The organism is Shewanella gaetbuli (assembly GCF_023284065.1).
GTDB lineage: Bacteria > Pseudomonadota > Gammaproteobacteria > Enterobacterales > Shewanellaceae > Shewanella > Shewanella gaetbuli.
Window position 1 is genome coordinate 115,343 of sequence record NZ_JAKIKP010000005.1, and the last position, 57,671, is coordinate 173,013.

The following is a 57,671-nucleotide window of genomic DNA, read 5'->3' on the forward strand; positions in this document are numbered from 1 at the left end:
TACAGTTAAAAAAAGCGTCAGCCAGCTAAAGCGAGAAGCCATTATCGAAGCAGCAAAAAAAATGTTCAAAGAACAGGGTGTTGCTTCAACTAGCATGGATAAGTTAGCTGAGGTCGCACAAGTTTCTAAACGTACTGTATACAATCACTTTGCGACTAAAGAAGCCCTAGTGATGTATTTGTTGGGTGAATTTTGGCTTGAAGCTATTTCGTTTAACCAAGGTGTGTATGACCCTGACCAAGACTTATTGATACAGCTTAGAGAAATTATCTTAACGGAAATAGGGGTAATTAATTCGGTAGAACATATCGATATGGCACGGTTGATTATTGGCCATCTATTTTATAGTTGCGAACAAATGAGCCAAGAAATTGAAAAAATGAAGCAGCATGAAACGGCGACATTACGCTGGATTAAAGCGGCACAAGCTGACGGACGAATAACGGTGAAAGACGTGCAGCATGCTAACCAACAAATGATGCACTTGATTAAAGGGCAGGCGTTTTGGCCACAAATTATGGCTTGTGATCCATTACTTACAGAAGATGAGAAACGCCACCTTGCACACGAAACCGCAAAAATGTTTTTAAGTCGTTACCAGTAATAAAGCTGTTTAGCCGTTATTGCATGGCTTTATAGGCGATTATCACCCACACCTAATGAAATAATGCGGCTTATCTCTGCTAACGTTAGTCCAGACTCTTGTTGCCAATGATTAAATGCCGCTTGAGTTTGGTTTAACCCCGTTTTAGAGGTGAAGCCCGCATCAACCACTTTGTGCGCTTTTAGATAGGCTTGTACATCTTGGCTGAGTAAAAAGGTATCTTTGCCAATAGTTCGAAGAAAATACGGCCCGGTATTGCCACCTAAGCGCGCACCTTGTTTTTTGAGTAATTGCCACAAGCCAATAATGTCGTTAACAGGCCAGTCAGCAATTAATTTGGCAAAACCGTTATGTTTGGCTGATAAGGTTTGCACCATGTAAGCATTATCGACAATGGCTTGGGTTTTCTTTTGATGACGAATCAATGTTGCATCAGTGGCGCGTTGTTGAATTTGTTCAGGTGAAAGCATAAGCACTTTGTGTGGTTCAAAGTCAAAGAAGGCTTTTTCATAAGCAGGCCATTTATGTTCGACAACCTTCCATACAAAACCACTTTGAAAAACTCGCTTTGACATCACAGAAAGCAACTCTGCATCACTATACTGAGTAATTTCTTGCGCAGATAAGGTATCTGGAAGTAAGGCTTCAACGGCTTCTAAGCCACCTTTCCGTTCACAGGCTCGAGACAAAATGTCGGCAAATTTTTCAAGCTTAGCCACACAAATTCCTTAATTACATTGGTTGAGGTTAGCACCATACTTATACGGGGTAAGTTTGGGTTAGATCAAATGGTGCGTCAATATGGCATACATTACATATTGCGCTCTTTTTTGAGTTGTAAAAATTGTTTCCATTTGACGATTTCTGGCGGTAATTCAGGTGTGTCACCGTGATAACCCGCTTCTTTTACTAAGGTGGCAATGGGAACTTGCTTACCTTTACAAACAAAAACCCCGCGTACATGCACGATACAATGTAACCCTCTTGCCGTGGTAAATCGCTGCTCTATATAGAAATACTTTTCATCCCAACCGACGACTTTGGTTTCAATTTCAAATTTTTCAAAAGGTTTAATGTCTCTGATATAAGTGAATTCAGATGCATTAACAATGGGCATCCATTTCATTTTAAGAAACTTTTTCATTAATCCCATATCGGCAATCATATAGGTTCGTGCTAAGTCCATAAACGCTGGATATCGAGAATTAGTCATGTGCATATTAATGTCACAATCTAACGGCAACACTCGATAATCAATTTTACTGCTATCGAGAAACCCAATACCTTTACAGTGACGAATTCGCCATAAAAATAACCAAACTAACCTAAAATACAAATTCATTAATGACGACTCCTTTATATTAGCGCATCAGGCTAACAAAGGTCTGACCAGCTATCAAGTAATGGATTAATATATTTATTATTACTTTTTACAAATAAAAAAGTGGCGTTAATGGCGGCGGTTTGCCAAGGCTGTTGTTATTGATATTCATCGGCCAGCAGTTTAGTATGCACCTGCTGAAATTCAGCATTAATTCTCAGGGCGGGGCGAAATTCCCCACCGGCGGTAAACTTAATAAGTAAGCCCGCGAGCGCTCGATTTTTCGAGGTCAGCAGATCTGGTGACTTAGTGTGGTAATTAACCTATTGCCCATTGACTAATAGTCCAGAGCCGACGGTTAAAGTCCGGATGAAAGAGAATAGAAAACCATCAGTCACTTGTTACTGGTGCATTTGCTATGGCCGTTACATAAGCCACTTTCCAAAGCCCTGATTCTGGTATTTTTTAGGAGTAAACCATGGATCAGTTATCATTACTTGCGCCTTTTGGCGACCCAATCGAACGTGTAGAAAAAGCCTTAACCGCCTTAAAGCAAGGCCACGGTGTTTTGTTGCTTGACGATGAAGATCGTGAGAACGAAGGCGATATTATTTATTCTGCGCAACACCTTACCTCACAACAAATGGCATTAATGATCCGCGAATGCAGCGGAATTGTTTGCTTATGTTTAACCGATGCTCAAGCGACTAAGTTAGCATTGCCGCCAATGGTTGCCGACAACAATAGCGCTAATCAAACCGCCTTTACTGTTTCTATTGAAGCAAAAGAAGGCGTGACCACAGGCGTGTCGGCAGCAGATCGTGTGACTACCATTAAAACCGCTATTGCGACTGACGCAAAACCTAGTGATTTAGCAAGACCGGGTCATGTGTTTCCGCTTCGTGCCCGTGCCGGTGGAGTATTATCTCGCCGTGGCCACACTGAGGGAACCGTTGATTTAATGCAAATGGCTGGTTTAGCCCCCGCAGGTGTGCTGTGTGAGTTAACCAACGAAGACGGCACAATGGCTAAAACGCCAGAAATTATCGCCTTTGGTTTAAAGCACAATATGCCGGTGTTAACCATTGAAGATATGGTGTTGTATCGCCAACAGCATGACTTGAAGTTGGCTTAAGTTATTCACTTATGTGAGATTAACGACGCCAAAATAACATAAAAAAGCCGACATGATTGTCGGCTTTTTTATTGGAGTGTGTTTTACGCGGCAATACCGCTATGACGTAATAATGCATCAATGTTGGGCTCGCGACCCATAAAGCGTTTGAACAGTGTCATTGGCTCTTCACTGCCGCCCATTTCAAGTACATTATTGAGGAAACTTTTACCTGTTTCAGGGTTAAAGATACCTTCGTCTTCAAAACGAGAAAACGCATCAGCTGAAAGCACTTCGGCCCATTTATAGCTGTAATATCCTGCGGCATAACCTCCAGCAAATATGTGGGCAAAGCCATGTTGGAAACGGTTAAAACTTGGTGGAGTTAATACAGCAATTTGGCTGCGCACTTCATCTAAAATGCCTTGTACATTAGCGCCTTTCGCTGGGTCAAACTCGTGGTGCATTCTAAAGTCGAATAATGAGAACTCGAGTTGACGCAACATCATCATGCCTGACTGGAAGTTTTTAGCTGCTAGCATCTTATCTAATAGTGCTTTAGGTAAAGGCTCGCCTGTTTCAAAGTGACCTGAAATTTCGGCTAAGGCCTCTTCTTGCCAACACCAGTTTTCCATAAATTGGCTCGGTAACTCTACCGCATCCCAAGGTACGCCATTGATACCCGATACACCGCCAACGTCTACTTTTGTTAGCATATGATGAATACCATGACCAAATTCATGGAATAAGGTAGTGACTTCATCATGGGTAAATAATGCCGGTTTACCGTCAACAGGGCTGTTGAAGTTACAAGTTAAATAAGCCACTGGCTTTTGTAACCCATTAGAGGTGACACGACGGCCGCGACAATCGTCCATCCAGGCGCCACCTCGCTTACCTGTGCGAGCGTATAAATCTAAATAGAAACTTCCTCTATGAGTGTTTTCAGCATCATAAATATGGAAGAAGCGTACGTCTTTGTGCCATGTGTCGAAGTCTTTTTCTTCTTTAATATTAAGACCAAATAGCTTATTTACCGTGAAAAATAGTCCTGAAAGCACTTTATCTTCTGGGAAGTAAGGACGCAGAATTTCTTGTGAAATCTCATACTTATGCTGTTGCAGCTTTTCAGCGTAATAGCTTAAGTCCCATGATGCCATTTCTTCAACGTTATAGTGCTGTTTGGCAAAGGCTTTTAACTCGGCAAGTTCAGTTTCAGCTTGTTTTTTAGAGCGTTGGCCTAACTCATTTAAAAAGCCCAGTACTTGTTCTGGTGACTCAGCCATTTTGGTGGCTAAAGATTTATGGGCATAACTTTCAAACCCGAGTAAGTTTGCCAATTCATGACGTAAGGCAACAATTTCATTCATGTTTTCACTATTATCAAACTCGCCAGCATTCGGGCCTTGGTCTGATGCTCGAGTCACAAAAGCGCGGTAGCATTCTTCACGCAGCTCGCGTTTGTCACTGTAAGTCATTACCGGCAAGTAAGATGGAAAATCTAAGGTAAATAGCCAACCTTGTTGTTCAGTGGCTTCCGCCATCGCTTTAGCCGCTGCAACAGCTGAATCAGGTAACCCCACTAAATCAGCTTCATCAGTGATTAATTTAGTCCAGGCTTGAGTAGCATCTAATAATTGATTGGAGAAGTTGCTGGTGAGTTCTGATAAACGTTTAACAATTTCGCCATAACGGCCTTTTTGGGCGTCATCTAAGCCAATACCTGATAGTTCAAAATCACGTAGGCTTTGCTCAATTAACATTTTCTGGGCTTGGGTTAATGAAGCAAACTCGGCTGACTGATGAATTGATTTATACGCTTCATATAAGCCCTGATGTTGACCAACAAAAGTGCCATAGTCAGATAATAATGGCAGACAAGCGTCATGAGCTTCACGCCACTCATCATTGCTGACAACTGAGTTCATATGAGAAACCGGCGACCAAATTTTGCTGAGTTCATCGTCAACTTCTTCTAGAGGGGCTATGAGGTTGTCCCATGAATACTGGCTGTTTGCCGCAAGGAGATCTTCTATCGTTTGGCGACACTTATCAATAGCTTGCTCTACTGCAGGCTTAATATGTTCAGGCTTGATGTGTGAAAAAAGCGGGAGTTCGGTGCCTTGTTGCAAAGGGTTGCTCATGTTGTTTCCTCGAAGAATAAGCGTATCTATTCTTTATGAGGGCAAAGTGTTAAAAATTCAAGTCACAACACCTCAACGTTTACCGGGTAAGAGGGCATCAACAACTCTAAATTTATCGAAAAAAGTGATGTGTTTTGCGAAAAACAATGACAAATAATTTGTTTTTACAATTATTGATAACCAGATCTCAAATGCAACTCATTATCATTACTCTTTACGGCTTTGTTGCTAATATGCTGCCATATTTAATGAATAACTAGAGTCAGCTCATTATGCAAAAGTTGGTCACGAAATTAACTTACAATTATATAGGGTTACTTTGTATCTTAGGAGGTAGTGGCTTACTCTCTTTTACAGCACAGGCGCAATCTGAAATAGATTTTTCACTCGATTTAGCTTGGGATAGCCAATATATCTCTGAAGGGCGGAACAATTTAGATGACGGTGGTATTGCTTGGGCAATGGCCAGCATCAATCAAGACAATCTGATCATTTATGCTGTGTTGGGCCGAGGCGATCAAAGTCATTATATAGAATGGAATTTTGGCGTTGAATACGCAGTTAATTTTGCTGAGAACTTTGAAGCTACCTTTGGTTATCAGCGACTGGAGTTTTATGGTGCTGAAAGAGCATCTGATAATGAATTATTCAGCACTCTGACTTATAGCGGTGTTGAATGGTTAATTCCTGCAATCAGTTATACCTATTCTACAGAAGCGGCAGGTTATTTTATAGAAGTCAGTTTACATAGCCCTTGGGAAATTACCGACACATTTACTGTGACACCTTATGTACTACAAGGGTTTGATTTTAATTATGTTACTGAAGAACACAATGGTGCGAATCACTTTCAATTTGGTCTAGAGCTGGGTTATCAATTTACTGACAATATTTATGCTATGGCGCATGTTAATCATTCTATTGCGCTGGATGATATAAAACAGCAAGCAAAAAACGAGCAATTTGAAGATGATTTAGACCAAACCTATGCGGGTGTATTTATCAATTGGCAGTTTTAATATCTTATTATCAGTTGTTTACACTTTAAGGGCCGCAATTAGCCCATTTTATGTATAGATAAACCTAAGCGAAAGGCTATTGCCAGTTCTACATAAATGTTAAAACACTAGAGTACAAAAAGATGGCACAACAGGATGGTTGTGCTTTTTCAATGGTAAGGAAGCAATATGTTTAATTACTCATATTTTGCCATTTCTGGCGTAACGCTACTGTTAACTAGCTTGGTCTTTTCTACTGTATTTGCGACAGATGATTGGTCTTCACTCACACGTTCTCAAGCTAATAAAAAAGCTTCAAACTCTTCTGGGCAAGATAATCATCAACGTCAATCTAGCCAACTTGGGCATGACGAAGTGTTGGATGATCAGGGAAACCCTATTGCAATTAGAACACCTGCAATGGCATTGGAATATCAAGCCAATGAAGCGGCTGTGATTATTAAACCTCAACGCAAGCCGTATAAAGCTAAATCTCTGAAGTCGACTAAAAACATCAGCAAAAATAAGCTTGCAGATGACCCAAGTTGTCGCTGGTTGCATCAGCGTACTAGGCACTTGCTAAGTCAACTCAGAGATAATCAAAGGCACCAAACACATGTTGAAGAAGAGCTTTCTGCCAGAATGTCAGAGTGGAAATGCCTCAAATGTGATACAGATGGACCGTCTCAGGGCGATCATGACAGATGCCAATATAAGCGTTAAATAATGATGTTTTTATCATTGTTCAAAATCCGTTGCGGTCGGCCAACATTTCGCCATCAAAGGCTTTTCTCCTCTAGTATCCGATAAGATTCATCCCTACAATGGTTGCATTCAATGAAGGGAGAAGATCATGGCTCAACATTTTGACTATATCGCACTGGGTGCGGGAAGTGGCGGCATTGCCTCAGCAAACCGTGCCGCAATGCGCGGTGCAAAAGTATTAGTAATTGAAGCTCAGCACGTTGGTGGCACGTGTGTCAACGTGGGTTGTGTTCCTAAAAAAGTCATGTGGTATGGTGCTCATATTGCTGAATCAATGAACCTTTACGCTAAAGACTATGGTTTTGATGTCACGGTAAATAAGTTCGACTGGAACACCTTAGTTGACAGTCGTGAAGCTTACATTGGCCGTATTCATGATGCTTATGGTCGCGGTTTTGCCAACAACAAAGTGACCTTAGTGAATGGCTACGGTAAGTTTGTTAATAGCAACACGATTGAGGTGAATGGCGAGCAATATACCGCGGAGCATATTTTAATTGCAACCGGTGGTTCTCCAACTATTCCTAATATACCGGGGGCTGAATATGGCATCGACTCAAATGGCTTCTTTGCCTTGCGTGAGCAACCAAAACGCGTAGCCGTTGTAGGTGCGGGTTATATTGCGGTTGAATTGGCGGGCGTATTACATGGGCTAGGCAGTGAAACACATTTATTAGTCCGCAAGCATGCACCACTGCGTAATTTTGACCCAATTCTCACTGACGCATTAGTGGAAGCAATGGCAACAGACGGGCCAACATTGCACACACATAGTACGCCCAAACAAGTGGTTAAAAATGCCGATGGCAGTTTAACGCTTGAGCTTGAAAACGGTAATAGCCTTGAAGTTGATACAGTAATTTGGGCCATTGGACGCTCACCTGCTACAGGTAATATTGGCCTTGAAAATACCGATGTTCAGCTAGATGAAAAAGGCTATGTGATCACCGATGAACAGCAAAATACCACCGCAAAAGGTATTTACTGTGTAGGTGATATTATGAAAGGAGGTGTAGAACTCACTCCCGTTGCAGTTAAAGCCGGACGTTTATTGTCAGAACGCTTATTTGGCAATATGCCTGACGCAAAAATGGATTATTCACTCATTCCTACGGTGGTATTCAGCCATCCTGCAATTGGCACCATGGGCTTAACTGAACCAGAAGCCATTGAGCAATATGGTGAAGATAAGGTAAAAGTCTATACCTCAACATTTACCTCTATGTACACGGCAGTAACGGCACATCGTCAAGCTTGTAAAATGAAACTAGTTTGTGCTGGTGATGATGAGGTGGTTGTGGGTATTCATGGCATTGGCTTTGGCATGGACGAAATATTACAAGGCTTTGGCGTAGCAATGAAAATGGGCGCCACTAAAGCGCAGTTTGATGCTGTTGTCGCGATTCACCCTACAGGGGCTGAAGAGTTTGTTACCATGAGGTAGTTAGATAAGCTATTGATTAAAGGCCAGATTATTCTGGCCTTTTTTATCGGTATTTTTTATTAGGCTTCTTTTTAGGTTTTTGGGCTAGGTTGATAGCTATTGAGGGCGGTGCTCTAAAATATCGCCGGGCTGGCAGTCTAAATAAGTACAAATTTTAGCAAGGGTATCAAACCTTACTCCTTTGACTTTTCCTCTTTTTAATAAGGATAAATTAGCCTCTGTAATGCCAATTGCACTGGCCAGCTCTTTTGAGCTGACTTTTCGTTTTGCCATCATGACGTCTAAATTAACAATTATTTCCATGGCTAAATAAACTCTTTATTTTCATCTTCAACGTCTTTGGCCGTTTTAAGTAAATGGGCAATGAGCAACAATAATAACATGGTGAGTATGTTGCTAAAATCTATCAATATCTCTATGTGATCACCCGTTGCAAAAAAGTCTTTGTGGTAGGTTTTAATTGCATAATCTGTCATTACTCCAAGAATGATGCTTGCTGCATTTGTCCAAACTAACCATAGATAACAGTTAAGACTATCCTTGCTAAAAAAATGACCCGACTGAAATATTCCAAGTAATTTTTGTAGCCAGAAAGTCAACAACAGCATACATATTATGCTGGGTGAAATAATAAACCAAAGCGCGGTGTTGTTGGTGTTTGGGTGATTCCATAAATCGCTAAACAGAGCTTGTTGGACAAAACGAATTTCATTATGAGCAAAATAATAATAACCCCAATAGCCTAATACGAGCATGGCGGTCAGTATGCTTGCCCACCTTAAATAGCCACAAAGTTGACTCAACTGTTTTCTATTCACTTTCATCCCCTCTATTTAACGCCTGTTAATCTATAAATTGATATTAGCACACATGGCATTAAAGCAAAACAATATAAAATTATCGTTTTACAATAATTAAATGTTGTGTAACTATGTTTATAAGTTAGGTTGAAAAATGACCTGCAAGTGATGGAACAGTGAGGCTTTATGATGTATTTACAGAAAAAAATAAGCTTATTTACCTTGAACAGTGTTTTTGTCTTGTTGCTGATGGGATGCAGTCAGGTGACTTCACAGGACTCGGTGCCGACTCCAATTAAGATTAATGAACCACTTAATCAAGCTCCTCTTATTGAGATGGAGAAGTTTTTTGATGTAGATAAGGTATCAAGTGTTCAAAGTTCATTTGATGGCAAGTGGCTTGCATTTCGTAAAGAGTATCTAGGCGTTAATAATATTTATTTACTTAAGGCTGGCGCCCCTATAGAACAGGCGGTTGCGGTAACAACTTTTGCCGACCCCGTACTGAGTTTTATTTGGTCTAATAATGATAACCGCTTGTTTTTTAGTCAAGACAAAGGGGGCAATGAACAGTATCAAATTTTTCAGTTAAGCCTATTTAATCAAGCAAATGAATTGCAACCACAGGTGGTGCAATTAACCCACAACCCTAATGTTAAATACCGTTTGAAAGGTCAGGCTAGTGCGAACCCCGAGTTATTGAATATTAAGGCGAATCATGATGAACCATCGCGTTCTGACTTTTATAATTTAAATTTAAAAACAGGTGAATTACAGTTAGTACATAAAAATACTCAAGCATTTACCGATGCAATTTTTAATGAAAACGGGCAATTAGTGTTAGGTGTCAGTGCCCCGCTTGATAATACTGAGAGCCTATTTGCCTATATTGATGGTCAATGGGAACTGATGCAGCAATCTGAGCCTAATTCGACCATTGATATTCTGAACTATAACAGCAAAAAACAATTGGCCTATATCAGCTCGAATGCGCAAGGGCGTGATAAAACGGCATTATTGGCCTTGAGTCTTCGAGATAAAACCATTACTGAAGTTCATGCTGACCCTGAAGATGAAGCTAATATTTATAATGTAAAATTTAATCAACAAGGTGAACCTATTGCAGTATCTTATTATGGAGGACGATTAAGAACTTATCCGCTTTCAGCAGAGTTTGCTAAACCGTGGCAACAAATCCAGTCAATATTTGGTGAAGAGGTTGAAGTACATATAAAAGAGACTAATCAACAATCAGGTTTATGGCACTTAACGGTGGCCAGTGATGTTGAAAGTACCCGTCATTACCAATTTAATACCCAAACCGGTGAGGCGAAACTGCTGCTAAAAATCGCCCCTAAAATATCAGCAGATCGTTTATCAAAAAGACACGTTGCACATTACCAAGCCCGAGATGGTGTGATAATTCAGGCTTATTTAACCTTACCAAAGCAGCAGCAAAGTAACTTGCCAACAATCATCTTGCCTCATGGTGGGCCATGGGCAAGAGACTATTGGACGTTAGATTCAGGCTACTTTAATAGTGTTGCGCAGTTTTTAGCTAACCGAGGGTATGCGGTATTACAACCTAACTTTCGTGCATCAACGGGCTTTGGCAAGCAATTTATTAAGCTGGCTAATAAGAACTGGGGCACAGGTTCTATGCAGCACGATTTAACGGATGGCGTTGAATACTTGATTAGACAAGGTATCGCAGACCCAAAACGCTTGGGTATTATGGGGGGCTCATACGGTGGGTATGCTGCATTGGCTGGCGCAACATTTACTCCTGATTTATATAAAGCGGTGATTTCATATGTTGGGCCATCTAGCCTTATTAGTTTAATGGAGTCTTTCCCGCCTTATTGGCGCCCGTATATGGGAGACTGGATTGACGGTGTTGGAGATATTGAAATTCCGGAGCAACGATCTGATATTGAAGCACGCTCACCGATTAATTATGTCGATAGAATTAAAGCACCGGTATTATTGGTTCAAGGTGCAAATGACCCTCGAGTACCACAACAAGAATCAGACAATATGGCTAAAAAGATGCACAGCCAGTCGTTACCAGTAGAGTATATTTTGGCAAAAGATGAAGGCCATGGTTTTGTAAAGCGAGATAACAAGTTGGCATATATTGTGGCTATGGAGCGTTTTTTTGCTAAACACTTAGGGGGAAGACAAAGCACTAATGTTGATGAGAAAATAGTGGCGCATCTTAAGTCATTACAAGTCGATATTAATAATCTATAACGTCAACTATCACCTGATTGCTTGTCTTATTTTGAGCAAGCAAATGGGTGAATTTTAACGGTCAGTAAGCCTTAACAGATTAAAGGCTTACTTTATTTTTATCGGCTTTATTTTAAATCGTTTTGAAAAAATGCGTTTTTTGGTCACCCGTTTTTTGGTAACAGGTTTTTTTGTTGTGGTGTTAGCTGATTGCAATGCGGCGATAAACTCTTCGCTTGATAGGGGTTTGTAAAAATAATATCCCTGAATGATGTTAACCCCTTTAGCTTGCAAGTATTCGACCTGCTCAAGGCTTTCAACTCCTTCAGCAATTATTTCCAGTTTAGAGGCTTTTGCATAAGCGATAATGGCATCAATGGTATTCACGTTGAAGCTATCTTTAGCGCCTATAGAGTCGATAAACATCTTGTCAATTTTTAATGATGAAATACCTAACTTTTCAATATAACTAAAGCCGCCATAACCGGTACCAGCATCATCAAGCTTTGATGAAATTCCTAAGTCATAAAAAAATTCTAATTGGCTGCGAGTGAGATCAAGTTCTTTTATGGGCTTTCTTTCTGTAATCTCCATGGCAATTTGGTTACCAAACAACGCTTTTTTATCAATGATATGAGACTTCATTTGCTTATAAAATTTAGCTGAAAATAGGTGGTCTGGAACGATATTTATACTAAAGAAAATCTTATCTTTGAGGTGTTCAATCTTTTTAATATCAGAAAATACATGCTCTAACATGCAATCAGTCATGGGTAAAATAAGATTACTTTCTTCAGCATAAGGAATAAATTTATAGGGTGGAATTAAATTACCCTCATCATTATTCCATCTCATTAATATTTCACAGCCAATAATTTTATTCGTTTCAGAGTTAACAATAGGCTGATAATAAGGAATAAACTGTTTCCGTTTGATGGCTCTTAATATATTGGTCCTAAAAGAGGCGTGTCCGGTACTGTAGTTGTGTAGCATGACACTGAAAATTGACGCAAGAAAAAGGCTGATGAGGAGTTGTGCGGTCATATCTAAATTCAGATATTCATTGAGAAACTCTTGATTACCTTTAATGATAAATTCAAGGTTAAGTGTGCCATTAGCTAGCATGGCTGTTTCTGCTATCATTTCTTTGCCGGTAAATTCACCGGATTCATACTTGATCACAGGCTCAGTGATAATGTTGATTTGATAGCTATAACAGTTTTCACAATTAATGGGTAAATACGACTTTACGTTTAGTTCAGTTAAACTGGCTGAATAGGTGAATTGCCCTAAATAGCGTCTAATCGACAATTCTTCACGGCCTTTGAGATCAGGATTTGAAATGGTCAGAGAAAAATTTGGGCGATCTTTTAAAAGATGGTGAATCATGAAAAAGCCAGGGCGTTCTACATGCATTGATTGGCAACGAATGAATATATCTTCGGTGATACCAAGCCATCTTAAGCTGTTGGTATCGTAGACAATTTGGCGAAGTTCTGCAATTCTATCCGTGTCACATTCAAAGCCCGCTTCTACGGGCTCTAACGAGGAGAGGGTATCAATGGTGGTGTTAATATTCAGTAATAGCTTGTCCATTAAAATGGTGGCATCACGATTCAATAGAAAGTGAGCAAGGTAGTTATCTGCCTTGCCTACCAGCCAAAATGAACTAGTGAACATAAATAAAAAAAGTAGAGCCACTTTTCTATTTATACGAAATCCCATTTCTCATTGTCCTTATCCTTTTGAGTTATTCGGTTAAAAACCTATACCAGTTTGAAAGTATATTGCACTATCGTCACCGCTAAAGGCAATATCCACTCCCATTTGTAACCCATAACGTCTAGCAATGCTATACCTGAAGCCTACGCCATAAGCATCTATTGTATCAGTGCTTTTATCTTGGCTGGCAAATGCATCTTCAGATGTGCGACCAACCCCATAAAAGCCAGAAACCGTCCAACGGTTATCAATGTGATACATCAGCTGAGTTTGAGCTGCAATCACGTTATCCCCTTGGTAACGATACGCCGCCACACCTCTTAAGTTAACATAAGGTTTAAGTGTCGGTGGTAAACCTGTGGTATCAGAATTAAAGTATTGGTAGTCACCTGCAAAAGCCCAGGTCCATTTTTTGTTCAGCGGCACATAGACTTCACCACTCAGGGTTGCGGTATCATAATTATAGTCACTGCCAAAGCTATCACGAAACGCCATATATTCTGCTTCTACAATAAACCCTTTATTGGGGAAGAAAATATTATTCCTAGTGTCGTACTCTGCATTAATACCTAACCCAGACATGGCTGATTCAGAGCCAATTAAAGTGGATAATAGTTTATCGATAACCGGGTTAGATGAAGATACGGTTGATTGACTGTATTGCTGTTTTATACCTAAAAACAGTTTGGTATCAGCCACACGAAATTGCAACTTTTGCATTTCGAGTAACCCCTGAGTTGTGGTGTCGAAACTCAGGGCTCTATTTGGAGGCAGCAATCCGCCTAAATCATTATAAATTTCGAGTTCAGCATTACCGTATGCCAATAGACCGATATAACGAATTCGGTCTTGTAAAAATGAATGTCTATGCGCACCAAAACCAAACCAAGTACCATTTTCAGTTCCACCGCCACCCACGATGGTGATAGCCGGTGTAATAAGTGATGCTCCACCGTCTAAACTTTCCATGGCTAGTTGTTTTCTGTGTTGCTTTTCTGCTTCAGATTCATGCAAAAATACTCCAGCAACACCACCACCAACGCCTAAAGCAGGTTCAGTTAACAGTATTGGTACGGGTAAAAATCCATAGGCGTTTTCGGCTAAGTAATCACCCATGTCAAATTTGCCATCAATGGGGTCGGTAAACGAGGTTGCGTTAACTTGGCATACAATTAAAACAGGCAGTGCTGCCAGTAAATACTTACAAAAACGATTCATATTGAGTCAATGCCTACTTTAATGCTGTCAGATTTAAATATGGGGTGAAAATGATGGCCAAGCCAATATTTGGTTTATGCGCCATTAATATTTCAGGCTGTATATTTGTAAAAAATCACACAAAACATGAAGCTAATATCATGTTTGGGTTGAATATCGAATAATTATAAAGACTGATGAGTCGCATCCCACATCGCTTTTGATGGGTGAGATCCTACTAACTTAACATTTGTCAGTTATTTTACTGGTCTTGGTTTACGGGTTAGTGTCAGCAGCATTAGTGCATTAATTGTAGGAGGTATTTATAGGAATGTAAAAAACTGCTGGTGGAATTCTTCAGTGGTAACATACTGTTAATCTTTAGCGTGATTAGGTAATATGCGAGGTTGAGGACGACCTCAGCAATGGCTTTATGTGATTGATACTCAACGGGGACGGCCCCATCTGTTAATTATTCAGGTAGGAGCCTATAGTGAAAGTTTTTAATCCGTTGTCTTATATTACATTTTTTATTTTTTTGACCTTCAGTTACAGTCTATTAGCTGCGACCCCAAAACATCAACATGATTCTGATTCTATTCTTGCTCCCAGTATGGGTTTACATGGGATGTTACTTTTTGGCAATGAATCTGCACTTTTTGCCTCTCATCTCCCCATGTTTCACACGCCCCATAATGCACAGGTTATTGTTCAACTGAGCTTTAATCAAAAGCATATTCAGCAGCAAATGATTACCCAAATGGCTCAAGAGCATAGTGACTCTGTTTGGACTATAGTGCCGCAACATTTTGATCTTGCAAGGCTTAGCCCAACAGCAAAGCATGCTATTGATGAATTAACCGTTGATGTATTTGAGGGGCACTTTGAGCGGGGAGGTCACTTGCGTTGGGCTAAGAAAAAAATAAAGCTAGAAAAAGTATTGGTTTTTAGTCCATTAAGTTTGACCGAAGTAGAAGACACTCGAAGTACTACTCATTATTTTACTGTTAATAATAGCGCCTCAGATCGCACGCAGTTTTTAGTTAAAAAATTGACTCACCGACCTGATGCCGACCATATTTTGAAGTTAACTGGCGTAAAACAAGCTTTATCTGAATATTATCAGTTTCCACTCAAAAACCATTTATATACAGAGGTTCAGCAAATTCAGTCGCAGTTTAAAAACAATGAAACAACAAAGGTTTCGCAAATTTATTTAGAATTGAATGAGCTTCAATAAATATTTTGATACTTAGGTAAATTGAAAGTTAACTCATAAATACGTCGAAAAAGTTGTGATATAAATTATGAATATTATTGTTTTTCAACATCATAAATCTGAAGGTGCTGGGCGTATTAGCCAATGGGCAAATGACAGAAATGTGGTGTTGCACCCCTGTTTGGCTCCAGACTGGTTTACTCATAAGCGCCAATTTAATAGTAGGTTTGATGGAATTATTATCTTGGGTGGGCCAATGAATGTGGATGATAATCCACTGTGGATGCGCCATGAGCAGAGTTATATTCAACAGGCTTTAGCGCTACAAAAACCGATATTGGCAATTTGTTTAGGGGCTCAACTGGTGGCTAAAGCATTAGGTGCTGAAATTTATGAATTACCTGAAGCAGAAATGAATTGGCAAATTATCCAGTTTAGCGATAAACGAGCAATGAGCGTACCCCAGTGGCATGAACAAGGTTTTCAATTCTCGTTATCTGCAATAGAAAACCATAGCTTAACAATAGAAGCTCATTCTCCTGCTTGCCCACAACAACTTTATCGAGGTAAAAATGTATTAGGTGTGCAGTTTCATCCCGAGTGGCATGAGGAACAATTAGTGTTGTTACGCGAGGCTTTTAAAACTGACTGCCCGTTTATTAAGTCAGAAAATATTCAGCAACAGCAAGTGTTGCAACAGTGGTTTTTTAGTGAATTAGACTGGCTTTTTAAATCAAGGTAATTTTGCCGCTAAAATGGCTTATTTATATGACACACAGCAAAATCATTAATAGCTAAAAATACTTTCTTCCCCCCTTTAATATTGCAAGGTTTGATATTTATGTCTGTTGAAATTGAACGAAAATATTTAGTAACCGGTGATGAATTTAAAAGTCTGGCTCATAAAGCTACGCGGATTACTCAAGGTTATTTAAATTCAGATAAATCACGTACTGTTCGAGTAAGAATAATGGGTGATGAAGGTTTTTTAACTATCAAAGGGATAAGTAATGCTGCTGGTTTGTCTCGCTTTGAGTGGGAAAAACCAATTAGTCTTGCCGAGGCTAAACAGCTATTAGCGTTATGTGAGCCGGGGATGATAGATAAAACACGATATTTAGTTGAATTTGAAAAACAAGTGTTTGAGGTAGATGAGTTTTACGGTGAAAACCAAGGGCTTATTGTGGCCGAGTTAGAGCTAAAATCAGAACAGCAAACGGTTAATTTACCTCATTGGATAGCATCAGAAGTCACTGGTGACGCCAAGTATTATAATTCCTCTTTAATGAAACTGCCGTATTCACAATGGTAGGTAATTGAGTAACACCCAACCATGGCTAATAAATATAAGCCATGGTTGGATGAATAATTAGCTTTCTTCACATAAATTTTTGCCTGCGGCGTAACAACTGGGTTGCCTTGGGCACACCGCCCCGCGTGAACAAATTAATCGTGCATCATTTTTAATGCCTCGCTCAATCCAATTAATATTAAGGATTTTTGCCACACTGGTGAGATCTTGTTTAATGTGTTTTGGAATCGCAATCGAGCCGCCGCCTGAAACACACGCCTGTTTTAAATCATTGGCAATAGATTGTGAGTCTTTGCCTTGGGCATCAATGGCAGGGTTTAAGTCAATGCCTGCACATAGCACATGTGGGTTACCCGCTGAGTCTTCAACTTTTACCGATTCACAGCAATAAATTCGGGGTTGATTACCGACATTTAATATTGATATTTGTGCTGATGTGCCTGTAGATGGCTCATTGATCATTCTAAATACGGCCCAGTGCTGACAAGGGTCTTCCACCAAACGCATATTACCCCACGGCAGTGGAATACCATTGCCACGGTACACGGCTTTGAGCTTGCCTGGCGCATAAGCATCAAAAAAGTGCCAATGGGGGTAAGGTGACACCACTGTCATTCGGCGCATGGCAACAGAAGCTGAAACTTGTAGTTGTTTATGGACGTTAATTTCATACCCATGACGGTCTAATAATTGCCTGAATGGTACTTTAGGGCACAGTAATGCACCGGCAAAAAAGCTTGATTCAAAGTCACGCCATGCATGTAAAATATCCTGCGCATTTAACGTGTTAGATTGGCCAATACTGTTATCTTCACCGTCTTCTAGTCGGCCAGAAGTCATTACCGATTTTAAACCGTCTTTGTTGTGTAATACGCAATGGCCAATGTGCACCGCTAAATCATATTTAAGTCTATGAGGTCGTTTTTTAAGGGAATTATTTAAATAAATAGTACTGGGAGGCTCAAAAAATGAGGTCACTAATTGGCGTGAACTGGCACCAGACTCGTCTCTAATTTCATGAGGAGTACGGTCTACCCATTTTATAACCAGCCCCATTCTACTGGCTATGGACATCATGTCGTCAGCCATTAATGGCATGCGTTTTAAGCCAACATCTTCTGCTGCACGTTCAAGATCAGGAAAGTGATTTTGATGATGCTCTTGATGGGCGCGAATTAATAAATGGGCAAATTGCCTGCCGGATGTGCCGGTTTGTGACAGCATTTCAGGAATCGCAATTTGTAAAATGTCGTTAGAAAATAAAAAGCTTGGCTCTAGTGGCATGCCGCTAATGCCGCCTTTGTTACCTTTTTCAGGAGTAATCGCGTGATCTTCTGGCACATCGTCAAGAAACCATTCAACTTCTTTTTGAAAAACCACCGCAATGACGGCCAGCATATCGGCACTTGGCACCCGTTTCCCACGCTCAATCATGGATAAGTATGACACCGAGGGCGAGTTGCTAGCGTCGACCCGCATGCAACGAGCTGACAAGTCTTCCATGGTTAAGTTATTGCGTTTACGCAAGTTTCTTATTTTGGTTCCCAAAAAATGGGTCTTTCTCATCAAGCTTTTTTCATTTCTCATTTTGTATAATTCACACTGTAAAATTTTTATTGTGAAATTGTTGTGAAAAATAGCATAGACTAAAAATCAAGCTATGAACAAGGCTTAATTGAAAATCATTTTAATAACGACCTAACTTAACGACCGACAATAAAGAAGAGGATAAGGCTATGAATATGTCTACTCAAGCAAGCACCACAGCGACCCAAAACCTTAACCGCTTCATTGGTGAGCAATTTGTGGCTACAACAAATCCAATGGATCGCGCTATTAATGCCAAAGAATTTTTAGATGCGCAATTCCCATTAGCAACAGGCTCTCATGTAGATGTCACTAGCTATGTGGTTTACTACACTCACCTGTTGGTCTGTTTAAAAGATGGCACCCAATGTGGTTTACAAAACCCTTGTCAATTTGTGGCATTAACGGGGCATAAAAGTGAGCCGACATCCGTGGTATTAAAAAATAATGACACCCATGTTGAGATTTGCTTTGACCGTCAAGGGCCAATGGGCGCAGGTGATTTAGCGCACATTGAAGATATTCAGGTAGAAATGCCAATCAAAAATTTGCCAACACCTTACAAGCAATGGATCAGCTTATTACACTCAAGCTGCAAACCTACAGAAGGAAGTTGCAAAGCCTTTACGGCTAAAGATGGCACTGACTACGCTTTGTATCAACGCTAAGTCATGCTGAAAGCAGCAAAAAACCGCTCGTGTTAGCTAACCTTTTACAAGCAAGATAGGTTAAATAACTCGGGCGGTATTCTTGTGTGACTCTGTAAAAAAATCCGTTTCAGTTTATTGAACGACAAGTTGAATTATTTAGAAATGGCATAAAATAAGCGACAATTTTTATCGTCGCTGTTTAAGCATCTTGTTACAATGCCCCATTGCATGACGATTATGTTTGCTTAATGAACCCATCATATTTTTCTAATTATAAACTCTGGCTATTTTTCATTTTAGGTGGATTTTGCCTAACGCCATTGATCTCATCTCCCATCGCATTGTTAATGGGGTTTACCCTTGCCAGTATTGGATTAGTCCCCAAAAGTGTCGACTTAGGTAAGTGGACTAAAAAATTGCTGGCCTATTCGATTGTAGGCTTAGGGTTTGGCATTAACTTACCTGAAGCCATTGCGGCAAGTAGCCATAATTTAGGGTTAATTGTTGGCTCCATCTTTTTCACATTAATTTTGGGTTATGGGCTTACTAAAGTTCTTGGTTTAGATAATAAAACGGGCCATTTAATTAGTTGTGGTACGGCGATTTGCGGAGGCAGTGCCATTGCCGCGGTTGCCCCAGCAATTAATGCTAAAAACGATCAAATTGCGGTGTCGTTAGCTTGTATATTTTTATTGAATTCGGTGGCCTTGTTTGTGTTTCCCACCATTGGACATGCATTACAGTTATCGCAATATGATTTTGGCGTATGGAGCGCTATTGCCATTCATGACACCTCATCGGTCGTTGGGGCGGCTGGAGCTTATGGTGATGAAGCATTGAAAACCGCCACCACAGTGAAGTTGGCTAGAGCGTTATGGATTATTCCGGTGGCGTTATTGAGTGCAGTTGCTTTTGGCGGTGATAAAAGTAAAGTTTCTATCCCGTTATTTATTGTGTTTTATTGTGTCGCTATTTTGGTGGCCTACTTTATTCCCCAAGGTCAGCCTGTTTATGAGGTGCTGTTTGAGGTGTCTAAGCAGGTATTGGTATTGTGCTTATTTTTAATCGGCGCCGCTATTACCGTGAAGAAAATGCGCGCAAATGGCCCTAAACCACTATTACTTGGGGTATTACTTTGGGTGGCCATTGGCGGGGTGTCTTTGTGGTTTATTGTGACGTTTCAATAAATCATAACTATTGATAAGGCTAATTCGTGTGATAAGGCTTATTCGTGCGGAGGAATATCGGGTTTCGCTAACGCCAGCCAGATTAACGCACCAAATGCCAGTAGCTCAATTAAGGCACGGGTTAAGCCAGTGGTTTGAATCGATGCAATGACAGCAATCAGGCAAAGGGTAATAATTGCCATAATTTTAAATCGGCGTGATAACCAAAACTGTGCCATGTTGACCTCTAATTGATACTGTATGGGCAATATTATTAGAGAGGCTTAGTGGTGTTTGCCAATATCAATTTTTACTAACTCATAACTTTTCAGTTGCCATAAGGGCTTATTAAGCCTGATAAAGGGTTTTCTGGCGAGGCGGATTAACGGCCTTATCAACTAATGCTTGGCTAATAATTGAAAATACACAATAACCTAAAAAGAAGTAAAACCCAGGTTCTATGGTCGAACTGGTGACAAGAATGTCTCCCATTCCGGCAGATGCATTACCCGCCATATACACCACAATAAGCGCAACCACAAAAACATCGGCCATTGACCATTTGCTGATAGCTTGCATAATATTGATTAAATAGGTTTTAGTCCTACCTCGGGTTAAATTGACGCCTAACATGATCAGTAATTTAATCGTGGGAATAACTACACTAAATAACCCGACTAATACGGCAACAAAGATATTACTCGATCGGTATAACTCCTCTATGGTTTCAAGAATGCTGCGGCTTTTATGAAATACCGCCACTTCACCTTCAATATCATCAAAGCCAAACATTGCTACCGCCATATCAAGCATATTTCGGGCGTTGCTGTTGGGTTCAGCTGAAAGGTTTTCAGCCAACATATCTAAGCCTGCATCGACTAACTCTGCTTTTTCTATGGTGCCATTTATGGTCAATATGGGTTGTGTAACCCCTGGAATAAGTAGCGCAAGCGAGACAACAATAAATAAAATTGACGTGATGAGTTTCATAGACAAATCTGTGTGTGGGCTGGTGGAGTTATTTTTGCTTGTTTAGCGAGGTTTTACCAGAGTGAATTAATGGCGAGCCAGATCTTGTTTTTTACAACTTATCTGGCTCAACTCATATGCGCTGACTTAACTTAGCGGCTTTATTGTGAAGATGTTTTTATTGTTAATAAAACGGTGAAGGGTCAACATCTAAACTGCTGGGAGAGATACCACGCTCAATATTTACGTCAGATTTTAATAAATCAACCATGGTGACATCTGTGTAACGTTTATGTTTTTGTGAATAGAAACACTTCACTATTGGATGTAGCACGTCTCTATCTTTTGCTTCCCAGACAATTCCAACTCGTTCGTCAGATAATAATACCAATGAGCCAACAGGATACACTCCAATGCAGCGAATAAACTCGTATACTAACTTTTGATCGAGGTGGAATGGTGTCAGGCTTAATAATATTTTAAATGCTGCCGCAGGGCTCATGGCTTCTTTATAACAACGTGTTGCGGTTAATGCGTCAAATATATCAACAATGCAGCTCATTCTGCCATGCAGTGGTATTTCATCGCCTTTTAAGCCTTTCGGATAACCATTGCCATCGAGTTTTTCATGATGCATCAGGCAAACATCTTGACTAATTTGCGACAGACCAACAGTGTCTTTCATGATATCGATAGCATAAATTTGATGTAGCTTCATATGCTCAAACTCTTCGGGGGTGAGCTTACCTGGCTTATGTAAAATTTTGTTATCCACTTTTATTTTGCCAATATCATGCAAAATTCCACCTACAGCCATTTGACGTAAAGTGTCTAGCGGTAAAGCTAGATGTTTGCCAAACGTCACCATTAAAAAGGCCACGTTTATAGAATGTTCAAGCAAATAAGCATCTTTAGTTCGTAGGGCTGAAATACATTTAAACGCATCGGCATCATCTATGACTGACTCAATCATTTTGTCAGCGACACGCTCGAATGGTTCTACTTGAACGGCTTTACCTTCAAAAGTTTCAGATAATACTTTTTTGATTAAACCTTTAGCTTCATCTAGCAGTAGACTGGCTTGATGTTGCCTTATTGTACGGTTGGCTTCGGCTTTTTTGGCTAATGGTTTAGCCGTAAGGGAAGTTTTTTTTAGCCCACAGCTGTCTGAAGATCGCTCAACATCTACCCAAACAAGCTTAATATTGTTGTTAATGAGCTTTGTTATCGCATCACGGGACTTTATTTGTCCTGGGTTGGTAATGGAGACAGAGTTATTATTTTTATCTATTGCCGTCACGTACATGCCTAAATTGAGTTTAGACACGGGAACTTTAACGATGTTGGTAGATTCAGTTGAATCACTCATTTTGCGGGCAACCTCAGCGCAAAGTATAAAGTAAGAAAAGCTTGTTGATGAAATCAGTTTTCATTTATCATTTCGCGCTTATTTACGCATTTTTATGTCGTTTTGCGCCAATATTTTATAGCATACGTATAAATTTATCGCATGGATTCACTAATATTAGCATATTCGCTGATTATAGATCACAGCATATTGTGTTGTTGATTGACACTGAATCTTAGGTTAATTAACGTTGTCCGGTTTATACCATGTTCAGGAGTTGATATTGTCTGGCCACTTTTTTAGTTCACAATTTGAAGAGTTAAAGCAGAAGCTTGAGCAGGTAATGCAAGCTGCTGAGATAACTCCTGTTGTGCAATTATCTGTTGAAGCCCCAGCAGTGCCATTACTGTCATGGTTGAGCGCGCAAACTCAATATCCTCGTATTTATTGGCATGGTCGTGATAAAGCAGAAGAAATTGCTGCAATTGGTATTTGTAAGCAGTTTTATTATCAAGATGAAGTCGATGATCATCAATTAGCGCAAGATTATCAGTCGCAACGAGGTAAAAGTGGGGGGCAAGACTTACGCTATTACGGTGGTGTGGCATTTGACCGCTCGGTAGAGTGCTGGCCTGAATTTGGCCGAGCGCGATTTGTATTACCGCGTATTGAACTGCGCCGAAGTGGCCCTAAAGTTAAAATATTACTTAACCTCAATTTTGAGGCTAATAATAAGCAAGATGAATATCATCTTGCGCTTGAGGCTATTGATAATCTGCAAAAGCCAAAGCCATTAGCTCCCCCAAATAAAACCCGCTTAATGAGCCGCAGTGATTTGCCCGATCAACATCGCTGGCGCGAACTTGTTGAACAGGTAACCCAGCATAATTTTAATCAAACTACGCCTAAAGTGGTGTTGTCGCGCCAAACGCAAATTGATGTAGCAGAACCGGTTGACCCATGGACTGTGCTAGCGTGCTGGCAAGGTAGAAACCCCAATAGCTTTCAATTTGGTTTTCAGTTTAGCCCACAAAGAACCTTTATTTCATGCTCGCCTGAGCGCTTATACCTTCGTCGTCAGAACGAATTATTTACAGAGGCGTTAGCAGGGACAACAATACGTGGATTAAACCAAGAAGAAGACGATATTTTAGCTCAACAACTGCTGGATGATGTGAAAAACAGTCATGAAAACCAGTTGGTTAGGCAACACATAGTTGGCGCGCTTAAACCGCTAAGCCAATATGTTGGTGCCGAAGAGCAAGCTAAAATTTTTAAGCTGACCCATATTCAACACTTACATCGTGCTATTCGTGCTGAGCTTAATGCTGGTGTTAATGATTTTGACTTACTGCGCGCCTTACATCCAACCCCAGCAGTAGGGGGGTTACCGCGTCAAAATGCGATGAACTTTATTCGCCAACGTGAAGGCTATGCCAGAGGCTGGTACGCAGGAGCTTGCGGTTATTTTAATCATTATGAGTCTGAGTTTTCTGTGGCAATTAGAAGTGCGTTAATAGAACCTAATCGTATTAACTTATTTGCAGGAGCGGGCGTAGTTGCTGGCTCTGATCCTGATGCAGAGTGGCAAGAGTTGGAAAATAAGTTAGCGACTATTTTATCAATTCTTATCGACTTTTAACGCTTATAACTTAAACTTAAAACAATAAAAAACGCATCATAATTGATGCGTTTTTTTGTTTATAAACTGCAGCTTACTATGGTGTGTAATAAGTTGCGGCATTCGGACCCACTGGTAAGCCTAGTACAAAGACCCACAAGAAGAAAAATAGAGTCCAACCAATAAAGAACACAATGCTATATGGCAGCATTGTGGCAATTAAGGTTCCAATGCCTAAATCTTTCTTATATCGGCACGCGACCGCTAAAATCAGTCCAAAGTAACTCATCATTGGCGTAATCAGGTTGGTCACCGAGTCACCAATTCTATATGCCGCTTGAATCGTTTCTGGCGCGTAGCCTACTAGCATTAACATAGGGACAAAAATAGGCGCGGTAACCGCCCATTGCGCTGAAGCACTCCCTAACATTAAGTTAATAAAGCCACATAACATAATAAATAGCACAAATAACAATGGCCCAGTTAAGCCAATACTTTGCAGTGCTTGAGCACCACCCACCGCCAGTACTGCACCTAAGTTAGTCCAATTGAAAAATGCCACAAACTGCGCAGCAAAAAACACTAAGACAATGTACATGCCCATGGTGCTCATGCTGTGTGACATTGCATCAATCACATCAGTGTCTTTTTTCATGCTGCCGACGACTTTACCGTAAACTAGGCCTGGAATAGCAAAGCCGATAAAAATAAACGCCACAATCCCTTTTAGAAAAGGTGAACCAGCCACTAGGCCGGTATCTGGGTGACGTAATGGGCCATTTTCAGGAATAATGGTTAGGGCTAATATGGCAGAAAAAACGAGTACTGATAAACCTGCTAGCTTTAAGCCGCGTCTTTCAATGTCAGTCACTTGCTCCATAGTTTGATCTTCTAAGTCACCGGCCTCACTAGCATCGTATTTGCCGAGTTTAGGCTCAACAATTTTTTCAGTGACTAGTGCACCTAAAATAGTGATTAAGAAGGTCGATACAAACATAAAGTACCAGTTAACTTCAGGGCCAACCGTGTACTGAGGATCAATCATTTGTGCTGCAGCTTCAGTAATGCCTGACAATAGTGGGTCAACAGTACCCAGTAATAAGTTAGCACTATATCCACCTGAAACCCCAGCAAATGCCGCCGCTAGACCCGCTAAAGGGTGACGGCCTAAAGAGTGGAATATCATGGCAGCCATAGGAATCAGCACCACGTAACCTAGTTCAGAGGCCGTATTTGAAACAATACCTGCAAAAACAATGGTGTAGGTTACTATGCGCTTAGATGTTCCCATGACCAATAAGCGCATTGCAGCTGATAATAAGCCTGAACGCTCAGCAATACCGACACCTAATAGCGCAACTAATACCGTGCCTAACGGGGTAAAACCGGTAAAGTTAGTCACAAGTCCTGAGACTATTCGTTGTAACCCTTCTGCACTCATTAAGCTGACAACATGAATCAGTCCATCAGGGCTGCGGCCTGCTGTGCCTTCTGGGCGAGGGTCGGCAACGGATAATTCGAAATATCCTGCAATACCGCTTATCACGACAACGGCTAAACAAAATGTGGCAAATAAGGTGATGGGGTGAGGTAATAAGTTACCTAGTCGTTCGACAATATTTAAAAATCGAACAAATGCTCCTGATTGAGCGATGGCCTCGGGCGAAGTGTTGTTTGCTTCTTCAGCCTTAATTGGGTTTGAATGACTCATGCTTTTCCTTCGTTCGGCTTTACCTCATCGCCAGTAATACATTTTGTTGTATTTTTGTTTTATGGTCGTGAGGCTTGATTATAAGATTGTGCCAATTTAGTAGCCTACAGAGCAATGGTTAATTGAAACTTAATATTTTTTTGATGTTTAAGTCTATTTGGACGCTAAAAAAACATTTAGTTAATAAAATGTGATGTTTCAATTCGATTAAATAGCCTTTTATGCCGTAGATTATTGTAAGGCGGCTTAAAATGTATACAGCAGAAGGTTTGCTCAAGGATTTGATTTTAAATGATTAATTTTATTTATGCGGATAATCATTTTTAAATAAATCAATTTAAGGTTGAGTTATGTCTTTCTTGAGTTGTAATGTGGCTTAAATGTCGAAGTTGTCAACAATATGTTACTGTGCGGTGGTGTTTTTTTGGAGGTTTTTTGTAATGCATATTGTTAATGACATGAATTTCGGTCATTTTATGCTTATTATGATGAGAAAAAGCGTCATTCAAGCTATGGCATCATTAAACGCTCATAAGAATAAAGCTTATGCACAAAAGCCAAGTGATGAAGCATAGTGTTCAATAAAATGATTAAGGAAGTCTATATGAAAGCCCTACTGCTAAGTATTAGCTTAGCCGTGATTCTTTGTTACCTTTGGTACGCTAGCTTGGTAAAAAAACGCCAGTCTGCAATTGATACGTTGATGGCATTAAGCCTGAAAGTAACTCGTAGAATTGAAATTATAGAACAGTTAATTTCTGTAGTGACCCCTGATTCACCACATCATGCAGAGGCCGAAAAAATTCGTCAGCAACTTACCTTTATTCATCAAAAAAATGCTTGGCCAAATAAAATTGATGATAACTTGCCCAGCTATTTAGCCGCGTGGTCTACAATTGATCAACAATGTAGTGCGGCGTTTAGTTTGATAGATGAGCATCAAGTCTCTGAATCGTTGGTGAACGAATATGCTCAGTTGGCGCTCGACTTCCAAAATGCTAACCAGTTTTATAACCAAGCAGTAACCGATTTAAATCAAGGGGTAAATATGTTTCCGGGGTCAATAGTGGCAAAGTTAGCAAAAATTTCAGCTATGCCTTTAATGGAGCAGTCAAGCGACCAAAACCTTGGGTAATTTATGTGAGAACTTTGATGGCTCCAGTGAGTAATTTACGCAGCAACTGCATTTTATATTTGGCCATAATCACATTGGGAGCCTGTTACTTTTTATCGTCTGGGATTAATGCTGCAGAAAATCAAACCTTAGAGGCTTCATCTTCGAAAAACCCTTCTAATAAACCGAAAATAAAAGCGCTTTATCACGGCGGTTCTGAGCAATTTAGCGTAAATAAACCCACGAACCCTCAAGTGAAGCCAAATCCACAATCAACATCCGTGGTATTAGATAATGACTACCCATTACCCCCAGCTGACCTCTCTACACCTGCCAAAAAACAATTAAAGGCGACGTATTCAGAGCATGGAATTTTGTCTGACTTAGGGGTTTCTAAGCGCAAAGTCTACCAATATGAAAAAAACGGCATTACCGCGTTTACTGACAGCCAGCCTAGCCATAACAATTTCCGCATTTTATTGTATGAATGTTTTGCGTGCAGACCCGACTCTACAATTGATTGGTATAAAACCCCTTTGTTTACAACAAAATACTCTTATGAAATTAGCCAGGCTGCACGCCGTTATCATGTTGAGCCCGCCCTGATCAGGGCGGTTATTCATGCTGAATCTGCTTTTAGAAGTAATGTGGTGTCAAAGGCTGGTGCAATGGGGTTAATGCAACTGATGCCCGGTACGGCAAAAGATATGCAGGTGAATGATGCGTTTAAAGCAGGACAAAATATTCTGGGAGGGAGTCGTTACCTTGCGATGTTATTAACCCGATTTAATGGCAATATGGAATTGGCCTGTGCAGCCTATAATTCAGGCCCAAGTACGGTTGAGCAATATAATGGCGTTCCGCCCTATCCAGAAACCAAGGCCTATGTGCAGCGGGTTAAAATACTTTATAGTCGGTATCGTAAAGTCAGCTAATTTCAACAGATTTATGTCTTAAGATAAATTAAGTCTTATAAAAACAATAAATTAAATTAATCAGACTAAAGGTTAAATTGGGAGTATATATGTCTTCAGTATCAGCCAAATGGCTTGTAAGTGCCATTTCAGCAAGCTGTTTATTCGCCGCTAGCCACACCGCAATAGCGCAAACCGCCCCATCTCAGGAAGACAGTCGCTTATATGATATTGCTACAGCGCCTAGTGCAAAGCGCTTAAATCAAGATGTACAAATATTAGTGGATTTTGGGACACGACATACTTTATCGCAAACCCAATCAGAGACCACAGGCATTGGTGCAGCTAGACGGTGGATTGAGGCTGAATTTAACCGTATTTCAACAGCCTGCGGTAACTGCTTAGAGGTGATTACCGTATCTGAAACCGTGCAAGGTAAGCGTATCGACAAACCGACTGAAGTGGTCAATGTGATTGCGATTCAGCGAGGTCAAACAGATCCGAATCGAGTGGTCATGATGAGTGGCGATATTGACTCTCGGGTGACTGACGTACTGGATGCAAGCTCCATTTCCCCAGGTGCCAATGACAATGCCACCGGCGTAGCAGGGGCTATTGAGGCGGCACGGGTATTATCGCAATATCAGTTTAATGGCACCATTGTATATGCGGCATTGTCTGGTGAAGAACAAGGTTTATATGGCGGTGAAATACTGGCTAACTATGCTAAAAATCAAGGTTGGCAGGTACAGGCCGTACTGAACAATGACATGATTGGCAATATTGCCGGTATTAACGGGGTCATTAATAACTCAACTGTGCGGGTATTCTCAGAAGGCGTTCGTTATGTTGAAACACCAGAACAAGCTAAGCAGCGTTATTTTAGTGGCGGGGAAAATGACTCAGCATCGCGCAATTTAGCGCGTAAAATTAAGTCTTTAGTTGATCAATACATGACAAACCTTGATGTGATGTTGGTTTACCGTTTAGACCGATTTGGCCGAGGCGGGCACCATTTACCGTTTAATAAGGCGGGGTTTCCAGCGGTACGTGTGATGGAAACGAACGAACATTATGATCGCCAGCACCAAGATATTCGCACCGAAAACGGTATTGAATATGGTGATGTGATTGAAGGCGTTGATTTTGACTTTACCGCCAAATTAACTGCGCTTAATGCCATTAGTTTAGCGTCAATGGCGTGGGCACCAGCACCACCAACACAAGTTGAAATTAAAGGCCAAGTGGCACCCAGCACCACATTATCTTGGGCGAAAACACAAGATGACACCGTTGTAGGGTACCGCGTATATTGGCGCTTAACCACTGAGCCAGAATGGACCCACAGCCGCTATGTTGGCAAAATAAATGAATTTACGTTAAAAAATATGGTCATAGATAATTACTTATTTGGTGTTGCTAGTGTGGCCGCCAATGGTAACGTTAGCCCCGTAGTATTTCCTGGTGCAACGGGAGCATTTTTTTAATCAGGTTTGAGGACGTTGTATGAAAAGGATTTTAGTTGTCATGGCATTAACACTATTAGCGGGCTGTAGCAGTAATACTGCTTCTAAGTCCGCTTACAATGCCGGTTGTGATTTTGTTAGTGGAGCTTATGGCAATCAACAGAGCCGACAAGAGTCAGAGTCTGCACCTGGATATGAGCCTTACCGTCATAACACCAAAAATAATGATGTGGCTTCTGGGGTATTGAGCGCCTTATTTGGGCTGATCGCCCGACCTTTATCTGACAATGATGATTGTGTTTAAACAGTGTTGAGAGGACATCGCCAATTTGCAGGTCAAACTGGCGATGTTATGGTTCAGAATGATAAGCGGGTAAATAATCTCGAGAGGTGAATAAGCAACTTTGCTTTATTCACCCACTTCCCATTCCACTTTAACGTGGCCATCAGCATGGCTTAAAAGTGGCTCTAAATAGGTTAACGCTTCAGTGGCGAGCTCATCTATTTGCCAAGGTGGGTTAATTATCCATAACCCCGCAGCAGTCATGCCAAATTCATCACTATCTGCATGAATAGCTTGTTCAATTCTTAATTGCTTTTTAATGCCACTGTTTTTGAGTAAGTTCAGCATGGCTTCAGTTTGCTCACGTTTTACAACGGGATACCACAGCATGAATACACCGGTAGCAAACTTTTTGTGCGCTTTAATGATGGTGTTGGCGACATCAATGTAATCGGACTTAATTTCATAGCTTGGGTCAATTAAAATAACCGCTCTGCGCTCAAGGGGAGGTACAGCGGCAATTAACCCTTTAAGCCCATCACCTTTAATAACTTTAACTTGTTTGTCTTGCTCAAAAAACTCGGCTAGCAAGTCATGGTCAGTACCGTGTAATTCATGTAAAAGCATACGGTCTTGTTCACGAAGTTGGGCATCGACCACACTTGGCGAACCAGGGTAAACCGACAACTCGTCATATTCACCATTAAACAGTTTTACCGCTTCTACATAGTCAGCAAGTGCGGTGGGTAAATTAGTGTTATCCCATAATTTGGCGACACCGTCTAAATACTCCCCTGTTTTTTGGGCGAAATCGTCAGTTAATGAATAAGCACCTGCGCCAGCATGAGTATCAATATAAACATAAGGTTTATTCTTTTTCTGCATAGATTTAATGACTTGCAGAAGCATTGAATGCTTTAAAACATCGGCATAATTGCCAGCATGAAAACCGTGGCGGTAACTTAACATGTGTTATTCCAACTAATATGAACAGTAAATAACTGTGTGATAATGGCATTATACTGAATCGGTAATTAGATGCGTAGCGGAATAATTAACCCAATAACAATGGCAAACGGCTAACCTTTACTGAGCGCATTAGGGGATACGTTTTAACATACGTTCTGGCATAATAGCCGAGCCGTTCATTTTCTTTGAGTAAACCACTTTGCAAACAGCGATATTTTACAATCAACAGTACCCAAGCTTAGTCGATATATGTAGCCGTTGGAATTTAGTGTGGGACAAAGAGGCACTATTTGAGCTACGTTTTGAGCAAAACCAATTAACGTTACACAAACGCGACGAACCCAAACTAGACGGAATTTTAGTGGATTTTGTGTCAGGCGCTGTAGCGCATAGACGTAAGTTTGGTGGTGGTCGTGGGCAATCTATTGCAAAAGCGGTGGGTCTAAAGCAAGGGATAACGCCTACTGTGGTTGATGGCACTGCGGGGTTAGGCCGTGATGCTTTTGTATTAGCCAGTTTAGGCTGCAAAGTTATTATGGTTGAACGCCACCCTGTTGTGGCTGCGTTATTAGAGGATGGACTGCGCCGCGCTTATGAAGATGCAGAAATTGGACAATGGATGCAGCAACGTATGAGCCTATTTCATGGCTCTAGTATTGAAGCTTTACATGATGCGGCAGCAAAATCGGGCGAACAAATTGATGTGGTGTATTTAGACCCCATGTATCCTCACCGTGAAAAATCGGCTCAAGTCAAAAAAGAAATGCGTGTATTTCAAACGTTAGTGGGGGCAGATTTAGATGCTGACGGCTTACTTCCTCCTGCCTATGAATTAGCTTCCAAACGCGTAGTGGTCAAGCGTCCCGACTACGCCGAAGATTTAAATAACCAAAAACCGACTATGGTCATAGCCACCAAGAAAAATCGATTCGATGTTTATGTGAAAGCCTCAATGACCTCATAAAATGATGATAAATTTTACGATGCAATAGAAAATGTTGCTGAAAGCACACATAAAATATCTTATCCATAACTTAGAATGAAACAGCTTAGTAAGAAATCGCTTTTTATGTTCGCTTTCAGCAAGAGTGCTTTTTATAAGGCGGTAAATTTTAGTACTGTAAATAATTACCGCTGACTATAATATTCCTTTATTAAGGATAAGTGTCACGCTGTTATTCGTATATTCAACCTCTACACTACTATTTTTCAAATTGGTTTCTACTGAAGAAAATTGACCTACAATGTGTTGGTCGCTTTGGATGATGTTGTAGCTGACTTCTCCAGTTAACCTTGCTTCGTCGTCATTTAAGTTAATAGATAGAATCGCATTATTTAAATCAATACTCGTATTAGTGCTGACTATTTGGTCTGATTCCCCGTGGGTTGTAATATCAACTTTTACAATTGCACCATTTTCAATGTAAAGTCCGTCCATAATATCAAGTCGAGCAAGACTATTATTTCCAGGGGAAAGTATGGCTGAACTATTCAATTCAACATGGCTGAGTTTCCCATAACCTTTTAAAGTTGCTCCGGCTTCTACACGGATAGCAGTGCCTTGGTTTATTGTCGAATTCACAACGACTGCACCATTTCGGACAATCGTATCCACAGAATAACGATTACTGTTAATCACTAAGTGACCTTGACCGTTTTTGACTAAATCACCATCTCCTTGTACGGAGTGGCTTTCAGGGAAGGTGGCAATTAAGTGTTCGTCAATATCAATCACATTGGCAGTATTCCCCTCAATGAGGAACTTTTTATAAAAGGTGATTTCATTATTATTGGCCCCTTGGGTTAACTGTAATGTTGCTCCGTTTGAAAGAATGATTTGAGCATTGTTATCACCAAAAACGTCTTGTTCATCAACGGTGATAAGGACTTCACCATTGAGTCTGGTTTGGGCAATAAATCGATGATCATCAATACAGTACTCATTTATAAAGCTTGATAGTGTAGGTGTGTCGGTGGAGCATTGAAAAAGTTGCTTTTTTTGATCTTCAGGGAGTTGATGCAGTATTGGAACGCCTTCTTTATCAGCCAATTGACCGATATAAATATCATCACGCTGATTATTTCGGGTAAAGTTATAGGGAGCATAACCGAACTGCTCAAAATCGAAAGTAACACTAAATTTAGTACTGTTATAGCGTTTGATTTTGGGGCCTATCCATTTAATGCTATGGGCAACGGCTTGATGATCAGAAAGAGATATTCCATTACTAGCAACGCCAGTTTGATTTAAAACACCAAGGTATTGATCATTTTCGTCATTATTCACTGCCCACCACTTAGCAAAGGGACGAGATGCAATAAAATGGTCAAGTTTTACCCTTGACCAATTCTTATAACGGGATAAAAGCTTTTCTTCGCTGCGTGATGGCCAGGTTGTTCTTTCATTTCCAGCAGGGTGGTGTGTAAACAGTTCTCTGTCTTGCTCGGTTTGTAACAGCTCGAATTGTTTTTTTAATATGTTAAAAGTATATGGCGTATTATCCTTTTTCCCTCGGATAGAGCCATCTGCAGGGTATGTTTGATCAAAAGGGATACCTCTTTCTGATACATCTCCTGCATTGAAATCGCCACCGACTATAATCGGGGCATTATATTTTTCAGCCCATTTATTAAGCGCTTTAGCTTGCTTAACTCTCGCATCTTTTGGCTCATTAAACCAATAATAGTAATCAGCTTTTGGGTTTACAAGATGATTCAGATGCACACTTGCAATAGTGGTGGGAGGCAGTTGGTCTGTTTCATAAGTTATAAACTGTGGCAGCCATAAGTTATGTCTTAGTACATGAGGCTCATTCAAGTAGCGCCGAAGATTAAACATCATGGGTATAGATTCATGAATGCCTTTAAGCCTTGAGGTAATGCCGTTTGTGCCTAAATAGTTATTATTATAATAACCTAGTGAATTCTGAGTAGCATTAAGATAGTTGCGAATATTGTTGATATACCGTCGGCCTTGGTTCTCTTGCGTGAGGATCACATCATAATTCCCGTTGTAATAAAAATCATGAACAAGAGGTCCACCTGCAAATCTATCTTTCCAAGTATTAAGCGTTAGCAACCTTAGCTCACCTTCCTCTAAATGAGCAGACACGGCTAGCTGACTAAAACAGGATAAAGCAACAGTTAAACAACCTATTAGAGGGGAAGCCATTCTAGTGCGGTGTGGGTGTTTTTTGTGGTTCAAAAGCATGTTTGTCATCACTTACTACCTACTATTTAATGATTAACCGATTTAAGGCGTGCTAGTCTCAATTCGGTTGAGTAATTTTTTGATCAAAATATTGATCTAAGTTGTTCATTATTAATCTAAATAGTGGTGTTTCCTCATGATAAAAATTTATTTTTAATTGTTAAGAAGTGTTTTCAGCATTCAGTCTGTCAAAACTGTTTATAAGATCGTTTTCTAGCAATAATATGAGCTTCTTAATTATCAACAATTGAACCTTTAGCGAATAATACTTATTAGCAAATGAAAAAGGGGGCAGATTGAGGCGGGATATTTTTAAGGCTACTGTTCGTGGGTAAAAACATTTAGTTGTGTTACTATAATATTTTGTATTACATGGAGTTAATACTATGAATTTGAAGATTTTTTTTGGGGCTACTGCGCTTTGCTTAGTGAGTGCTCCGCTTTTGGCCGAACCCGTTCCGCTAGTTATCAACGATAATATAAAACCAAAATCTTATGATAGATATATTAAAGCCGTGCATCGAGAACTTGATACCAATGGTATCGGATTAGCGAAAACACGCTATGCCATTGTGCAAGGTATGCTAAATACTAAAGGGTTTGCATGGGTATTTGATGGTGAAGGTGAAGGTTATATTTTGGCGCGTTTTGACTATCGTGGTGATACCAATGTTATGCGTATCGAATATAACGATAAATATGTGCAGCTTAAATACCATGAAGCCTTAGGTGACTATCAATGTGAAAATATCATTGAAGATATTTGTTACAAAAATGGCCGAGGTTACTATAACTACGTCAAAAATCTCACCGCAAGTATTGATAAACAGTTACGTCAACGATAAGAGGCAATTGATATGAATAAAATAATGTTATGCCTACTTACAGTGGCGATGTTGTTTAGTGAAAACCTAGTGGCGAAAACGCTGCATATTTATCAAGACCCAGTGCCTATTGGAAACTATGTAGATGATCTAGATGGATTATTAACCAGAGCGTCTGCCCAAAATGGTTGGACTTACACTCATGCTGATGGCAAACGACTCAGTAAAATTGTTCACAAAACGTATCACATTACTGTTGAAATGCTGGTGGATGAACAGGGCGTTGCTGTCAGTTTTGTTGACGCTTCAAGGCCTGATTGCACTAAAAAAAGTTGCAAAGTGGATATGGACAAAGTTAACGGCTGGTTAGTGAGACTGCGCCGTAATATTGCTTACGAACTCACATTGTTAGTCCGCGATGATGCCCTCAAAAAGACGATCTATTAAATGTATTCTATTGTTATTTAAAAAGCAGCTTTAGCTGCTTTTTTTATAGCCTGCATCTGGTGGTATCGTATTGATATTATATTGATTTCTACCTTTCTCTTTAGCTTGGTACAAGGCTTTATCTGCCATGTCGATAATGGTTTCACTGGTTAAATGTTGGTTTTGGTCACTCGGCTGAGACTTAACAACACAGACTCCAAAGCTCACGGTAAGATACGAGGCAACAGAAGATTGTGGGTGGTCAATATTTAATTCTGCAAACTTGTTGATAATCACATCGAGTTTTTGGCTAATATGCGTAATATTGGTATCGTTGAACAAAATAATGAACTCTTCGCCACCATAACGAGCGCACATTTCGTCTTTACGGGGAAAAAAACTATTTAAAGTCTGCGCTACTATCGTAATCGCCTCATCCCCCGCCAGATGGCCAAAATGGTCGTTATAAGCTTTAAATTGATCAATGTCCGCCATAATTATTGAGAAGTTAAACCCTTGACGTTGTGAAATAACCATGTGGGTTTCTAAAAAGCGCTCAAAGGCTCGCCGGTTTGATATACGTGTTAATTCATCAACAAATACTTGTTCATTCAATAGGGCATTTTGCCTGTTAACCGTATCCATTAACGCGTTGAAGTGAGTCGATAATTTTAATAGTTCTGTAATAATAAAGTCTTTAGGTAGCGCTTTATAGGCTTTAGCTTTATCCATTTCTTCGATATTGAGTGCCAATTGCTTTACTGGCTGAATAACGAAATTGCCCAAGATAAAATATACCGAAATGGACAACATGATCATGGATAAAATTAACATCAAGGTTTCGAAGCTCCACAATGATGGCATAGCCTGATTCGTATGGTTTAGCGTGATTTTTATTAATGGGTTGTTTGCCGGGTCAACTAATAACCGCTCGCTGGTGGGAGTTAATGCTGTTAACGGAACCGTTTCGTCCCATTTAGGAATATCAGTTTGATTTGGGGTGGTTATGTGGCTGACTTCTACTGTGGTTAAGGTTAACTGACTAAGCTGCTGTGCAAAAGAGTCATTAAGCAGCCTAACAAATACTAAAAAACCAACGGCAGGCCCTGTTTTATCCGACTTTAAAATTTCAGTTGAATAATAAAAGGCTGGACCATATAAGGTATTAATAGTGCCAAACGTGTTGGCTACCTCAGTATCTATCAGTCTACGTTGTGCGTTTTTGAGTTGAGGGTTGATAGCCTTGTTATGGGGGTATTCGTTTAAATCAAAAAAATTGAACTTTAAAGGCTGGTTAGTTTGATGGTTCAGCCCTTTGGTAAACAATGGGTTAAATTGTTTGTCGAAGATAAACACCCCGTCAATTTTTAAGCTTAAAAATGTATCATCTAAATAATTATCCTCTATATATTCTTGTTTATCTTCTTCATTATCCTGAGTAATAAACTTATAAGTGTCTGTCCAGATGGAATAATCATAATTTAGGGTAGCAAATGGTTGGTTTAACTGAAAAATTGCTGTCTTGAGTGAGCTTAACTCACGTTCAGAATAAGCGATCAGTGACGTTGCTAATTGCGGTTGTTGAATGAAAAATCGATAGGCGCCTAAAAGACCACTAAATAAGAAGATTAAGATAAAAAAGATTCTAAACTGGAGTTGGTTAAAGCTAATCGTTTTCAATTTGTTCTCCAGAGTAGGTCTTCAAATGAGCTGGTGGTAGCAATTTCATTATAGGCTATTGAAATTGTAGCTAAGCATGCAGATATTGCCATGTTAGTTAGGCTAAAATAAGCAGGGTATGGTTTCAATAAGGCAGTAAAAATATGAATTTTGAAGGTGATGTGATCAGCTCTTTAGATGAGTTAGCACAATTTTTATTATTAGTTGAAAAAGGCGGTTTAGGGCTTGAAGGCGTTGCGGGCGTAGGCATGGCAACAAGTAATGCCGATGGCCGGCATTTTGTGGCGGTATTTGGTGAGGCCCATAAACTATTGCTTGGACGTTGGGTGACCGATGAGGTGTTTAAAACAGGTCAGGATATGGTGAAGAATGGGGTGAAGTCAGCTCACTAGTCTTGTCAGCTCCTTTAGCTAACATGCTGGCGATATAAATATTTATATCGCCAGTGCCCTGATTGTTTATATCGTACTTATTATCTAAATTTAAGTATAGATATTTTAGTGTATATTTATCCGTGCTAATTTAGTTGTGGTTGTTTTATATTTAATTGTGATTTATTTATGTGGCTTTTTAATTTTCTCTAATTAATGAGGTTATTATTAATAATGTTCTAATATTGGTGTAGGTTATTTATTTTGAACTAGATTATACTAGTAATGATATTTAGAGTGTTTATTTAAGTTTATTTTAACAATCATTCCTATCCATGTTTTTTGATAAAAAATGTTGTAAGAGAATTTGTGGGTTTATCATCCATTACAGTGTGTTATTACACTTACTTCCTTTTAAAACAATGGCTTGATATTGTTCTTGTTATGTTTTTTTACTTCAGCTTAAATCAAATCGTTTGCCTATACCTCTTTATAGGTATTTATTTTTTGCGGTGTGTTATTTTTAAAAATAGATATTTAAATTGCTTGGATAGCGGTCACATTACTTAATTATTTTAATTTACCTTTTAAATTTGAGTGTAATAATCATAACTAATTATCGGCACTTTATAAGGCCGTTAATATTGTTAGTTGTGGTACATCATAATAATAATCCCGATGAGGAATGACGATGAAACTAAAGAAAATTGCACTTGCTGTAATGGTATCAACTGTATTTGTTGGTAACGCGGTAGCAAACGAGGCTAAAACTGATTTTTATAACAGTGATAACTGGCAGCAAACTTTCCCTGAGCAATATAAAACTTGGGCTGAAACAGAAGAAAGTACTCCTGCATCAGGCCAGCTTGATGACTTATTAGCCGCTAACCCAAATCTTATTGCAGCTTGGGCAGGTTATGGTTTTGCTAAAGATTACAACCGTGCACGTGGTCACCACTATGCATTAACCGACGTTGTTAAAACTTTACGTGTTGGTCATCCAATGATGGACAAAGACGGCGTAATGCAAGGTGAGGCCATGTCTGCAAGTTGTTGGTCTTGTAAGTCACCTGATGTTGCTCGTATGTACGATGAAGTCGGCGAAGGCAAGTTCTCAGATAATGCATGGTCAACTTGGGGCCATGAAATGTCTAACACTATTGGCTGTGCAGACTGTCATGAACTAGGCACTCAAGATACTAGAATGAGTCGTCCTTATGCTGAACGTGCAATGAAAGCGATTGGTAAAGATTTTTCTAAGCAAGATTCAGTTATGCAAGCCAGTCAAACTTGTGCTCAGTGTCACGTTGAATACTACTTTGACGGCACCGACGACAAGAAAGTTAAATTCCCTTGGGATTACTGGGTTCCTGGTGTAGAAACTGATTATAAAGACTTTGTTGGTTACAAAGGTACAGACGGTTTATATAAAGGTTTTGCTTCTGAAGCTCAGCTAGCTTACTTCGACAACCGTGGCTTTAATGATTGGATTAACGCTGTTTCTGGTGCGCCTATGGTTAAAACTCAGCATCCTGAGTTTGAAAACATGATGGATCGTACTGAACATGCAATGGATAACCACTTAGAGTTTGGTTGTACAACTTGTCATATGACGAAGTCGACTAATGAACAAGGTAAATCATACACTGATCATAAAGTGACTTTTGAAGCGGAAAAACTGCCAGCTAAATGTCAAAGCTGTCACGAAGGTGCTGACTTTAAAGAAATTTTTGACGAGCGTAAAGCTGAAATTAACGAGCTGCGTTTTGCTGCTAACGGTACTGACCCACGTTTAACCGAAGCTCACTTTAAAGCACAAGCTATTTGGGCTGCAAACGGTATTGAAGGTTTAGAAGCGGGTAAAACGATTGGTGAAGCGCAAGCAGCTTATCAAGCGGCACTTAAGCAGAAAACACCTTTAGCAGGTGAAATGAATAGCCTATTAGTTAAAATCAGAAACGCACAGTGGTTCTGGGATAGCGCAACTGCCTCTCATGGTATTCACGCTCATAACCCAACTGAAGCGGTACGCTTATTAACTAAATCTAATGGTATTTTAGACCAAGCTATTGCTGAAGCTGATAAATTATTAGCTAAGTACGCACCGGATTATAAGTATGACGGTACTAAGTACGACACGAAAGAAAAACTTCAACCGTTAGTCGGTTTAAGCTTTGAAGGTATGTCAAAGTCTAAAGAAGTGTTCTTAAAAGAGCGTGTTGAAAAAGAATGGCCAGTTAAACTTAAATAATGTGATTATTTAAGTAGCCATAAAAAAATGCCAGTTGATTCATTCAACTGGCATTTTTTATGCGGTTACATTTCTCTATAAATAAAAAGCCCAAAAAATAAAAAAGTGCCGCTAAAGATCAGCGGCTAATTTAGGTGGAAGGAACCGCTTAATTTAAACCGCGTCGCTCAAGTAATGCGTCAGTAGTTGGCGCTTGACCACGGAATGACTTGTAAGCTTCCATCGGGTCAACTGAGTTACCGATTTCACGAATGGTTTTACGGAACTTCATGCCAATTTCACGGTTCAAACCACCTTGAGTTTGCACATAAGCAAAGGCATCTGCCGCTAAAATTTCACTCCACATATAAGCGTAGTAACTTGCAGAGTATCCACCGGGGAATGCATGAGCAAAGTAGCTTGATTTATAACGAGGAGGTACGGCGGCAATATCTACACCGTGCTTTTTCAATGCGTTTGCTTCAAATTCCGCTACGTTTTGTAAAGGCGTGTCGGCGCTGAGTGAATGCCACTCTAAATCTACCAACGCTGCTGACATATATTCTAAGGTGTCGAAACCTTGATTAAAGCTACGAGATTTAAGCAGTTTATCTAGCAGATCTTGAGGGATCACCTCACCCGTCTCGTAGTGTTTAGCATAGTTTGCTAATACTTCAGGATGAGCCGCCCAGTCCTCTTCAAATGTTGATGGAAACTCAACAAAATCACGTGATACTGACGTACCTGCAAGGCTAGGGTACTTCACTTTAGAGAACATGCCATGCGTACCATGACCCATTTCATGGAACATGGTGGTGACTTCATCATAACTAACAAATGTTGGCTCGCCATCAGGGGCTTTTTTAATGTTCATCACATTCACTACTACCGGTTTTTGACCTAATAGTGTTGATTGTGAAACAAAAGAGCTCATCCACGCTCCACCACGTTTTCCTTCACGGGCAAAGTAGTCAGCATAGAAAATGGCCATTGAAGTGCCGTCAGCATCAAACATTTCGTAGGCTTTTACATCTTCATGATAAACCGGTAAATCTGGGCGAGGCTTTAAAGTAACGCCATAGAGTTTTTCTAAGGTGAAAAATACGCCGTCTTCCAAGACTCGATTAAACTCAAAGTAAGGCTTAATGCTGGCTGAGTCTAAGTCATATTTAGCATGACGGACCTTTTCTGCATAAAACGCCCAGTCCCAAGGTTGTAAGGTAAAGTCACCACCAGTTTGGTTGATCATGGCTTGAATATCAGCGGCTTCTTTTTCGGTATTAGCCACTACTTTTGGCACCATAGAGCCAAACATGTCATATACCGCTTGTGGTGTTTTAGCCATTTGTGGTGCTAAACGGTAGTCTGCCCAACTTTTAAAACCAAGTAATTCAGCACGTTCTGCACGTAACTGGGCTAAACGAGCCACTAAAGAGGCGGTTTCGTTTTCACCGCTTAATCCACGGTTCGCAGAGGCTAACCAAACTTGCTCGCGCAATTGACGGTTCTCTAGTTTGGCCAATATAGGTTGGCGAGTCGTATTGGTAATTGTAATGGCATATTTACCTTCATGGCCTAGCGCTTTTGCTTCAGCTTTGGCAGCGCGAATTTCACTAGCAGATAAACCGGCAAGAGCGGCTTCAGAGTCTACAATCACTGCACTGTCTTTGCTCATTTTTAACAAGCGTTGGGCAAACTCATTGGTAAGTGTTGATTGTTCTTCGTTAAGCACACGAATTTTAGCTTTTTGCGCTTCAGTTAGCTTGGCTCCTGCTAGTACAAATCGTTGATGATAAACTTCAATCAAGCGTACTTCTTCGTTAGATAAGCTAAGGCTATCTCTCTGATTGTAAAGTGTGTTAATGCGTTCAAAAAGGGCGGCGTTCAAATGAATGTTATCTGAATGGGCAGCCATTTTAGGGGCCATTTCACTTTCAATTTCGCGAATAGCAGGATTACTGTCTGAACCCGTCATGTTGTAAAAAACACTTGAGGTACGGTTAAGTAGCTCACCACTTTTTTCTAATGCAACAATGGTGTTTTCAAATGTTGGCTTATCGCTGTTATTTGCAATTTCAAGAACTTGTTGATAATGCTCTGCAATGCCTTGGTCCAGAGCCGGTTTATAATGCTCAACTTTAATCTCATTGAATGGAGGTGTTTGATATTGTAACTCGCTGGCCTGAGCAAACGGGTTTTGACTATTAAGCATAGTGGCAGCTTCAGTTTGAGTGACAGGGTTATTGGCGGAATCACTTATCGAACAGCCCGTAATCATCATTGATGTGGCGATCGAAACGGCAAGTAATGTTTTGCGCATGTTAAAAAAGACCTCATTTGTTATCTGGTTATTGTTTTTGTTCTCACAAGGTAGCAAGGGTTTATTAAACATTTCTGAAATGTGGGCGACGCTGAGGCGATTAACGATTATATGAAATGATAAATATATAAAAATGTTAAAGGCGCTAATACTTTGCCATATTAGCGCCTTTATTGACAAGCCACGGGTAAAATAAAACCGTTTGTTATTATGATGTTACAATATTAGGCCTGTATTTTGATTGTTGTTCGGATCATGGCTACGATCTGACGTGACCATCACCGGTAACCAAAAACTTTTCTGCAGTCAAAGACTCAAGCCCCATAGGGCCATAGGCATGCAACTTAGTGGTCGCAATGCCAATTTCTGCACCTAAGCCTAATTGGCTACCATCAGAAAATCGAGATGATGCATTCACCATCACTACAGAAGCATCAACACTTCGCTGGAATCGTTGGCTACGCTCTAGGTCTTCTGTACAAATCACTTCAGTATGATTACTGCCATTAACATGAATATGATCCATAGCATGTTGTAGGCTATCCACTATTTTAACGGCTATTTCTAAGTCTAAATATTCTTGGCCAAAATCATTATCAGCTAAAATATCAGCGTTGTTAAAGTAACTCGCGGCTTGCTTACAGGCATGAATAGTGACTTCATGTTCAGCTAGAACCTTAGCAGCCATGGGCAAAAATTGTTCTGCAATATCTTTATGAACCACCAAGCCCTCTAACGCATTACAGACGCCAGTGCGTTGTGTTTTACCGTTAAGTAGCAGCTTAATGGCTTTGTCTAAGTCTGCATACTTATCAATATACAAATGACAAACACCTTTAAAGTGCTGAATAACTGGAATTTTACTGTTGTCGGTAACAAAGTTAATTAACCCTTCACCGCCACGAGGAATAATCACATCAATGTGCTCGCGTTGCTGCATTAAGTCCATTAATAGCTCTCGATCAGCATTTGGTATGACGGTAATTAACGCCTCAGGTAAACCAAATGATGCTAAGGTTTGCTGCATGATACTGGCAATGGCTTTGCTTGAGTTTATGGCCTCTTTACCACCGCGTAAAATAATGGCATTGCCTGATTTAAAGCACAGTGCACCAGCATCAGCAGTGACATTAGGGCGGGCTTCATAAATCATGCAAACAACGCCTAATGGCATGCGCATTTTACTAATTTTGAGGCCGTTAGGTTGCTCGCCAATTTCGCGGAGCATGCCTACAGGGTCAGCAAGGACCGCAATTTCTTCTATACCTTTAGCCATAATATCGATACGCTCGTCGGTTAATAACAAACGGTCTATCATAGCGGCTGGAAGGTTATTTTCTTTTGCGTGTTGAATATCAATTTTATTAGCTTCAAGAATCAAACTGGCGGCTTTTCTTATTTTGTCTGCCATCTGATTTAAAATGCGATTCTTTGTTTCTGATTCTAAATTTACCAATGAACGCGACGCGTTTGCGGCTTGTTCAGACAACTGGGTAATGAGGTTCATACGTTCTCCAAAACGGTTAAATGCTCTGTGGAAATAATGGCGTTGTTTTTAGTGATATATTGATCTTCAGGCGCAGTATCTTCTTGATCTTGCGCAATGTAATTCAATAAACAACTGCTGTAATTTGTTTGAGCTTTAGCGACATGAGTACCATCGTCAGTGGTTAGTAAAACGGTGTCACCCACTGAAAATTGACCTTTAACTTCAAGAATGTTGTCGCTAGTGAGCACACTTTCATCGTCACTGGCATTAGCTGTGGCAAAACTGTCACTCACCACAAGTTCTCCGCGCTCGCGAACGGTATGTGTCATCCAATGAGCTGCAGGTGCTAGTGGCTCAGGTATCGATAAAAAGTGGGTGCCGGGGTTATTATTTTTAAGTAACTGCTCAAATGATGCCGCTTTAAAGCCATTAATAATTAAGGTGTCGATGCCATGATCAGCTGCTTTTTCGGCGGCCTCTATTTTGGTTTGCATGCCCCCAGTGCCAGTTGAGCTTATCGCTCCACCGGCCATGCTATAGATTTCAGGGGTGATGCTTTCAATAGTGCTCAGTAGCTTTGCATCATTATGTGTATGTGGATTTTTGTCATACAGTCCGTCAACGTCAGTACAAATAATTAACGTATCAGCGTTAATTGCTGCCGCAGTCATGGCGGCAAGATTATCATTATCACCGACTTTAAGTTCTTCAGAGGTGATGGTGTCGTTTTCATTGACCACAGGGATTACCCCATTAGCAAGTAACGACTCGATGGTTTCTTTAATACTGATATAACGTTCACGATTACACAGATCAGCATGGGTTAGCAGTATTTGGGCTAAAGGCATATCTAGTAACCTGTCCCAAATTGCCATCATGTCTGTTTGACCCGCTGCGGCCATAGCTTTTTTCATGCGCTTTGATGGCTTATCTTCATTAAACCATTTTCTTCCTGCGGCCACTGAGCCAGACGAGACTAAGATAACTTGCTTTCCTTGCTGGCGGTATTGGGTAATGAAGTTAGCAATATTACTCAAGTATTTAGGACTACATCCCTCATTACCTGGTGCAATTAGGGCACTTCCTACTTTTATAACTACGCGATTGTTATCTGTTAACAACATAATTCCTCTTATGAAACACTATCTAAAAAAGTTTGATTAACGGCGTTAAATTCCGCGGTAATTTGTTTAGTTGGCTTGGCGTTCCAAAGACTAACAAGCCAAATGGTCATAGAGCTGATGATAAAGCCAGGTATCATTTCGTATACCACACTGCTTAAAGTTGAACCGTCGTCAAACACGGGGACAAAAATCCAAAATAATACTGTTGATGCACCCGTTATAATGCCTGCAATGGCACCGTTATAAGTTACGCGCTCCCACAGTAGGCAAAATAGAATAAGTGGCCCGAATGCTGCACCAAAACCTGCCCAAGCATTACTCACAATACTTAAAATACTGCTGCTGGGTTGTAAGGCTATACCAGCGGCAACAAGTGCCACTACAAATACGCAGACTCTGCCAATATTGACTAAATGCTTCTGTGATAGTGTCTTTTTACTATAAACCCGATAAATATCTTCAGTTAACGAGCTAGACGACACTAACAATTGTGATGAAATAGTACTCATTACAGCAGCTAAAATAGCCGCCAGTAAAAAACCACTCACTAATGGGTGAAACAACACATTAGAGAAGAAGATAAAGATGGTTTCAGGGTCTTTAAGCTCAACATTAAATTTATTAACGTAAGCCACGCCGGTTAATCCGGTTGCCAGTGCACCAATAATGGTGACACTCATCCAGCTCATACCAATACGTCTTGCGGTTTTAATATTCTTGACCGAATTAATGGCCATAAAGCGCACAATAATATGCGGTTGACCAAAATAGCCCAGTCCCCACGCTAAGCTAGACAACAAACCCAGTACGGTTAAGTTATCAAGGCTGCTACTAAAAGTTGGAATGGCTTCAAGTGAATAGTTCATCATGGTTTCGGCACTTTCGAAGTGATTAAATGCCACAATCGGTACCATAATCAGTGCCACAAACATGATCACACCTTGAACAAAGTCGGTTAGGCTCACGGCTAAAAAACCACCTAACAAGGTATAAGCAACCACCACAAACATGGTGACAAATACCCCTAACTGATAGTCAAGATTAAATGCCGATTGAAATAGCTTCCCGCCACCAACAAGACCTGCTGAGGTATATAGGGTAAAGAAAATGATGATCACCACTGCGGATACTAGTTTGATAACGCCGTCTTTTTTATGAAATCGCTGGCTGAGAAAGTCAGGCAGGGTTAACGCGTCATTGGCGACTTCAGTATAAATACGTAATTTTGGGGCAACTAATTTGTAGTTTGCCCAAGCACCAACAACTAACCCAACCGCTACCCAAATGGTGCTAAAGCCTGATACAAAAATGGCACCGGGTAAACCCATTAACATCCAACCGCTCATATCGGATGCACCTGCAGAAAGTGCAGTAACTTGTGGGCTAACTTTTCTGCCACCTAACATGTAACCAGAAAGACTTGATGTGGACTTATTTGCGGCATAAATGCCAATGGCGAGCATTAGCAAAAAATACAATGCTAATGTTATGTACGTGTAATTCATTACTTTCCTGTGTGATTGTTTGTATTCGATTTATATGCTTTATAAAAAGGACTAAAGATGTACGTGCTAAGCACCAACCAAAAACACAGTAACTGCATCATGTTAGTGGAGACTTGCTTAACCGTTTTTAAAGAGGGCAAAGGATTATTCATATTACTTCCATTTAAAATTAATGTTTACTACTAATAATTAGAGTACGAACTATTATGTTACGCGATTTATGATTAAGATCAACCTTTGTTCGTAAATCAACCATTACAAAGCCCTTTGAAATTAGACTAAAGCCGCTATTTATGAATAATTCCGATTTTGATAGAATAGAAATAATTAGTATTGAAAGTCATTGTGGGGATGAGCTTGATGGAAAAGTATGAAGAATTGTTGGTTTCTTTGCGGCAGGTTATTCGCGCTATTGACTTGTATTCAAAAAAGTTAAGTAAAGAAACCGGCTTAACCAGTCCGCAATTATTAGTATTGCAAACCATTGCTCAACATGACGATGCGATGGTAAAAGAAGTGGCCGAGACCATTAATTTAAGTTCAGCCACCATTACCAGTATTTTAGACCGTCTAGAAAAACGCGAACTGGTTACCCGTACCCGCTCAGTTACTGACAAGCGTAAAGTGGGAATTAGCTTAACAGAGTTAGGCAAAGAGATAATTAAAGACTCTCCCAAGCCATTACAAGAGCACTTTATTGCGCGATTTGAAGCGATGCAAGAATGGGAGCAATCTCAAATGTTAGCCACTATGCAGCGCATTTCTAGCATGATGGATGCCGAAAGGTTAGATGCATCACCGGTATTAGAGGTGGGCCAATTGCATAGCCATTAAAGGCTGAATTTACCCTTGTCGAATCGTTAACGGCGTTTATGCTAAAGCGCTAACGCCGTTAAGAGCTTACCGCGATTAAAAGGGGGTGTTGATTAGCGATTGATTGTTAGTAAATACTAACTCGCCTTTGCTAAATACGCTATCAATAGCCAATGAATTGGGCTCAAGTAAGTTGATATCTGCGTCATATCCTACGCCCACCTTTCCTTTTGCCTTCAACTTTAAAATACTCGCAGGTGTTTGGGTGATTGAAGCTAGTGCGGTGGCTAAGGGCAGTTGATATTGTTGCACTGCATCCACCAACGCTTGATGTAAACTGCTGACTTCTCCTACCTGTAAATCAATTAATTCACCCGCATCATTAAATACCGGCAAACTGGCATTTCCGTCAGAACTCATGGTGATTTGACTCACTGGCACGCCTTGGTTGATAGCCTGCGCTAATGCTTGGGGGGCCGCAATTTCACCTTGTGCAAGAATTTGTTCCGTGGTGCTGGTGGTTAGATCAATAAAACCACCACGTTTAGCGTAATCAATTCCGCTGTTAAACAGAGCCTTATTACGGTTAATGTGAGTAGGGTAAAATTGACTAATAGGTAAATCAAATTGGCTAATCACTTGTTCCAATAAATCAAGCTGGCTGGGTTCATCACCCACATGAATACTGACAATGCCAGCTTTACCCGCCAGCATACCCGCAACCCTAACTTCAGATGTCAGTCTAGCCAGCTCATGTGGCGTAAGTTGCGAACTTCGATGGTCAGCAATAGCCACTTCACCTACACCAATAAATTTTTCTATTAGCATCACATCATGTTTAACCGACTGAGTAACGGTCACCATAGGATAGTGATAAGAGCCTGAATAACAAAAAACCGATAAGCCTTGTTCTTCAAGTGCATAGGCTTTGGCTAGCAAGTTTTCTAAACTGCGGGTTTGCGCATCGGTTCCTAGTACGCCTATTACCGTGGTGACACCGGCATTTATCGCGTCATTAATGTGCATTTCAGGGGTGCGAGTAGCATAGCCACCTTCACCTCCACCGCCAGTAATGTGCACTAAAGAATCGACAAAGCCAGGGGTGAGCAGTTTGCCTTGAGCATCAATTATCTCAACAAAAGGTTGATTTTTGATGTTGATGTTATCTTCGATGGCAATAATTTTGCCGCCCGCAATCAGGACATCTTTTTGTCCCAGCGCGGTGGGGGCAAATACCTGAGCTTGCTTGATAAGTTTCATGAAACCCCTTAATTATTCGTGTTAGCTAAAATTGATTGCAACGGCAAACACAATAAAAGCAATGGATACTGTGGCGAGCAACAACATAAAGCGCCAAATAAACTTAGCCCAAACTAACCAATCTACTTTGGTCACACCCAAGCAACCGATAAGTGATGCTGAGGTAGGAATAATAATATTAGTAAAGCCGTCACCCAGTTGAAATGCCAATACGGCAATTTGTCTAGGTAGCCCTAAAATATCGGCTAATGGCGCCATAATGGGCATGGTGAGTGCGGCTTGGCCTGAGCCAGATGCAATAAAGAAGTTAAATACTGACTGGAATAAATACATAAATACAGCTGATACAGTTTCAGGTAATTGCCCTAAAAACTGGCCGGTATAAAACAGTAAGGTATTCAATACCGAAGGTGTATCGGCTTGATCGCCACCTAATATGATCACAATCCCTTTAGCCATACCTACAATCATGGCTGCGGGTAATAACTCTTGGGCCCCTTTTTTGAATGAGTCAGCAACTTGGTTCACCCTAAGTCGTTTGCATACCACTGCAATTAAGCCAATGACACAGCCTAACGTAAAGAATTGGCTGGCCAGCTCAGGAATATAATATCCTCTGGCGATAACCCCCCAAATAACCCACACAATACCTAGCATGAAAGTGCTTAAAATAAGCGCATCGGTTAGGGTAAATTGTGGCTTAATTGATGGTTTGTTTGATAGCTCACTTGCTAACTCATCAGCAGAATAAACCGGTGACAGCTCTGGTGTCTGCTTAATTTTTTGCGCATAACGCATGGTGAAAATAATACCAATACTGGTAAATACACTCCACATTACCACTCTAAATTCTAGACCCGACATTAATGGTAAGTCGGCAATCCCTTGGGCGATGGCTACGCTAAACGGGTTCATCCAAGACGCGGCAAAGCCAATTTGGGTAGCCACATAAGTGACTAATACGGTAGTAATTCCGTCATAACCAATGGCGCGCATCAGTGGCAGCAATACAATACAAAAAGCAATGGCCTCTTCGCCCATGCCGAATATGGCTCCCCCTGCTGAAAACAAGATAAATAGAATTGGGATAAAGGCGAGTTCAAAGTTTTTGGTTTTATCAATTAACGCCAAAATACCGTTATCAACCGCTTTGGTTTGCATGATAATGCCAAACGCGCCGCCGGTTAGAATGATAAACATCATCACTCCAATAGCCGACCCCCACTTACTGCCCGATACCATGCCTTCAAACGCAAAGTTTAAAAACCCCACTTCACCATGCTCAGCAAATAGTGGCACGCCAACATAGTCAGTGGCGAACTGAAAACTGCCTGCTACTAACTCTTTTTTATTGGTGTCAGGATTAAGGGCAACCTCAAAAAAACCTGCTGGCACAATGTGAGTGATTAACGCGGCAAACAGCACCACAAAAAATAAAATGATAAAAGCGTCGGGCATTTCCCGTTGAGTTTTAGGTAAGGTCATATTGTTATACTTATATAAAATGAATCGGTTAACGGTTTTTAAATGGTGCGTTTTAACTTACATTAGGCTTAATAATAGGTTATGACTTTGGTTTTAATTTATGAGTTTTAAGTTATTTGTTTTGCCAGCCTAACCAATAAGGCATTCTATTCTTGAAGCGTTAACTACAGATTAAAAAACCACGTGAGCCAAAAGCTGAGTCTGAATAATAACAGTCTAAATGGAGTGAATATGCACAAGGTAGCAAGAAAGCTACACCGTTGGTCAATGCTATTGTTAGGCTTGCAATTTATTATCTGGTCAGTAACCGGTGCGTATATGGTGCTGGTAGATATTAATTATATTCATGGTAATAGCTTGGTAAATAACCAGCACAAACCAATTATTGCCAAAGATATTAGTTATTCGATAGCGCAATTACAACAAGACTTCCCCTATGCCAGTGATATCAGTATGGCTAATTTACTTAATCAACCCGTTTATCGTTTTACCCATCAAGATACTTCTATGATGATCAGTGCCATCAATGGCAAAGTATTGTCACCTTTATCGAAGCAAGATGCGCTTGAGCTTGCCCAGCAGCAATATACTGGTGATGGCAGTGTGTTAAATGCCCTGTGGATTACTGAGAACCCGCCTTTTGAGCTAAGCCCACGGCATTTACCCGTTTGGCGAGTTAATTTTGACGATTTTGCGGCTCCTGCATTATATATTTCAGCAACATCTGGTCTGGTAGTCACTAAAAGACATGACTTTTGGCGGATTTTTGACTGGATGTTTCGTTTCCATATTATGGATTACAGCAGCGGAGAAGATATTGATAATCAACTTCTTTTTTGGGTGGCCTTATTCAGCCTGTTGTCTGTAAGTTCTGGCGGGATATTAATTTATTATAGCGTCATCAAGCCTTACACCAAGAAGCGTCAGCGCATAATAAACAAGGCGAGGGCGGTTTAATGCAGTGGTTTAAAAAAATTCATAAGTGGATGTCTGTGATCGTGGGCTTGCAGCTCATTATTTGGGTAATAACAGGGTTGTTTTTTAATCTAATGGATCATCAAAAAGCCGCTGGTAGATTGCACTATAGTGCGCCTGCCACTCAGCAGATTGTGAATTATCAAAACCTAATCGAGCCCAAGCAGATATTACATCAGTATCCTGATGTGGTTGAATTAACTACCTCGGTAATATTGAATCAGCCATATTATTTACTGAATGTTAATAAAGGCTTATATGCGCACTTTGCTAACGACTATCGTTTAGTTAATGCCCAAACCGGACAAATTGCTGAACTCACTGAAACAATGGTGAATCATATTGCATTAGCCACATTGTTATTAGATGAAGCTGAGTCAGCAGCTACGATTATTAATACTCAGTTACTGTATCCACCCATTGCTGACTTTTTAAAACAACAAAACCCTACTTGGCAGGTGTTAATTAATAATGATGCTGAAACACGTATTTATATTGAGGCGGTATCAGGGCGGGTTATAGGCCATAGCGACAAGCATAAGCAGTTTGCCGATGTATTTTTTATGCTGCATTTTATGGACTACGCTCAAGTGGGGAGCTTTAATAACTGGCTCATGATTGCCATGTCATTTTTTGTCTTATGGTTATCCATAAGTGGATTCTTCTTAGTGGTAACCTCGCTGAGAAAAGGTAAATATTATTCGTTTTAATGATAGAATTTGTGACTAAGAGCGAATTCTATTTGCATTTAGCGTAGTGAATAACCCCAATTTGGGTTATTATCTTTAGCATAACGCGCTGAAAATCAGCATTAAGCGTTGTAAATTGCACTCATTTTTAGGACATAGATTTAATGCGTAAAGCCATTAAACAGTATTGGATTGTTGCTATTACCTTGTTCACCTTAGTGGGACAAGGTTTATTAGCTAATGGCAGTTCAATGGTGCCTGTTATGGATGCAGAACATCATCAAGCTCAAATGGTTAATGAACAATTTGGCTTAGATGATTCATTAAGCTCTGATTTAAATTCTGACTCAAATTCTCAGCTAAATATGGCAATGCTTGCCGATTCTTCTCAGCAAACGACCGATTGTCATGGTAATGCTGTCGCCGCTGTTGTTTCACAAAATAGTGATAGCAATGGCTGTTGTAATGGAATGGGAGGCTGCAGTGTTGACTGTAATCACTGTTTAACCATTTCATTTACCGCTGATATAACCGAACAAAACCTTGATATTGCTCGTGCAATGAATAACACAAATCCTTCAACGGCTATAGTTGATGGTTTTTCTGTCGATTTCCCTCCTGCGTTTAGACCTCCAATTGCCTAACTAAATAACCATTCCTTATTCCGTTATTTTGTTTTACGAATGACCGCCAAGTTAGGTGCTTAGTCATTCGGAGGTGTTTATATGAAACGTTTGATTGCTAATTTACCTGCGCTTATTCAGCGTGCCGCTTATAGCTTGTTGTTGATTAGCTTAAGCTTTTTAACCGTATCAGTGACCGTCGCAGCGGATCATGACCATAGTCAGCATCAAGGCCAGACTAATACCCATCAGGCTCAAGCTCATGAGAATAGTGCTCATGAGAATAGTGCTCATGAGACTAATGCTCATAAGAATAGTGCGCCAGTTTATATTTGCCCTATGCACCCTGAAGTCACTAGCGACCAAGAAGGTCGTTGCCCAAAATGTAATATGTTTTTAGTGGTCAAAGATGAAGAAGAGGAGAGTGAAGTTAGTCATTCTTCTACCGTTGATGACATTATCAACTCTCCAAAACCAGAGTTAATGCCTACCAGCGTACAAGCTTCATCTAGCACAAAATATGTTTGTCCAATGCATCCTCATGTAGTGTCTGACACCGAAGGAACTTGTCCTATTTGTGGCATGGACTTAGAGCCTGTCACCACATCATCCTCCACAGAAGAAGTGGTGGTTGGCGTATCTGGAGGTATGCAACAAGCCTTGGGTATGCGAAGTGAAACCGTAACCAAAGGTACGTTGTGGAAGTTAGTTAGAACCGTGGGCACGGTTGAATACAACGAAAATGCCATTGGCCATGTGCATACCCGCATTACGGGCTGGATAGAAAATTTATTGGTACATACTGTGGGTCAGCGGATTAAAAAAGGCCAATTGCTATATGAGCTATATTCACCAGAGTTAATTAATGCTCAAGATGACTACATGCAAGCTCGAGATTATTTAAAGCAAGATAAAAAACGTGGTGAAGTCTTACTGCGTAAAGCAAGGCAACGCTTGAACCTTTTGGGTGTGAGCGAAAGCACCATTTCACAGTTAGAAAAAACCGGTGAAACCATTTACCGCGTGCCATTTTATGCAGAACAAGACGGCTTTGTGAGTCAGTTAACCGTACGTCATGGCATGTATATACAACCGGGTGACACCTTAATTGAAATAGTTGATTTAGACAGTGTGTGGGTGATTGCAGATGTGTTTGAAAATGAACAAAGCTGGTTAAAACAAGGGCGTCCAGTGGAGGTCACTTCAGCTGCTCAAGGCCTGTTTGATATTGAAGCCAGCATTGATTACATCTACCCAGAACTTGACCCTGTAACTCGCGCCATGCGAGTGCGAATTTCACTTCCCAACCCTGAAAAACAATTAAAGCCGGGTACATTAGTGGATGTAAAATTGTTCGGCGGGCCAGAGCGTAATGTGTTATCCATCCCCACCGAAGCCCTTATTTTAACCGGCCGTGAAAACAGGGTTGTGGTGCAACTTGATGACAACCAGTTTACTTCTGTTGCCGTTAAAGTGGGTATGATTGCCCAAGGTAAAGCTGAAATTATTGAAGGCTTAAATGAAGGCGACAGAGTGATTGTTTCGGGACAGTTCTTATTAGACTCTGAAGCCAGTATTCAAGGCAGTTTACAGCGTTTAAGCAGCGCTAGTCAGAGTGACGATTCGCAATCTAATGCCCATGCACATCATTAATCGGAGGTCGCTATGTTAGCTAAAATTATTAGCGCATCGATTAAGCAGCGCGTCATGGTGTTAATGCTTACAGCAGTGATAGCCCTTATCGGTTATCAAGCAATGCGTATGACACCACTGGATGCCTTGCCTGATTTATCAGATGTGCAAGTTATTGTAAAAACATCCTATCCGGGGCAAGCCCCACAGTTAGTTGAAGACCAAATTACCTACCCGTTATCCAGCGCTATGCTGGCCGTACCGGGTGCAAAAACCGTGCGTGGATTCTCTATGTTTGGAGACTCATACGTGTACATTATTTTTGAAGACGGTACCGATATTTACTGGGCAAGGTCACGGGTATTAGAGTACCTGTCTCAAGCACAAAACATGCTCCCAGCGGGGGTTACGCCAACACTGGGGCCTGATGCCTCTGGTGTAGGGTGGGTGTTTCAATATGCCTTGGTTGATCGAAAAGGTCAGCATGATTTAGCTCAGCTTAGGTCATTACAAGACTGGTTTTTAAAGCTTGAATTACAAAGTGTTGCCGGTGTGTCAGAAATTGCCACTATTGGCGGTATGGAGCAGTCCTATCAAATCATTGTCGACCCGCACAAACTGGCGTTGTATCAAATTGATTTAATGACGGTGAAAAATGCCTTAGATAATTCCAATAGCTCTATGGGCGGCTCGGTGATTGAAATGGCCGAAGCAGAGTACATGATCACCTCCAGTGGTTATCGTCAAACTTTAGCAGACTTTGAAGAAATTCCACTGGGTATCGTGTCAGATTCAGGCACGCCAGTATTGATGAAAGATGTGGCGCAACTGCGCACCGGCCCGAGTGCACGCCGCGGCATTGCCGAGCTAGACGGCCAAGGTGAAGTGGTTGGTGGTATTGTGGTGATGCGCTATGGCGAAAATGCCCTAGTCACCATCAACAATGTTAAACAAAAGCTGGCAGAGATAGAAAACGGCCTACCTGACGGGGTGGAGTTAGTGATCACCTATGATCGCTCTGAGCTGATTTTAAACTCGGTAGATAATTTAAAGAATAAAGTATTAGAAGAAATGATAGTGGTAGGCATTATCTGCCTAATATTTCTATTACATGCGCGCTCGACCTTAGTGGCCATTATCTCATTGCCTATTTCAATTCTGATCAGCTTTATAGTGATGAACTTGATTGGAGTCAACGCCAATATTATGAGCCTAGGGGGGATTGCTATTGCCATTGGTGCTGTCGTCGATGCCGCCATTGTGATGGTAGAAAACGTCCATAAACACTTAGAGCATTACCGCGACGAACATAATGGTCAGCAACCGTCTAACGATAGACATTGGCAAATTGTACGTGAAGCGTCGGTTGAAGTGGGCCCTGCATTATTTTTTAGCTTACTAATTATTACCTTAAGCTTTATTCCAGTGTTTGCGCTTGAAGCTCAAGAGGGGCGGTTATTTCACCCATTAGCCTTTACTAAAACCTTTGCAATGGCTGCTTCAGCTTTGTTGGCAATTACATTGATCCCCGTGTTAATGGGCTACTTTGTTAAAGGGAAAATCCCCAGCGAAAAGTCTAATCCTATTAGTCGGTTATTAATTGCGTTATACGAGCCACTACTGCGTTGGGTATTACGCTTTCCTAAGGTGACTATCTTACTTGCCATGCTGGCATTAGGGAGTGCAGCGTACCCCATGACCAAAATGGGCAGTGAGTTTATGCCTTCGCTTGAAGAGGGTGACTTGCTGTATATGCCGACCACATTACCCAGTGTCAGCTCGGGTAAAGCGGCAGAAATACTTCAGCAAACAGACCGTTTGATTAAAACGGTCCCTGAGGTTAAACGGGTTTTTGGTAAGGTTGGTCGTGCCATGACCGCCACCGACCCTGCGCCGCTAACCATGCTAGAAACCACTATTATGCTTAACCCGCGTGATACTTGGCGTGAAGGTATGACGCTAGAGGGGATAATTGATGAGCTGCAAAAAACCGTTAAAGTACCGGGTATGACCAATGCTTGGGTGCAACCCATTAAAACGCGTATTGATATGTTATCAACCGGAGTACGCACGCCTGTAGGGATAAAAATATCTGGCGCAGATATTAATGAGTTACAGCGTATCGGCACAGAAATAGAAGCGGTGGTGAGCAAATTGCCTGGTACACTATCGGCATTTGCTCAACGTACTAGCGGTGGGCGTTATATTGATATTGAGCCTAATCTTAAAAATGCCGCCCGCTATGGTATGACTCTAAAAGACATTCAAGATGTGGTAAAAATTGCCATTGGTGGCATGCAAGTAGGGCAGTCTATTCAAGGACAAGAACGCTATCCGATTAATATTCGCTACCCTCGTGAGTTACGTGACAACATTGAAAAGCTTAAAGACTTACCCGTATTAACCAAAACCGGTAAATACTTACCTTTAGGCAATTTAGCCTCTATTACTATTAGTGATGGTGCGCCAATGTTGGCCAGTGAAAATGGCCGCTTAATCAGCTGGGTGTTTGTCGATTTAAAAGATATTTCTATAGGCGAGTATATTGAAACCGCCAAAGCTGCGTTAAATGAACAAGTGTCTTTGCCGTCGCGTTACAGCTATAGCTTTGCAGGGCAATATGAATATATGCAGCGAGTGGATGCCAAAATGAAGCTGGTAGTGCCATTAATGATAGCGGTGATTTTTATGCTATTAATGATGACTTTTGGCTCAGTTATTCAAGCATCGGTAATTATGCTCAGTTTACCTTTTTCACTGGTGGGCAGTGCGTGGTTGCTGTACTTGCTTGATTTTAACTTTTCCGTTGCGGTGTCGGTGGGCATGATCGCTTTAGCGGGTGTTGCTGCTGAGTTTGGCGTGGTAATGCAGGTTTATTTGAATAACAGCATTAAAGCGCGTCAAAAAGCAGGTGAATATCAACAAAAGTCAGATTTAGTTGAAGCACTGATTCATGGTGCGGTTATGCGAATTCGCCCTAAAGCCATGACGGTAGCGACTATTTTCTTTGGCTTACTACCTATTATGTGGGGCGGTGGAACCGGTAACGAGGTGATGCAAAAAATTGCTGCGCCTATGGTAGGGGGAATGGTAACCGCTCCCTTGTTGTCGCTATTTGTTATTCCGGCAATCTATTTGCTGATATATGGTCGAAAATTAGCAAAAAAATAACACATTAAAGCGATTAGCTTTGGTGTTTGCGATATGCCACAAAGCGTCCTCATTAGAGGGCGCTTTATTTTTCTTAATGGCTTCGTTTCCTCAAGTAAATATTTTGCGTTACTCATAACCCTCTATTACTACACCTAACGAGGTGATGCTTATTTATAAGCTTTCACCTTTTGCTCGCATTAAACATGATTTGAAACTATTAAGCAGATGATTTTCGCTGGTTAATTTGTCAAACTGTTGCCCGAAATAAGAACGACAACAAGGATTGCCATGAAAACTCTTACTCTGGTTTGCACCAGTTTAGCGTTAGCACTATCAGGATTCAGCTATGCTGGTGAAATAGATAAAAGCCATATACAACGCCTAGGACCAGTCACCTCTACCACTAGCCAGCCTTTATCTAAAGGGGCGCATGCAGACGCCCTGCGTGCCAATTTAGTCACGCAATTAACCCAGCAAGAAAGCGTCAATATTTTTGGTGAAAAATATCGCTGGACTGAAGCTAACAGCACCTCAGATAAATCAGGTTGGGTGGCATATCAAGTTCCCATATCAACGCAACGATTTACCCAAGGTAAATTAAACGTTAGTGGTTTAGAAAACCCACAAGTTTACCTAAATGGTCAGTTAGTTAAATCCGCAAATGAAGTGACATTAACCCTAGCAAATGGCGACCATAACATTATGGTACTTGCTGACGGATACCAGAGTGATGCAGAGTTTGCTATAGCTTGGCAAGGTGAGTCAGAGGTAGATCAATTAAGTTATACCTCACAAGACACTCAACGAGTATCAGCACAACAGCTATATGATTCAAAAGTGATCAGTGCATTAAGCTTGTCGCCAAATGGTGATTACTTATTGCAATCGACAACAGAATATCGCCCAGAAACGGGTGATAAAGCCATTAAAGTCACCGAGCTAATTGAGTTAGACGATAATCAAGTGATTTATCGCTGGCAAGATAACCGCCCAGCCAGTGCGGTTTGGTCAGATGATAGCGATACATTAGCATTTGTAGCCAACAAACAAATTCAATTACTGGATGTAGAAAGCCTAGCTATTAAGGTTGCTGCCACTAATCTAGAAAATGTGTCAGGCCTACAATGGCATAACAACAGTTTATTATTTAGTTGGCAAAAACCCTTTAAGGCCGATGAAAAAGCGACTTCT

At 40.6% G+C, this 57,671-nt stretch carries 50 protein-coding genes and 1 riboswitch (2 of these 51 running past the window's edge); of the genes, 29 read left to right on the forward strand and 21 right to left on the reverse strand.

Annotated elements, in window-relative coordinates; translation table 11 throughout:
* Nucleotides 1-604 carry the 3' portion of a TetR/AcrR family transcriptional regulator gene (locus L2672_RS08765; protein WP_248995463.1) on the forward strand. Its footprint begins 5 nt before the window's first position, so 604 of the gene's 609 nt are visible here — the last part of the coding sequence; its start codon lies beyond the left edge, outside the window; the stop codon is at nt 602-604.
* Nucleotides 605-633: 29 nt separating this feature from the next.
* Here L2672_RS08765 and L2672_RS08770 read toward each other — a convergent pair whose 3' ends face one another.
* Both L2672_RS08770 and L2672_RS08775 read right to left on the reverse strand, forming a co-directional pair.
* The gene (locus tag L2672_RS08770; protein WP_248995464.1) at nt 634-1,323 is read right to left on the reverse strand and encodes a DNA-3-methyladenine glycosylase I; all 690 of its coding nucleotides are present in this window, start codon (nt 1,321-1,323) and stop codon (nt 634-636) included.
* 92 nt (nt 1,324-1,415) lie between these two features.
* A complete protein-coding gene (locus tag L2672_RS08775) occupies nt 1,416-1,946 on the reverse strand; it encodes a thioesterase family protein (RefSeq protein ID WP_248995465.1) in 531 nt (176 codons plus the stop codon).
* Nucleotides 1,947-2,134: 188 nt separating this feature from the next.
* Nucleotides 2,135-2,310: riboswitch (FMN riboswitch) on the forward strand.
* Nucleotides 2,311-2,403: 93 nt separating this feature from the next.
* Between L2672_RS08775 and ribB the strand changes: the two genes are divergently transcribed.
* Entirely contained in the window at nt 2,404-3,060 is a 657-nt protein-coding gene (gene ribB, locus L2672_RS08780; RefSeq protein WP_248995466.1) for a 3,4-dihydroxy-2-butanone-4-phosphate synthase, read from the forward strand.
* A gap of 83 nt (nt 3,061-3,143) precedes the next feature.
* Here the strand turns inward: ribB and prlC are convergent, their stop codons facing one another.
* The gene (gene prlC / locus L2672_RS08785; protein WP_248995467.1) at nt 3,144-5,183 is read right to left on the reverse strand and encodes an oligopeptidase A; all 2,040 of its coding nucleotides are present in this window, start codon (nt 5,181-5,183) and stop codon (nt 3,144-3,146) included.
* Nucleotides 5,184-5,455: 272 nt separating this feature from the next.
* Here prlC and L2672_RS08790 point away from each other — a divergent pair, with 272 nt between their 5' ends.
* From L2672_RS08790 to gorA, 3 genes are all read left to right on the forward strand, one after another.
* Entirely contained in the window at nt 5,456-6,202 is a 747-nt protein-coding gene (locus L2672_RS08790; protein ID WP_248995468.1) for a hypothetical protein, read from the forward strand.
* 168 nt (nt 6,203-6,370) lie between these two features.
* Entirely contained in the window at nt 6,371-6,904 is a 534-nt protein-coding gene (locus tag L2672_RS08795) for a hypothetical protein (RefSeq protein ID WP_248995469.1), read from the forward strand.
* A 130-nt stretch (nt 6,905-7,034) separates the two neighbouring features.
* Nucleotides 7,035-8,390, forward strand: a complete 1,356-nt coding sequence (gene gorA / locus L2672_RS08800) for a glutathione-disulfide reductase (RefSeq protein ID WP_248995470.1) — start codon at nt 7,035-7,037, stop codon at nt 8,388-8,390.
* A gap of 96 nt (nt 8,391-8,486) precedes the next feature.
* Here gorA and L2672_RS08805 read toward each other — a convergent pair whose 3' ends face one another.
* Together L2672_RS08805 and L2672_RS08810 are read right to left on the reverse strand one after the other, a co-directional pair.
* Nucleotides 8,487-8,693: a helix-turn-helix domain-containing protein gene (locus tag L2672_RS08805; RefSeq protein ID WP_248995471.1), complete on the reverse strand. Its 207-nt coding sequence runs from the start codon at nt 8,691-8,693 to the stop codon at nt 8,487-8,489.
* Between the two features lie 2 nt (nt 8,694-8,695).
* Complete coding sequence (locus L2672_RS08810) at nt 8,696-9,208, reverse strand: DUF2975 domain-containing protein (protein ID WP_248995472.1); 513 nt, start codon at nt 9,206-9,208, stop codon at nt 8,696-8,698.
* A 264-nt stretch (nt 9,209-9,472) separates the two neighbouring features.
* Between L2672_RS08810 and L2672_RS08815 the strand changes: the two genes are divergently transcribed.
* Nucleotides 9,473-11,443 carry a S9 family peptidase gene (locus L2672_RS08815; protein WP_248995473.1) on the forward strand — a complete coding sequence of 657 codons (1,971 nt, stop codon included), beginning with the start codon at nt 9,473-9,475 and terminating at the stop codon, nt 11,441-11,443.
* Between the two features lie 87 nt (nt 11,444-11,530).
* Here the strand turns inward: L2672_RS08815 and L2672_RS08820 are convergent, their stop codons facing one another.
* Together L2672_RS08820 and L2672_RS08825 are read right to left on the reverse strand one after the other, a co-directional pair.
* Complete coding sequence (locus L2672_RS08820) at nt 11,531-13,147, reverse strand: EAL domain-containing protein (RefSeq protein WP_248995474.1); 1,617 nt, start codon at nt 13,145-13,147, stop codon at nt 11,531-11,533.
* Between the two features lie 33 nt (nt 13,148-13,180).
* A complete protein-coding gene (locus L2672_RS08825) occupies nt 13,181-14,362 on the reverse strand; it encodes a BamA/TamA family outer membrane protein (RefSeq protein WP_248995475.1) in 1,182 nt (393 codons plus the stop codon).
* A gap of 472 nt (nt 14,363-14,834) precedes the next feature.
* On the opposite strand from L2672_RS08825, the gene L2672_RS08830 reads away from it, so the two are divergent.
* The 3 genes from L2672_RS08830 (at nt 14,835) to L2672_RS08840 (ending at nt 16,872) form a co-directional block, all read left to right on the forward strand.
* Nucleotides 14,835-15,581 (forward strand): hypothetical protein, encoded by a 747-nt coding sequence (locus L2672_RS08830; RefSeq protein WP_248995476.1) that lies wholly within the window; start codon nt 14,835-14,837, stop codon nt 15,579-15,581.
* Between the two features lie 67 nt (nt 15,582-15,648).
* Nucleotides 15,649-16,302 (forward strand): type 1 glutamine amidotransferase, encoded by a 654-nt coding sequence (locus tag L2672_RS08835; RefSeq protein ID WP_248995477.1) that lies wholly within the window; start codon nt 15,649-15,651, stop codon nt 16,300-16,302.
* A gap of 99 nt (nt 16,303-16,401) precedes the next feature.
* Nucleotides 16,402-16,872 carry a CYTH domain-containing protein gene (locus L2672_RS08840; protein WP_248995478.1) on the forward strand — a complete coding sequence of 157 codons (471 nt, stop codon included), beginning with the start codon at nt 16,402-16,404 and terminating at the stop codon, nt 16,870-16,872.
* Nucleotides 16,873-16,929: 57 nt separating this feature from the next.
* On the opposite strand, the gene L2672_RS08845 is transcribed toward L2672_RS08840, so the two are convergent.
* Nucleotides 16,930-18,459, reverse strand: a complete 1,530-nt coding sequence (locus L2672_RS08845; RefSeq protein ID WP_248995479.1) for a DUF3612 domain-containing protein — start codon at nt 18,457-18,459, stop codon at nt 16,930-16,932.
* 149 nt (nt 18,460-18,608) lie between these two features.
* On the opposite strand from L2672_RS08845, the gene L2672_RS08850 reads away from it, so the two are divergent.
* On the forward strand, nt 18,609-19,127 hold the full coding sequence (locus L2672_RS08850; RefSeq protein WP_248995480.1) for an aldolase/citrate lyase/malate synthase family protein: 519 nt from the start codon (nt 18,609-18,611) through the stop codon (nt 19,125-19,127).
* A 230-nt stretch (nt 19,128-19,357) separates the two neighbouring features.
* Nucleotides 19,358-20,296: a YeiH family protein gene (locus L2672_RS08855; RefSeq protein ID WP_248995481.1), complete on the forward strand. Its 939-nt coding sequence runs from the start codon at nt 19,358-19,360 to the stop codon at nt 20,294-20,296.
* Nucleotides 20,297-20,334: 38 nt separating this feature from the next.
* Here L2672_RS08855 and L2672_RS08860 read toward each other — a convergent pair whose 3' ends face one another.
* The 3 genes from L2672_RS08860 to L2672_RS08870 form a co-directional block, all read right to left on the reverse strand.
* Complete coding sequence (locus L2672_RS08860; RefSeq protein ID WP_248995482.1) at nt 20,335-20,514, reverse strand: hypothetical protein; 180 nt, start codon at nt 20,512-20,514, stop codon at nt 20,335-20,337.
* 109 nt (nt 20,515-20,623) lie between these two features.
* Nucleotides 20,624-21,265 (reverse strand): paraquat-inducible protein A, encoded by a 642-nt coding sequence (locus L2672_RS08865; RefSeq protein ID WP_248995483.1) that lies wholly within the window; start codon nt 21,263-21,265, stop codon nt 20,624-20,626.
* 163 nt (nt 21,266-21,428) lie between these two features.
* Entirely contained in the window at nt 21,429-22,613 is a 1,185-nt protein-coding gene (locus L2672_RS08870) for a cyclic di-GMP phosphodiesterase (protein WP_248995484.1), read from the reverse strand.
* 262 nt (nt 22,614-22,875) lie between these two features.
* Here L2672_RS08870 and L2672_RS08875 point away from each other — a divergent pair, with 262 nt between their 5' ends.
* Nucleotides 22,876-24,234: an isochorismate synthase gene (locus L2672_RS08875; protein ID WP_420833144.1), complete on the forward strand. Its 1,359-nt coding sequence runs from the start codon at nt 22,876-22,878 to the stop codon at nt 24,232-24,234.
* Nucleotides 24,235-24,310: 76 nt separating this feature from the next.
* Here the strand turns inward: L2672_RS08875 and L2672_RS08880 are convergent, their stop codons facing one another.
* A complete protein-coding gene (locus L2672_RS08880; RefSeq protein ID WP_248995485.1) occupies nt 24,311-25,924 on the reverse strand; it encodes an AbgT family transporter in 1,614 nt (537 codons plus the stop codon).
* A gap of 440 nt (nt 25,925-26,364) precedes the next feature.
* Between L2672_RS08880 and L2672_RS17315 the strand changes: the two genes are divergently transcribed.
* From L2672_RS17315 to L2672_RS08900, 5 genes are all read left to right on the forward strand, one after another.
* Nucleotides 26,365-26,499 (forward strand): hypothetical protein, encoded by a 135-nt coding sequence (locus L2672_RS17315; protein WP_275975000.1) that lies wholly within the window; start codon nt 26,365-26,367, stop codon nt 26,497-26,499.
* Between the two features lie 29 nt (nt 26,500-26,528).
* Complete coding sequence (locus tag L2672_RS08885) at nt 26,529-27,059, forward strand: LemA family protein (protein WP_248995486.1); 531 nt, start codon at nt 26,529-26,531, stop codon at nt 27,057-27,059.
* 5 nt (nt 27,060-27,064) lie between these two features.
* A complete protein-coding gene (locus tag L2672_RS08890; RefSeq protein ID WP_248995487.1) occupies nt 27,065-27,973 on the forward strand; it encodes a lytic transglycosylase domain-containing protein in 909 nt (302 codons plus the stop codon).
* A gap of 89 nt (nt 27,974-28,062) precedes the next feature.
* Nucleotides 28,063-29,439 (forward strand): M28 family peptidase, encoded by a 1,377-nt coding sequence (locus L2672_RS08895; RefSeq protein ID WP_248995488.1) that lies wholly within the window; start codon nt 28,063-28,065, stop codon nt 29,437-29,439.
* Between the two features lie 19 nt (nt 29,440-29,458).
* Nucleotides 29,459-29,722, forward strand: coding sequence for a hypothetical protein (locus tag L2672_RS08900; RefSeq protein ID WP_248995489.1), 264 nt, complete (start codon nt 29,459-29,461; stop codon nt 29,720-29,722).
* Between the two features lie 105 nt (nt 29,723-29,827).
* Here L2672_RS08900 and L2672_RS08905 read toward each other — a convergent pair whose 3' ends face one another.
* Nucleotides 29,828-30,670: a 23S rRNA (adenine(2030)-N(6))-methyltransferase RlmJ gene (locus L2672_RS08905; RefSeq protein ID WP_248995490.1), complete on the reverse strand. Its 843-nt coding sequence runs from the start codon at nt 30,668-30,670 to the stop codon at nt 29,828-29,830.
* A gap of 199 nt (nt 30,671-30,869) precedes the next feature.
* On the opposite strand from L2672_RS08905, the gene L2672_RS08910 reads away from it, so the two are divergent.
* Nucleotides 30,870-31,634 (forward strand): class I SAM-dependent methyltransferase, encoded by a 765-nt coding sequence (locus tag L2672_RS08910; protein ID WP_248995491.1) that lies wholly within the window; start codon nt 30,870-30,872, stop codon nt 31,632-31,634.
* 174 nt (nt 31,635-31,808) lie between these two features.
* On the opposite strand, the gene L2672_RS08915 is transcribed toward L2672_RS08910, so the two are convergent.
* Nucleotides 31,809-33,890 carry an endonuclease/exonuclease/phosphatase family protein gene (locus tag L2672_RS08915; RefSeq protein WP_248995492.1) on the reverse strand — a complete coding sequence of 694 codons (2,082 nt, stop codon included), beginning with the start codon at nt 33,888-33,890 and terminating at the stop codon, nt 31,809-31,811.
* Nucleotides 33,891-34,267: 377 nt separating this feature from the next.
* On the opposite strand from L2672_RS08915, the gene L2672_RS08920 reads away from it, so the two are divergent.
* Both L2672_RS08920 and L2672_RS08925 read left to right on the forward strand, forming a co-directional pair.
* The gene (locus tag L2672_RS08920; protein ID WP_248995493.1) at nt 34,268-34,726 is read left to right on the forward strand and encodes a hypothetical protein; all 459 of its coding nucleotides are present in this window, start codon (nt 34,268-34,270) and stop codon (nt 34,724-34,726) included.
* Nucleotides 34,727-34,738: 12 nt separating this feature from the next.
* Entirely contained in the window at nt 34,739-35,152 is a 414-nt protein-coding gene (locus tag L2672_RS08925; RefSeq protein ID WP_248995494.1) for a hypothetical protein, read from the forward strand.
* A gap of 30 nt (nt 35,153-35,182) precedes the next feature.
* On the opposite strand, the gene L2672_RS08930 is transcribed toward L2672_RS08925, so the two are convergent.
* Entirely contained in the window at nt 35,183-36,811 is a 1,629-nt protein-coding gene (locus L2672_RS08930; protein WP_248995495.1) for a sensor domain-containing diguanylate cyclase, read from the reverse strand.
* A 143-nt stretch (nt 36,812-36,954) separates the two neighbouring features.
* Between L2672_RS08930 and L2672_RS08935 the strand changes: the two genes are divergently transcribed.
* The gene (locus L2672_RS08935; protein ID WP_248995496.1) at nt 36,955-37,203 is read left to right on the forward strand and encodes a hypothetical protein; all 249 of its coding nucleotides are present in this window, start codon (nt 36,955-36,957) and stop codon (nt 37,201-37,203) included.
* A gap of 670 nt (nt 37,204-37,873) precedes the next feature.
* Nucleotides 37,874-39,433: an ammonia-forming cytochrome c nitrite reductase subunit c552 gene (locus L2672_RS08940; RefSeq protein WP_248995497.1), complete on the forward strand. Its 1,560-nt coding sequence runs from the start codon at nt 37,874-37,876 to the stop codon at nt 39,431-39,433.
* Nucleotides 39,434-39,581: 148 nt separating this feature from the next.
* On the opposite strand, the gene L2672_RS08945 is transcribed toward L2672_RS08940, so the two are convergent.
* The 4 genes from L2672_RS08945 to putP all read right to left on the reverse strand — a co-directional run bounded on the left by L2672_RS08945 (nt 39,582) and on the right by putP (nt 45,850).
* Nucleotides 39,582-41,732, reverse strand: coding sequence for a M3 family metallopeptidase (locus L2672_RS08945; RefSeq protein WP_248995498.1), 2,151 nt, complete (start codon nt 41,730-41,732; stop codon nt 39,582-39,584).
* A 259-nt stretch (nt 41,733-41,991) separates the two neighbouring features.
* Nucleotides 41,992-43,239, reverse strand: a complete 1,248-nt coding sequence (locus L2672_RS08950; protein WP_248995499.1) for a glutamate-5-semialdehyde dehydrogenase — start codon at nt 43,237-43,239, stop codon at nt 41,992-41,994.
* Complete coding sequence (proB, locus tag L2672_RS08955) at nt 43,236-44,345, reverse strand: glutamate 5-kinase (RefSeq protein ID WP_248995500.1); 1,110 nt, start codon at nt 44,343-44,345, stop codon at nt 43,236-43,238. The genes L2672_RS08950 and proB overlap by 4 nt, the downstream gene beginning before the upstream one ends.
* An 8-nt stretch (nt 44,346-44,353) precedes the next feature.
* The gene (gene putP / locus L2672_RS08960; RefSeq protein WP_248995501.1) at nt 44,354-45,850 is read right to left on the reverse strand and encodes a sodium/proline symporter PutP; all 1,497 of its coding nucleotides are present in this window, start codon (nt 45,848-45,850) and stop codon (nt 44,354-44,356) included.
* A 360-nt stretch (nt 45,851-46,210) separates the two neighbouring features.
* On the opposite strand from putP, the gene L2672_RS08965 reads away from it, so the two are divergent.
* Nucleotides 46,211-46,684 carry a MarR family winged helix-turn-helix transcriptional regulator gene (locus L2672_RS08965; protein WP_248995502.1) on the forward strand — a complete coding sequence of 158 codons (474 nt, stop codon included), beginning with the start codon at nt 46,211-46,213 and terminating at the stop codon, nt 46,682-46,684.
* Between the two features lie 75 nt (nt 46,685-46,759).
* On the opposite strand, the gene iadA is transcribed toward L2672_RS08965, so the two are convergent.
* Nucleotides 46,760-47,923: a beta-aspartyl-peptidase gene (iadA, locus tag L2672_RS08970; protein WP_248995503.1), complete on the reverse strand. Its 1,164-nt coding sequence runs from the start codon at nt 47,921-47,923 to the stop codon at nt 46,760-46,762.
* Between the two features lie 21 nt (nt 47,924-47,944).
* The gene (gene yfcC, locus L2672_RS08975) at nt 47,945-49,408 is read right to left on the reverse strand and encodes a putative basic amino acid antiporter YfcC (RefSeq protein ID WP_248995504.1); all 1,464 of its coding nucleotides are present in this window, start codon (nt 49,406-49,408) and stop codon (nt 47,945-47,947) included.
* Nucleotides 49,409-49,639: 231 nt separating this feature from the next.
* Here yfcC and L2672_RS08980 point away from each other — a divergent pair, with 231 nt between their 5' ends.
* The 6 genes from L2672_RS08980 to L2672_RS09005 all read left to right on the forward strand — a co-directional run.
* Nucleotides 49,640-50,365, forward strand: a complete 726-nt coding sequence (locus tag L2672_RS08980) for a PepSY domain-containing protein (protein ID WP_248995505.1) — start codon at nt 49,640-49,642, stop codon at nt 50,363-50,365.
* Complete coding sequence (locus tag L2672_RS08985; RefSeq protein WP_248995506.1) at nt 50,365-51,093, forward strand: PepSY domain-containing protein; 729 nt, start codon at nt 50,365-50,367, stop codon at nt 51,091-51,093. The genes L2672_RS08980 and L2672_RS08985 overlap by 1 nt, the downstream gene beginning before the upstream one ends.
* A gap of 143 nt (nt 51,094-51,236) precedes the next feature.
* Nucleotides 51,237-51,716 (forward strand): hypothetical protein, encoded by a 480-nt coding sequence (locus L2672_RS08990; RefSeq protein ID WP_248995507.1) that lies wholly within the window; start codon nt 51,237-51,239, stop codon nt 51,714-51,716.
* Nucleotides 51,717-51,797: 81 nt separating this feature from the next.
* On the forward strand, nt 51,798-53,348 hold the full coding sequence (locus L2672_RS08995) for an efflux RND transporter periplasmic adaptor subunit (RefSeq protein WP_248995508.1): 1,551 nt from the start codon (nt 51,798-51,800) through the stop codon (nt 53,346-53,348).
* Between the two features lie 12 nt (nt 53,349-53,360).
* The gene (locus L2672_RS09000) at nt 53,361-56,498 is read left to right on the forward strand and encodes an efflux RND transporter permease subunit (protein WP_248995509.1); all 3,138 of its coding nucleotides are present in this window, start codon (nt 53,361-53,363) and stop codon (nt 56,496-56,498) included.
* A gap of 270 nt (nt 56,499-56,768) precedes the next feature.
* A protein-coding gene (locus tag L2672_RS09005) for an alpha/beta hydrolase family protein (protein ID WP_248995510.1) crosses the window boundary here: on the forward strand, nt 56,769-57,671 show its 5' end (the start). 1,551 nt of this gene lie beyond the right edge of the window; 903 of the gene's 2,454 nt are visible here — the first part of the coding sequence; the start codon lies at nt 56,769-56,771; the stop codon falls past the right edge of the window.

Excerpts from the sequence above, each read along its gene's own strand:
- L2672_RS08775 (WP_248995465.1), bottom strand. The coding sequence starts at position 1,946 with ATGAATTTGTATTTTAGGTTAGTTTGGTTATTTTTATGGCGAATTCGT.
- ribB (WP_248995466.1), top strand. The coding sequence starts at position 2,404 with ATGGATCAGTTATCATTACTTGCGCCTTTTGGCGACCCAATCGAACGT.
- prlC (WP_248995467.1), bottom strand. The coding sequence starts at position 5,183 with ATGAGCAACCCTTTGCAACAAGGCACCGAACTCCCGCTTTTTTCACAC.
- L2672_RS08790 (WP_248995468.1), top strand. The coding sequence starts at position 5,456 with ATGCAAAAGTTGGTCACGAAATTAACTTACAATTATATAGGGTTACTT.
- L2672_RS08795 (WP_248995469.1), top strand. The coding sequence starts at position 6,371 with ATGTTTAATTACTCATATTTTGCCATTTCTGGCGTAACGCTACTGTTA.
- gorA (WP_248995470.1), top strand. The coding sequence starts at position 7,035 with ATGGCTCAACATTTTGACTATATCGCACTGGGTGCGGGAAGTGGCGGC.
- L2672_RS08805 (WP_248995471.1), bottom strand. The coding sequence starts at position 8,693 with ATGGAAATAATTGTTAATTTAGACGTCATGATGGCAAAACGAAAAGTC.
- L2672_RS08820 (WP_248995474.1), bottom strand. The coding sequence starts at position 13,147 with ATGGGATTTCGTATAAATAGAAAAGTGGCTCTACTTTTTTTATTTATG.
- L2672_RS08825 (WP_248995475.1), bottom strand. The coding sequence starts at position 14,362 with ATGAATCGTTTTTGTAAGTATTTACTGGCAGCACTGCCTGTTTTAATT.
- L2672_RS08835 (WP_248995477.1), top strand. The coding sequence starts at position 15,649 with ATGAATATTATTGTTTTTCAACATCATAAATCTGAAGGTGCTGGGCGT.
- L2672_RS08840 (WP_248995478.1), top strand. The coding sequence starts at position 16,402 with ATGTCTGTTGAAATTGAACGAAAATATTTAGTAACCGGTGATGAATTT.
- L2672_RS08845 (WP_248995479.1), bottom strand. The coding sequence starts at position 18,459 with ATGAGAAATGAAAAAAGCTTGATGAGAAAGACCCATTTTTTGGGAACC.
- L2672_RS08850 (WP_248995480.1), top strand. The coding sequence starts at position 18,609 with ATGAATATGTCTACTCAAGCAAGCACCACAGCGACCCAAAACCTTAAC.
- L2672_RS08855 (WP_248995481.1), top strand. The coding sequence starts at position 19,358 with ATGAACCCATCATATTTTTCTAATTATAAACTCTGGCTATTTTTCATT.
- L2672_RS08860 (WP_248995482.1), bottom strand. The coding sequence starts at position 20,514 with ATGGCACAGTTTTGGTTATCACGCCGATTTAAAATTATGGCAATTATT.
- L2672_RS08865 (WP_248995483.1), bottom strand. The coding sequence starts at position 21,265 with ATGAAACTCATCACGTCAATTTTATTTATTGTTGTCTCGCTTGCGCTA.
- L2672_RS08870 (WP_248995484.1), bottom strand. The coding sequence starts at position 22,613 with ATGAGTGATTCAACTGAATCTACCAACATCGTTAAAGTTCCCGTGTCT.
- L2672_RS08880 (WP_248995485.1), bottom strand. The coding sequence starts at position 25,924 with ATGAGTCATTCAAACCCAATTAAGGCTGAAGAAGCAAACAACACTTCG.
- L2672_RS17315 (WP_275975000.1), top strand. The coding sequence starts at position 26,365 with ATGCATATTGTTAATGACATGAATTTCGGTCATTTTATGCTTATTATG.
- L2672_RS08885 (WP_248995486.1), top strand. The coding sequence starts at position 26,529 with ATGAAAGCCCTACTGCTAAGTATTAGCTTAGCCGTGATTCTTTGTTAC.
- L2672_RS08895 (WP_248995488.1), top strand. The coding sequence starts at position 28,063 with ATGTCTTCAGTATCAGCCAAATGGCTTGTAAGTGCCATTTCAGCAAGC.
- L2672_RS08900 (WP_248995489.1), top strand. The coding sequence starts at position 29,459 with ATGAAAAGGATTTTAGTTGTCATGGCATTAACACTATTAGCGGGCTGT.
- L2672_RS08905 (WP_248995490.1), bottom strand. The coding sequence starts at position 30,670 with ATGTTAAGTTACCGCCACGGTTTTCATGCTGGCAATTATGCCGATGTT.
- L2672_RS08915 (WP_248995492.1), bottom strand. The coding sequence starts at position 33,890 with ATGACAAACATGCTTTTGAACCACAAAAAACACCCACACCGCACTAGA.
- L2672_RS08920 (WP_248995493.1), top strand. The coding sequence starts at position 34,268 with ATGAATTTGAAGATTTTTTTTGGGGCTACTGCGCTTTGCTTAGTGAGT.
- L2672_RS08925 (WP_248995494.1), top strand. The coding sequence starts at position 34,739 with ATGAATAAAATAATGTTATGCCTACTTACAGTGGCGATGTTGTTTAGT.
- L2672_RS08935 (WP_248995496.1), top strand. The coding sequence starts at position 36,955 with ATGAATTTTGAAGGTGATGTGATCAGCTCTTTAGATGAGTTAGCACAA.
- L2672_RS08940 (WP_248995497.1), top strand. The coding sequence starts at position 37,874 with ATGAAACTAAAGAAAATTGCACTTGCTGTAATGGTATCAACTGTATTT.
- L2672_RS08945 (WP_248995498.1), bottom strand. The coding sequence starts at position 41,732 with ATGCGCAAAACATTACTTGCCGTTTCGATCGCCACATCAATGATGATT.
- L2672_RS08950 (WP_248995499.1), bottom strand. The coding sequence starts at position 43,239 with ATGAACCTCATTACCCAGTTGTCTGAACAAGCCGCAAACGCGTCGCGT.
- proB (WP_248995500.1), bottom strand. The coding sequence starts at position 44,345 with ATGTTGTTAACAGATAACAATCGCGTAGTTATAAAAGTAGGAAGTGCC.
- putP (WP_248995501.1), bottom strand. The coding sequence starts at position 45,850 with ATGAATTACACGTACATAACATTAGCATTGTATTTTTTGCTAATGCTC.
- L2672_RS08965 (WP_248995502.1), top strand. The coding sequence starts at position 46,211 with ATGGAAAAGTATGAAGAATTGTTGGTTTCTTTGCGGCAGGTTATTCGC.
- iadA (WP_248995503.1), bottom strand. The coding sequence starts at position 47,923 with ATGAAACTTATCAAGCAAGCTCAGGTATTTGCCCCCACCGCGCTGGGA.
- yfcC (WP_248995504.1), bottom strand. The coding sequence starts at position 49,408 with ATGACCTTACCTAAAACTCAACGGGAAATGCCCGACGCTTTTATCATT.
- L2672_RS08980 (WP_248995505.1), top strand. The coding sequence starts at position 49,640 with ATGCACAAGGTAGCAAGAAAGCTACACCGTTGGTCAATGCTATTGTTA.
- L2672_RS08985 (WP_248995506.1), top strand. The coding sequence starts at position 50,365 with ATGCAGTGGTTTAAAAAAATTCATAAGTGGATGTCTGTGATCGTGGGC.
- L2672_RS08990 (WP_248995507.1), top strand. The coding sequence starts at position 51,237 with ATGCGTAAAGCCATTAAACAGTATTGGATTGTTGCTATTACCTTGTTC.
- L2672_RS08995 (WP_248995508.1), top strand. The coding sequence starts at position 51,798 with ATGAAACGTTTGATTGCTAATTTACCTGCGCTTATTCAGCGTGCCGCT.
- L2672_RS09000 (WP_248995509.1), top strand. The coding sequence starts at position 53,361 with ATGTTAGCTAAAATTATTAGCGCATCGATTAAGCAGCGCGTCATGGTG.